Source organism: Glycomyces artemisiae, assembly GCF_003002955.1.
Taxonomy (GTDB): Bacteria; Actinomycetota; Actinomycetes; order Mycobacteriales; family Micromonosporaceae; genus Glycomyces; species Glycomyces artemisiae.
The window spans coordinates 171,045-227,951 of record NZ_PVTJ01000006.1; the positions used below are offsets into that span (position 1 = coordinate 171,045).

Annotated in this window: 57 protein-coding genes, 1 tRNA gene, 1 pseudogene and 1 riboswitch (2 of these 60 running past the window's edge); of the genes and pseudogenes, 14 read left to right on the plus strand and 45 right to left on the minus strand. The window is 70.2% G+C overall.

What is annotated here, in order from left to right; translation table 11 throughout:
* Positions 1-84, plus strand: partial view of an MATE family efflux transporter gene (locus B0I28_RS16445; RefSeq protein WP_106364932.1) — the 3' portion only. It extends 1,404 nt beyond the left edge of the window; the window shows 84 of its 1,488 coding nt (coding positions 1,405-1,488); the start codon falls outside the window, past its left edge; it ends in the stop codon at positions 82-84.
* 17 nt (positions 85-101) lie between these two features.
* Positions 102-833 carry a class I SAM-dependent methyltransferase gene (locus tag B0I28_RS16450; RefSeq protein ID WP_106364933.1) on the plus strand — a complete coding sequence of 244 codons (732 nt, stop codon included), beginning with the start codon at positions 102-104 and terminating at the stop codon, positions 831-833.
* Between the two features lie 20 nt (positions 834-853).
* Here the strand turns inward: B0I28_RS16450 and B0I28_RS16455 are convergent, their stop codons facing one another.
* Positions 854-1,612, minus strand: a complete 759-nt coding sequence (locus tag B0I28_RS16455; protein ID WP_106364934.1) for a WecB/TagA/CpsF family glycosyltransferase — start codon at positions 1,610-1,612, stop codon at positions 854-856.
* 186 nt (positions 1,613-1,798) lie between these two features.
* On the opposite strand from B0I28_RS16455, the gene B0I28_RS16460 reads away from it, so the two are divergent.
* The gene (locus tag B0I28_RS16460) at positions 1,799-2,818 is read left to right on the plus strand and encodes a sulfotransferase (RefSeq protein ID WP_245889007.1); all 1,020 of its coding nucleotides are present in this window, start codon (positions 1,799-1,801) and stop codon (positions 2,816-2,818) included.
* A complete protein-coding gene (locus B0I28_RS16465) occupies positions 2,811-3,716 on the plus strand; it encodes a glycosyltransferase family 2 protein (RefSeq protein WP_106364935.1) in 906 nt (301 codons plus the stop codon). Before B0I28_RS16460 ends, B0I28_RS16465 begins: the two co-directional genes overlap by 8 nt.
* Positions 3,717-3,721: 5 nt before the next feature.
* On the opposite strand, the gene B0I28_RS16470 is transcribed toward B0I28_RS16465, so the two are convergent.
* From B0I28_RS16470 to argS, 22 genes are all read right to left on the minus strand, one after another.
* Positions 3,722-4,294: a PIN domain-containing protein gene (locus B0I28_RS16470; protein ID WP_106364936.1), complete on the minus strand. Its 573-nt coding sequence runs from the start codon at positions 4,292-4,294 to the stop codon at positions 3,722-3,724.
* Entirely contained in the window at positions 4,285-5,388 is a 1,104-nt protein-coding gene (locus tag B0I28_RS16475) for a helix-turn-helix domain-containing protein (RefSeq protein ID WP_181245820.1), read from the minus strand. Before B0I28_RS16475 ends, B0I28_RS16470 begins: the two co-directional genes overlap by 10 nt.
* Before the next feature lie 206 nt (positions 5,389-5,594).
* Complete coding sequence (gene atpD, locus B0I28_RS16480) at positions 5,595-7,022, minus strand: F0F1 ATP synthase subunit beta (RefSeq protein WP_106364938.1); 1,428 nt, start codon at positions 7,020-7,022, stop codon at positions 5,595-5,597.
* Positions 7,023-7,024: 2 nt separating this feature from the next.
* Entirely contained in the window at positions 7,025-7,963 is a 939-nt protein-coding gene (locus B0I28_RS16485; protein ID WP_106364939.1) for a F0F1 ATP synthase subunit gamma, read from the minus strand.
* 2 nt (positions 7,964-7,965) lie between these two features.
* Positions 7,966-9,600, minus strand: coding sequence for a F0F1 ATP synthase subunit alpha (gene atpA, locus B0I28_RS16490; protein WP_106364940.1), 1,635 nt, complete (start codon positions 9,598-9,600; stop codon positions 7,966-7,968).
* 34 nt (positions 9,601-9,634) lie between these two features.
* Positions 9,635-10,459, minus strand: a complete 825-nt coding sequence (locus B0I28_RS16495) for a F0F1 ATP synthase subunit delta (protein ID WP_425433446.1) — start codon at positions 10,457-10,459, stop codon at positions 9,635-9,637.
* Complete coding sequence (locus B0I28_RS16500; protein WP_106364942.1) at positions 10,456-10,998, minus strand: F0F1 ATP synthase subunit B; 543 nt, start codon at positions 10,996-10,998, stop codon at positions 10,456-10,458. Before B0I28_RS16500 ends, B0I28_RS16495 begins: the two co-directional genes overlap by 4 nt.
* Positions 10,999-11,019: 21 nt before the next feature.
* A complete protein-coding gene (locus B0I28_RS16505) occupies positions 11,020-11,235 on the minus strand; it encodes an ATP synthase subunit c family protein (protein WP_106364943.1) in 216 nt (71 codons plus the stop codon).
* A 98-nt stretch (positions 11,236-11,333) separates the two neighbouring features.
* On the minus strand, positions 11,334-12,146 hold the full coding sequence (gene atpB, locus B0I28_RS16510) for a F0F1 ATP synthase subunit A (RefSeq protein ID WP_106364944.1): 813 nt from the start codon (positions 12,144-12,146) through the stop codon (positions 11,334-11,336).
* A 38-nt stretch (positions 12,147-12,184) separates the two neighbouring features.
* On the minus strand, positions 12,185-12,403 hold the full coding sequence (locus B0I28_RS16515; protein ID WP_091053281.1) for an AtpZ/AtpI family protein: 219 nt from the start codon (positions 12,401-12,403) through the stop codon (positions 12,185-12,187).
* A gap of 132 nt (positions 12,404-12,535) precedes the next feature.
* Positions 12,536-12,937 carry a Cg1360 family ATP-synthase-associated protein gene (locus B0I28_RS16520; protein WP_106364945.1) on the minus strand — a complete coding sequence of 134 codons (402 nt, stop codon included), beginning with the start codon at positions 12,935-12,937 and terminating at the stop codon, positions 12,536-12,538.
* Positions 12,934-13,485 carry an arsenate reductase/protein-tyrosine-phosphatase family protein gene (locus B0I28_RS16525; protein WP_245889008.1) on the minus strand — a complete coding sequence of 184 codons (552 nt, stop codon included), beginning with the start codon at positions 13,483-13,485 and terminating at the stop codon, positions 12,934-12,936. The genes B0I28_RS16520 and B0I28_RS16525 overlap by 4 nt, the downstream gene beginning before the upstream one ends.
* Positions 13,482-14,225: an L-threonylcarbamoyladenylate synthase gene (locus B0I28_RS16530; protein WP_106364946.1), complete on the minus strand. Its 744-nt coding sequence runs from the start codon at positions 14,223-14,225 to the stop codon at positions 13,482-13,484. Before B0I28_RS16530 ends, B0I28_RS16525 begins: the two co-directional genes overlap by 4 nt.
* Complete coding sequence (gene prmC / locus B0I28_RS16535; RefSeq protein WP_106364947.1) at positions 14,222-15,058, minus strand: peptide chain release factor N(5)-glutamine methyltransferase; 837 nt, start codon at positions 15,056-15,058, stop codon at positions 14,222-14,224. The genes B0I28_RS16530 and prmC overlap by 4 nt, the downstream gene beginning before the upstream one ends.
* A complete protein-coding gene (prfA, locus tag B0I28_RS16540) occupies positions 15,055-16,140 on the minus strand; it encodes a peptide chain release factor 1 (protein WP_106364948.1) in 1,086 nt (361 codons plus the stop codon). Before prfA ends, prmC begins: the two co-directional genes overlap by 4 nt.
* Positions 16,141-16,230: 90 nt before the next feature.
* Positions 16,231-16,461 (minus strand): 50S ribosomal protein L31, encoded by a 231-nt coding sequence (gene rpmE, locus B0I28_RS16545; protein WP_106364949.1) that lies wholly within the window; start codon positions 16,459-16,461, stop codon positions 16,231-16,233.
* A 158-nt stretch (positions 16,462-16,619) separates the two neighbouring features.
* Complete coding sequence (gene rho, locus B0I28_RS16550) at positions 16,620-18,569, minus strand: transcription termination factor Rho (RefSeq protein ID WP_106364950.1); 1,950 nt, start codon at positions 18,567-18,569, stop codon at positions 16,620-16,622.
* A gap of 529 nt (positions 18,570-19,098) precedes the next feature.
* Complete coding sequence (gene thrB, locus B0I28_RS16555) at positions 19,099-20,001, minus strand: homoserine kinase (RefSeq protein ID WP_106364951.1); 903 nt, start codon at positions 19,999-20,001, stop codon at positions 19,099-19,101.
* Positions 20,002-21,069 (minus strand): threonine synthase, encoded by a 1,068-nt coding sequence (thrC, locus tag B0I28_RS16560; protein ID WP_245889009.1) that lies wholly within the window; start codon positions 21,067-21,069, stop codon positions 20,002-20,004. It lies immediately after the preceding gene.
* A 7-nt stretch (positions 21,070-21,076) separates the two neighbouring features.
* On the minus strand, positions 21,077-22,354 hold the full coding sequence (locus B0I28_RS16565) for a homoserine dehydrogenase (RefSeq protein ID WP_106364953.1): 1,278 nt from the start codon (positions 22,352-22,354) through the stop codon (positions 21,077-21,079).
* A 141-nt stretch (positions 22,355-22,495) separates the two neighbouring features.
* Positions 22,496-23,926: a diaminopimelate decarboxylase gene (lysA, locus tag B0I28_RS16570; protein WP_106364954.1), complete on the minus strand. Its 1,431-nt coding sequence runs from the start codon at positions 23,924-23,926 to the stop codon at positions 22,496-22,498.
* Positions 23,926-25,575: an arginine--tRNA ligase gene (gene argS / locus B0I28_RS16575; RefSeq protein ID WP_106364955.1), complete on the minus strand. Its 1,650-nt coding sequence runs from the start codon at positions 25,573-25,575 to the stop codon at positions 23,926-23,928. Before argS ends, lysA begins: the two co-directional genes overlap by 1 nt.
* A gap of 103 nt (positions 25,576-25,678) precedes the next feature.
* Between argS and B0I28_RS16580 the strand changes: the two genes are divergently transcribed.
* The 5 genes from B0I28_RS16580 (at position 25,679) to B0I28_RS16600 (ending at position 29,303) form a co-directional block, all read left to right on the plus strand.
* Entirely contained in the window at positions 25,679-26,380 is a 702-nt protein-coding gene (locus tag B0I28_RS16580; protein ID WP_245889010.1) for a thioredoxin-like domain-containing protein, read from the plus strand.
* 153 nt (positions 26,381-26,533) lie between these two features.
* Complete coding sequence (locus B0I28_RS16585; protein ID WP_106364956.1) at positions 26,534-27,478, plus strand: DUF3105 domain-containing protein; 945 nt, start codon at positions 26,534-26,536, stop codon at positions 27,476-27,478.
* Positions 27,479-27,562: 84 nt separating this feature from the next.
* Complete coding sequence (locus B0I28_RS16590) at positions 27,563-28,180, plus strand: DUF305 domain-containing protein (RefSeq protein ID WP_106364957.1); 618 nt, start codon at positions 27,563-27,565, stop codon at positions 28,178-28,180.
* A gap of 10 nt (positions 28,181-28,190) precedes the next feature.
* Complete coding sequence (locus B0I28_RS16595) at positions 28,191-28,895, plus strand: hypothetical protein (protein WP_106364958.1); 705 nt, start codon at positions 28,191-28,193, stop codon at positions 28,893-28,895.
* A 39-nt stretch (positions 28,896-28,934) separates the two neighbouring features.
* Entirely contained in the window at positions 28,935-29,303 is a 369-nt protein-coding gene (locus B0I28_RS16600; RefSeq protein ID WP_106364959.1) for an MmcQ/YjbR family DNA-binding protein, read from the plus strand.
* A gap of 98 nt (positions 29,304-29,401) precedes the next feature.
* Here B0I28_RS16600 and B0I28_RS16605 read toward each other — a convergent pair whose 3' ends face one another.
* From B0I28_RS16605 to glmU, 9 genes are all read right to left on the minus strand, one after another.
* Entirely contained in the window at positions 29,402-30,280 is an 879-nt protein-coding gene (locus B0I28_RS16605; RefSeq protein WP_106364960.1) for a hypothetical protein, read from the minus strand.
* Positions 30,281-30,425: 145 nt separating this feature from the next.
* Entirely contained in the window at positions 30,426-31,703 is a 1,278-nt protein-coding gene (cysN, locus tag B0I28_RS16610) for a sulfate adenylyltransferase subunit CysN (RefSeq protein WP_106364961.1), read from the minus strand.
* The gene (gene cysD, locus B0I28_RS16615; RefSeq protein WP_106364962.1) at positions 31,704-32,606 is read right to left on the minus strand and encodes a sulfate adenylyltransferase subunit CysD; all 903 of its coding nucleotides are present in this window, start codon (positions 32,604-32,606) and stop codon (positions 31,704-31,706) included.
* Between the two features lie 76 nt (positions 32,607-32,682).
* Positions 32,683-33,504: a 3'(2'),5'-bisphosphate nucleotidase CysQ gene (locus B0I28_RS16620; RefSeq protein WP_106364963.1), complete on the minus strand. Its 822-nt coding sequence runs from the start codon at positions 33,502-33,504 to the stop codon at positions 32,683-32,685.
* A gap of 266 nt (positions 33,505-33,770) precedes the next feature.
* Positions 33,771-35,231: a sugar transferase gene (locus B0I28_RS16625; RefSeq protein WP_106364964.1), complete on the minus strand. Its 1,461-nt coding sequence runs from the start codon at positions 35,229-35,231 to the stop codon at positions 33,771-33,773.
* Positions 35,232-35,392: 161 nt separating this feature from the next.
* Positions 35,393-35,980 (minus strand): aminoacyl-tRNA hydrolase, encoded by a 588-nt coding sequence (pth, locus tag B0I28_RS16630; protein WP_106364965.1) that lies wholly within the window; start codon positions 35,978-35,980, stop codon positions 35,393-35,395.
* Positions 35,981-35,989: 9 nt separating this feature from the next.
* Positions 35,990-36,598 (minus strand): 50S ribosomal protein L25/general stress protein Ctc, encoded by a 609-nt coding sequence (locus B0I28_RS16635; RefSeq protein ID WP_106364966.1) that lies wholly within the window; start codon positions 36,596-36,598, stop codon positions 35,990-35,992.
* Positions 36,599-36,798: 200 nt separating this feature from the next.
* Positions 36,799-37,782, minus strand: a complete 984-nt coding sequence (locus tag B0I28_RS16640) for a ribose-phosphate diphosphokinase (protein ID WP_106364967.1) — start codon at positions 37,780-37,782, stop codon at positions 36,799-36,801.
* Between the two features lie 101 nt (positions 37,783-37,883).
* Complete coding sequence (glmU, locus tag B0I28_RS16645; RefSeq protein WP_106364968.1) at positions 37,884-39,323, minus strand: bifunctional UDP-N-acetylglucosamine diphosphorylase/glucosamine-1-phosphate N-acetyltransferase GlmU; 1,440 nt, start codon at positions 39,321-39,323, stop codon at positions 37,884-37,886.
* 178 nt (positions 39,324-39,501) lie between these two features.
* Between glmU and B0I28_RS16650 the strand changes: the two genes are divergently transcribed.
* Genes B0I28_RS16650 through B0I28_RS16665 form a run of 4 tightly spaced genes read left to right on the plus strand, consistent with a single transcriptional unit; the run spans position 39,502 to position 43,741 of the window.
* Positions 39,502-40,602, plus strand: coding sequence for a sugar ABC transporter substrate-binding protein (locus B0I28_RS16650; protein ID WP_106364969.1), 1,101 nt, complete (start codon positions 39,502-39,504; stop codon positions 40,600-40,602).
* A 14-nt stretch (positions 40,603-40,616) separates the two neighbouring features.
* A complete protein-coding gene (locus tag B0I28_RS16655) occupies positions 40,617-41,381 on the plus strand; it encodes an ATP-binding cassette domain-containing protein (protein ID WP_245889011.1) in 765 nt (254 codons plus the stop codon).
* Complete coding sequence (locus B0I28_RS16660; RefSeq protein WP_106364971.1) at positions 41,378-42,652, plus strand: sugar ABC transporter permease; 1,275 nt, start codon at positions 41,378-41,380, stop codon at positions 42,650-42,652. The genes B0I28_RS16655 and B0I28_RS16660 overlap by 4 nt, the downstream gene beginning before the upstream one ends.
* 3 nt (positions 42,653-42,655) lie before the next feature.
* Positions 42,656-43,741: an ROK family protein gene (locus B0I28_RS16665; protein ID WP_106364972.1), complete on the plus strand. Its 1,086-nt coding sequence runs from the start codon at positions 42,656-42,658 to the stop codon at positions 43,739-43,741.
* Positions 43,742-43,766: 25 nt separating this feature from the next.
* Here the strand turns inward: B0I28_RS16665 and B0I28_RS16670 are convergent.
* From B0I28_RS16670 to thiE, 13 genes and pseudogenes are all read right to left on the minus strand, one after another.
* Positions 43,767-43,841, minus strand: a tRNA-Gln gene (locus tag B0I28_RS16670).
* 34 nt (positions 43,842-43,875) lie between these two features.
* On the minus strand, positions 43,876-44,541 hold the full coding sequence (locus tag B0I28_RS16675) for a hypothetical protein (RefSeq protein WP_106364973.1): 666 nt from the start codon (positions 44,539-44,541) through the stop codon (positions 43,876-43,878).
* A 50-nt stretch (positions 44,542-44,591) separates the two neighbouring features.
* On the minus strand, positions 44,592-45,248 hold the full coding sequence (locus B0I28_RS16680; protein WP_146148133.1) for a hypothetical protein: 657 nt from the start codon (positions 45,246-45,248) through the stop codon (positions 44,592-44,594).
* A gap of 75 nt (positions 45,249-45,323) precedes the next feature.
* Positions 45,324-46,208 carry a LemA family protein gene (locus B0I28_RS16685; RefSeq protein WP_106364975.1) on the minus strand — a complete coding sequence of 295 codons (885 nt, stop codon included), beginning with the start codon at positions 46,206-46,208 and terminating at the stop codon, positions 45,324-45,326.
* Between the two features lie 82 nt (positions 46,209-46,290).
* On the minus strand, positions 46,291-47,619 hold the full coding sequence (glmM, locus tag B0I28_RS16690; protein WP_106364976.1) for a phosphoglucosamine mutase: 1,329 nt from the start codon (positions 47,617-47,619) through the stop codon (positions 46,291-46,293).
* Between the two features lie 204 nt (positions 47,620-47,823).
* Positions 47,824-48,390, minus strand: a complete 567-nt coding sequence (rpsI, locus tag B0I28_RS16695) for a 30S ribosomal protein S9 (protein ID WP_106364977.1) — start codon at positions 48,388-48,390, stop codon at positions 47,824-47,826.
* Positions 48,391-48,410: 20 nt separating this feature from the next.
* A complete protein-coding gene (gene rplM / locus B0I28_RS16700) occupies positions 48,411-48,854 on the minus strand; it encodes a 50S ribosomal protein L13 (protein ID WP_106364978.1) in 444 nt (147 codons plus the stop codon).
* A 229-nt stretch (positions 48,855-49,083) separates the two neighbouring features.
* Positions 49,084-50,697 carry a phosphomethylpyrimidine synthase ThiC gene (gene thiC, locus B0I28_RS16705; RefSeq protein ID WP_106364979.1) on the minus strand — a complete coding sequence of 538 codons (1,614 nt, stop codon included), beginning with the start codon at positions 50,695-50,697 and terminating at the stop codon, positions 49,084-49,086.
* 11 nt (positions 50,698-50,708) lie between these two features.
* Positions 50,709-51,533: a bifunctional hydroxymethylpyrimidine kinase/phosphomethylpyrimidine kinase gene (thiD, locus tag B0I28_RS16710; protein ID WP_106364980.1), complete on the minus strand. Its 825-nt coding sequence runs from the start codon at positions 51,531-51,533 to the stop codon at positions 50,709-50,711.
* Positions 51,530-52,321, minus strand: a complete 792-nt coding sequence (locus B0I28_RS16715) for a thiazole synthase (protein ID WP_281260934.1) — start codon at positions 52,319-52,321, stop codon at positions 51,530-51,532. Before B0I28_RS16715 ends, thiD begins: the two co-directional genes overlap by 4 nt.
* Positions 52,322-52,323: 2 nt before the next feature.
* Entirely contained in the window at positions 52,324-52,458 is a 135-nt protein-coding gene (gene thiS / locus B0I28_RS16720) for a sulfur carrier protein ThiS (RefSeq protein WP_245889012.1), read from the minus strand.
* Positions 52,459-52,511: 53 nt separating this feature from the next.
* Positions 52,512-53,831, minus strand: coding sequence for a glycine oxidase ThiO (gene thiO, locus B0I28_RS16725; RefSeq protein ID WP_106364982.1), 1,320 nt, complete (start codon positions 53,829-53,831; stop codon positions 52,512-52,514).
* Positions 53,832-53,941: 110 nt separating this feature from the next.
* A pseudogene (thiE, locus tag B0I28_RS16730) lies at positions 53,942-54,607 on the minus strand (thiamine phosphate synthase); the annotation flags it as partial.
* Positions 54,600-54,706: riboswitch (TPP riboswitch) on the minus strand. (Overlaps the previous pseudogene by 8 nt.)
* A 221-nt stretch (positions 54,707-54,927) precedes the next feature.
* On the opposite strand from thiE, the gene B0I28_RS16735 reads away from it, so the two are divergent.
* Positions 54,928-56,907, plus strand: partial view of an RICIN domain-containing protein gene (locus tag B0I28_RS16735; protein WP_219926809.1) — the 5' portion only. It continues 120 nt past the right edge of the window; 1,980 of the gene's 2,100 nt are visible here — the first part of the coding sequence; its start codon is at positions 54,928-54,930; the stop codon falls past the right edge of the window.

A 56,907-nucleotide genomic window follows, 5' to 3' on the forward strand; every position in this document is an offset into this window, starting at 1 on the left:
GGGCCGCTGTGGACGCTCGCCGCCCTCGGGGCGGCGGGGGCCGCGTGGGCGGTGGCGCTCCTGCGCTACCGGGCAGGGATCTGAACGTCGAAGGGAACACCGTGGCAGCCAACTACACCGAGGTCTTCCAGGACCCGACCGCGGTCGAGAAGTACGCCGAGCGCACGTACGCGCCGGGGACGTTCTCGTCGATCGTGTCGAGCCGCCAGACCGGGTGGCTGCGCGGGTTCGTGCCGCACGCGTTCGCCATGCCGCCGGTGCACCACGACTTCGCGTGCGGCACGGGCCGGGTGGCGCGGATGCTCGCGGGCCTGGTGTCGGTGTCGCACGGGTACGACACGTCGGAGGCGATGCTCCAGAAGGGCCGCGAGCTGGGCACGCCCGGGCACGCGCACCTGGTGGCGCCGGGTCTGGCGGTGCCCGAGCCCGACGAGACGCGCCAGCGCCTGGTGACGGCGTTCCGGTTCGTGCTCAACGTGGACCTGCATCTGCGGGACCAGCTCATGGACTTCGCGTCGGCGGCGCTGCCGGACGCGGACTCGGGGCTGCTGCTGGTCGAGAACCACGGGAACGCGTCGTCGCTGCGGCACCTGCGCAAGACGTTCGGGCGCCTGGACGCGCACACGTGGTTCCAGGAGCTGTCGCACGAGGAGATGCGGGAGCTGTTCGACCGGCACGGGTTCGAGCTGGTCGGCATGCAGGGCTTCACGATGTTCACGCAGGGCTGCTACCGGGCGCTGTGGGCGTGGGCGTCGAAGGCCGCCGACGCGGCGCTGTGCTCGCCGATGTCGAAGTGGGCCACCGACGTCGTGTACATCGCGCGGCGGCGCTAGCACGGGCCTCTGGGGGCGTTTCAGGGCCTTCTGCGGCGGTCCTGCGCGGCCTCGGCGAGGAGCCGGGCGGCTTCGGGGAGGTCGTCGCGCAGGTACCTGCGGACGAGGCGGCGCGGCTCGGAGCACATGCGGAACAGCCATTCGGTGCCGGTGCGCTGCATCCACTTCGGGGCGCGGCGCCGGTATCCGGCGATGAAGTCGATGCTCGCGCCGCAGCCGAGGAACCAGGTCTGCGGCGCGGTGGCGCGCAGGCGGACGGAGACGAGTTCCTGCTTGGGGAAGCCGAGGCCGACGTAGACGAGGTCGGGCGCGGCGGCGGCGAGGCGCTCGGCGAGGTCGTTCCAGAGGGCGGCGTCGCGGTCGAAGCCCATGGGCGGGCACCAGGCGCCGACGACTTTCAGTCCCGGGTAGCGGGTTTCGAGGACCCGGGCGGCGCGCTCGGTGGGGCGCGCGGCGTCATCGGGGGTGCCGCCGAGGAGCGCGACGCGCAGGCCCCGCTGCGCGGCGGCTTCGGCGAGGCTCCAGACGAGGTCCGATCCGGCGACGCGCTCGGGCAGGGGCGTCCCGGCGACGCGGGAGGCCCACACGAGCGGTGCGCCGTCGGCGGTGACGAGGTCCGCGGCGCCGACGACCGCGCGCAGGGCGCGGGAGCGGCGCGCGGCCGCGAGGATGTCGACGTTCGGGGTGACGATGTGCCCGCCGCGGCCGGCCTCGATCGCGTCGAGCACGCGGGCGACCGCCGCAGCCCCGGTGACCGGGTCGATGCCGATGCCGCCCATGCGGATCCGTGTCGAAGTCCTGCCATCCGCACCGTCGGCGCGCGCAGGGCCCAAGCGCTCCATGACATCAGACGCTAAGGCCCCGCGGGCGGTTTTCCGGGATTTTTCGCCGCAGGGCGTGTCCCCGACCCCACCTCGGCTCGTTATAGGAGTCGACAGGGGGCAACGAGGGTGAGCGAGGGTTCAGTGAGCTGGAGAACGGCCGAGCAGTCCGAGCAGTCCGAGAACCGCGTGAAAGTGGTCTTCATCGGCGGCCTGGGCCGCAGCGGCACCACGCTCCTGGAGCGGCTGCTGGGACAGCTCCCGGGGGTCGTCCCGCTCGGGGAGATCACCCACCTGTGGGAGCGGGACCTGGTCGGGAACGAGATGTGCGCGTGCGGCGCGACGTTCTCGCACTGCGAGTTCTGGCAGCGGATCGGGCAGCGGGCGTTCGGGTCCTGGGAGGACGTGGACGTCGAGCGGCTGAATGCGCTGAAGGCCACGGTGGACCGGACCAGGCACATCCCGGCGCTCGCGTCCAAAAAGCTCGCCCCGGCGCAGCACCAGCTCGTCGCGGAGTACGCCGAGTACTTCGAGAAGATCTACTCGGCCGCCGCGAAGGACACGCGCGCGCAGGTCGTCGTCGACTCCTCCAAGCACGCGTCGCTGGCGTACTGCCTGCGGTGGTCGCCGAAGATCGACCTGCGGGTGATGCACGTGGTGCGCGACTCGCGGGGCGTCGCGTACTCGTGGACGAAGCAGGTGAGGCGGCCCGAGTCCCCCACCGGGGACCAGATGACCCGCTACTCCCCCGCGAAGGCCGCGATGCTGTGGAACGCGCAGAACGCCGCGTTCAGCCTGCTCGCGCGCCGCGGGGTGCCGGTGCGGCGGGTCCGGTACGAGCGGATCATCCAGCGGCCCAGGCGCGTCATCGCCTCGCTCGCGCGGTTCTGCGGGCTCGACCTGGTCGAGTCGGACCTGAACTTCATCGGCGACGGCTGGGCGGATCTCGGCCCGAGCCACTCGGCGGCCGGGAACCCGATGCGGTTCACCGTGGGCCGCATCCCGATCCGGCCCGACGAGGCGTGGACCGAGGACCTGCCCGACGGGACGCGGCGGATGGTGTCGACGCTGACGCGCCCGCTCCTGGGCCGGTACGGCTATCTCGCCGAAGACGAGGCACCCTTGGAGGAACCCGCCCTTGAAGAGGTGAGCGCACGTGACTGACTGGCCCTCAGTCGGAGTCGTGATCCCGACGCACGACCGCCCGCAGCAGGTGCGCGCGGCCCTGCGCTCGGTCCTGACCCAGTTCTACCCCGGCGACCTGGAAGTGGTCGTGGTCTTCGACCGCGCCAAACCCACCGGCGACCTCGCCGACGACGGCGACCGGCCGGTCCGGGAGGTCAAGAACGAGCGCACCCCGGGCCTCGCGGGCGCCCGCAACACCGGGATCACCGCGCTGGACACCGAGCTCGTGGCGTTCCTCGACGACGACGACGAATGGCTCCCCGGGAAGCTCGCCGCGCAGGTGGCGGCCCTGGGCACCGAGGCGGAGCTGTGCACCACCGCGATCGAGGTCGACTACCGCGGCAGGCGGAACGCGCGGCTCGCGCAGCAGTCGACGGTGCGGCACGCGGACCTGCTCAGGTCCCGCATGATGATGCTCCACTCCTCGACGTTCCTGTTCCGCCGCTCGGCGCTCCTGGGCGGGCTCGGGCTCGTCGCCGAGGACGCGCCCGGCAGCCAGAACGAGGACTGGGACATGCTCCTGCGGGCGTCCCGGCGCCGGCCGATCGCGCACGTGGACACGCCGTACGCGCTCGTCAACTGGGCCGGGTCGCACTTCGAGACCCGCTGGGACACCAAGATCTCGTCGCTGCGGTGGATCCTCGACCGGCACCCGGAGATCCACGGCAGCCCCGAGGGCGCCGCGCGCGTCTACGGGCAGATCGCCTGCTGGCACGCGGCCATCGGCGACCGCAAGGAGGCGCTGCGGTGGGCGCTGCGCGCCACGAAGGCGAACCCGGGCGAGCCGCGCGCGGCCGTCGCGGCGGCGGCAGCGGCGGGCATCGTCGGCGTCCCCGCGGTCATGGCGGCGCTCCACAGGAGAGGCCGCGGCATCTGACCTGGTCAACGCTTGGGCTTCGCCCAGCGGCCGAGCTTGTTCTCCTTTACGAAGTCGGGAAACTCAGTACCGTTGCAGGGTAGTCGCATCCCCGAGTCCGCCAATGCATTGACGAGATTGCACAGCTGGACCTCGGTCGCGCCTCCGACACGCCACACCTCCGCCAGGAGCCACAGGGTGCCGTGCACCTCACCGTGATGCTGAAGCGCCACCCGCTTGGCGGCCTGGTCATCCACGAGTGCAGTCACATTCAATTCTGCAGCGACTGCCATCACGCTGGCCTCGCCGAGATCCCTGTCATTCTGCGAGCCGAACATTGTGGTCCAGCGGACGAAACTCGTCAATCGTTCAACACTGGAGTCCATCCGTTGGAACGAGATCCACTCCTGGCCGGCGACAGCCTCCAGCTGTGGGTACTTCACTGCTCCGCGGCGGATCTCGTCCAATACGACCGTGGTCGAGTAGCAGGGCACCCCACTGACATAATGGCCCAGTACATCTATCCTGTCGGCGATTGCAAAATGACTCAGGCAGGTCGTATCGAAGACAAGTCCGTTGATGTCGAGGCTCAGCGCCACTGGCCCATGACCTCGCTCACTTCAGGGAGCTGGTCCTTGTCGATTTGACCCCGCATCATTTCAATCGCTCGTACCGCGGAGATCTTCGCCTGCGAATACGCCTGCATTATCGCGTGAGCGACTTGCGGGGAGACGACTACGTTCTCAAGATCGGGCTGCGGTGCCCAACCGAGTGCGTCCATGAACTCCGCATGCGTGGGCGAGAGTCCCGCCCAGTCCTTGGCATCACGTTCGGCGATCGCTTGGGCCTCTACTCCCTGACGGATCGCCAAGGACCACGACACTTTGTATCGAGCCGCGAGCTCGACCAGATCGGCTCGTTTGAGCCCGCCTGGGTAGTTGCTGAAGACGGCCGTCGGCAGCAGGAATTCGGACGCGAACGCGTCTATCACCGCTTCACGTTCCTGTCGCGATGCATGTACTCCGATGTCAGTGCTGTACTCGTCGCCCAGGAGGACATGCCCCAGCTCGTGGGCTGCAGTGGCTCTCCGGCGGCCGAGGTCAGACTGACGGTTGAGAATCGCTACCGCGAAATCGCCCTCGTTCAGGCTCGCCCCCTCGTCGTTCCTCCCCCCGGTCAGTCTGATGACCGCGTAGAAGAGCCCGACCTGTTCAGCGGGACGCATGAGCGTGGAGATCTCATCAGTGCCCAACTGGAGCCGGGAGCGGAGCCATCGAGCCGCCTCACGGCCTTCTTCGGGTGAGCCTTGACTTCCCTGATACCGAAGCGGGCGAGTCGCTTTAAGCATGTGCAGATCGATCAACTGCTTGACGTCGTCGCGCCAGGAGACCAGGGCGGTCTGCAGTCGGAACATCGCCGTCTCATCGCGTGTGGTTTCTTCGGCGACCAATCCGCTGCGTCGGGAGATGATCTCCGGAGGGTCCTCAAGCAGCTGATTCAAGGGCACCCCCAACGCTCGCCCGAGATGCGCCAGTTCCATTCCGTCGATCCTTCGCTCACCGCGCTCGATCTTCGAGATCGCACTCCGGTCGTCGAGTCCGATCTTGGAGGCAAGCTCAGCCTGGGTCAACCCGCCCGCCACCCGAGCACGGCGTACCCGTTCGCCGATCGCAGCCCACTCATCAAGCTTCATGGAGCGATATTCGCACATCTTGGCCTCTGAGACCAGCGACACACGAGTTCGATGCGGAACTTTTACAAGAATAATCTCTGGTGACTAGCCACTAGATCGCTGATGTGGTATTGCAGCGACGTTCTTTTCACGCCGCACTCGGTTACGGGAACGGCCCCGGAACCGCGCGGTTCCGGGGCCGTTCGCCTTGTCGCTGCAAGCAGGTGCTAGCCCTTCTTGCGGAGCTCCTCTTCGTTGCGGTGCAGGTCGTCGAGACCGCCGCACATGAAGAACGCCTGCTCGGGGAAGTGGTCGTACTCGCCCTCGGCGATCTTCTTGAAGGCCTCGACCGTCTCCTTGACGGGGACGAACGAGCCCTCGACGCCGGTGAACTGCTTCGCCGCGAACGTGTTCTGCGACAGGAAGCGCTCGATGCGGCGCGCCCGGCCCACGACGAGGCGGTCCTCTTCGGACAGCTCGTCCATGCCGAGGATCGCGATGATGTCCTGAAGCTCGTTGTACTTCTGGAGGATCTGCTTCACCGTCGAGGCGACCGCGTAGTGCTCGGCGCCGACGACCTCGGGCTCCAGGATGCGGGAGTTCGAGGCCAGCGGGTCGATCGCGGGGTAGATGCCCTTGTCGGAGATCTTCCGCTCCAGGTTCGTCGTCGCGTCCAAGTGGGTGAACGCGGTGAACGGCGCCGGGTCGGTGTAGTCGTCCGCCGGGACGTACACGGCCTGCATCGAGGTGATGGCCTTGCCGCGCAGCGAGGTGATGCGCTCCTGGAGCTCACCCATCTCGTCGGCGAGAGTCGGCTGGTAGCCCACGGCCGAGGGCATGCGGCCCAGCAGCGCGGAGGTCTCCGAACCGGCCTGCGTGAACCGGAAGATGTTGTCGATGAAGAGCAGCACCTCCTGGTTCTTGACGTCGCGGAAGTACTCGGCCATCGTCAGGGCCGACAGGGCGACGCGCAGACGCACGCCCGGCGGCTCGTCCATCTGGCCGTAGACCAGCGAGGTCTTCTCCAGGACTCCGGCCTCGGCCATTTCGGCGATGAGGTCGTTGCCCTCACGGGTGCGCTCGCCGACACCGGCGAACACCGACGAACCGCCGAAGTTCTGGGCGACGCGGATGATCATCTCCTGGATGAGCACCGTCTTGCCCACGCCGGCGCCGCCGAACAGGCCGATCTTGCCGCCCTTGACGTACGGGGCGAGCAGGTCGATGGCCTTGATGCCGGTCTCCAGCATCTCGGTCTTCGGCTCCAGCTGCGCGAACGCCGGGGCGTGGCGGTGGATCTCCCAGTAGTCGTCGGCTTCGAGCGTCTGGCCCTCTTCGAGGTTCAGGCACTCGCCGAGGACGTTGAAGACCTTGCCCTTGATGCCGTCGCCGACCGGGACCTTGATCTGCGAGCCGGTGTCGCGGACCTCGGCGCCGCGGACGAGGCCGTCCGTCGGCGCCATGCAGATGCCGCGGATCCGGCTGTCGCCCAGGTGCTGGGCCACTTCCAGGGTCAGCGTCTTCGGGCTCTCGCCGTAGGTCACGTCAACGTGGAGTGCGTTGAAGATCGCCGGAATGGCGTTTCGCGGGAACTCGACGTCGACGACGGGCCCGATGACCCGTACGACGCGCCCCACTCCTTGGGTGTCAGTCATCGTTACTCTCTTCCTGCGGCGGAAAGGGCACTAGCCCCGCCCACGATTTCGCTGATCTCCTGCGTGATCGCCGCCTGCCGCGCCGCGTTCGCGCTCCGCCGCAGGGTCTTGATCAATTCATCGGCATTGTCGGAAGCCGCCTTCATGGCCCGACGCTTGGACGCCAGCTCGCTGGCCGCCGCATCGATCAACGCCGCGTAGATGCGGGTCGTCAGATACTTCGGCAGCAGCGCGTCGAGCAGCGCCTCCGGGTTCGGCTCGAACTCGTAGTCCGGGAGGAGGATGTGCTCGTCGAGCTCCTCTTCCTCCACCTCTTCGACTTCGAGGGGAGCCAGTTGCCGCGGCTCGGGGGTCTGTGTCAGCAGCGAGACGAACTTGGTGTGGACGATGTGCAGCTCGTCGACCCCAAGGATACCGTCGGCACCCGCGTCGTCACCATCGTCGTCGGCGCCGGACATGAACGCCGCGAGCAGCGTCCTGGTGATCTCCTGCGCGTCCGAGACCTTCGGGAGCTGGGAGAACCCGGTCCACGACTGCTGGATCGCCCGGGAGCGGAACCGGTAGTAGTCCACACCCCTGCGGCCGGCCACGTACAGGACCGGGACCTTGCCTTCCTCGGACAGGCGCGAGATCAGCTGCTCGGCGGTGCGGATGGCGTTCGCGTTGTACGCGCCGCACATCCCCTTGTCGGCAGTGATCACGAGCACGCCCGCGCGGCGGACGTTCGCCCGCGGCTGGAGCAGCGGGTGGTTGATCGACGCGTTCGACGCCAGGGACGTCATCACGCTCGTCATCGCCCGCGCGTACGGCAGTGAAGCCGCGACCCGCTCCTGCGCCTTGGAGATCCGGCTGGTGGCGACCAGCTCCTGCGCCTTGGTGATCTTCTTGATGGACTGGGTCGACTTCAGCCGCTTACGCAAGGTACGAAGCTGCGCTGACATGGCTAACCCTTCTTGACGCGCTTGACGGTCTCGACGTCGACGTCGCCCTCAAGGGCGTCCTCGGCGATGTCGGTCACGTGCAGGTCGTCGACGTTGGCCTTGAACATCTGCTTGAACTTGGCGACGGCGCGCTTGAGGGTGTCCTCGATGTCGCCCGCGACCTTGTCCTTGCCCGCGTTGAGCTGGGCGACGACGTCCTTGTGGTTGGCGCGCATGTAGGTCAGGAACTCGCTCTCGAACCGGCGCACCTCCCCGACGGGGATGTCGTCGAGCTCGCCCGCGGTGCCGGCCCAGATCGAGATGGTCTCCTCGCCCATGGGGAGCGGCGCGGCCACGCCCTGCTTGAGGAGCTCGACCATGCGCAGACCGCGGTCCAGCTGCGCGCGGGACGCGGCGTCCAGGTCGGACGCGAAGGCCGCGAAGGCCTCCAGGTCGCGGTACTGGGCCAGGTCCAGACGCAGCGAGCCCGCGACCGAGCGCATGCCCTTGGTCTGGGCGGCGCCGCCGACTCGGGACACCGACGTGCCGACGTTGATCGCCGGGCGCACGCCCGAGTTGAACAGGCCCTCTTCGAGGAAGACCTGGCCGTCGGTGATCGAGATGACGTTGGTCGGGATGAACTGCGAGATGTCGCCGGCCTTGGTCTCGATGATCGGCAGACCGGTCAGCGAGCCCGCGCCCAGCTCGTCGGAGAGCTTCGCGCAGCGCTCCAGCAGGCGGGAGTGCAGGTAGAAGACGTCACCGGGGAAGGCCTCGCGGCCCGGGGGACGACGCAGCAGCAGCGACACGGTGCGGTACGCCTCGGCCTGCTTCGACAGGTCGTCGAAGACGATGAGGACGTGCTTGCCGCCGTACATCCAGTGCTGGCCGATGGCCGAACCGGTGTAGGGGGCCAGGTACTTCAGGCCCGCCGGCTCGTCGGCGTTCGCCGCGACGATGGTGGTGTACTCCATCGCCCCGTGCTCTTCGAGCATGCCCTTGATGCCCGCGACGGTCGAGCCCTTCTGGCCGATCGCGACGTAGATGCAGCGCAGCTGCTTGTTCGGGTCGCCGGACTCCCAGTTCGCGCGCTGGTTGATGATCGTGTCGATCGCGACCTGCGTCTTGCCGGTCTTGCGGTCGCCGATGATCAGCTGGCGCTGGCCGCGGCCGATGGGGGTCATCGAGTCGATGGCCTTGATGCCGGTCTCGACCGGCTCGGACACCGACTGGCGGTTGATGACGTTCGGGGCCTGGGCTTCGAGCTCGCGCTCGCCCTCGGCCTCGATCGGTCCGAGGTCGTCGATGGGGTTGCCCAGGGCGTCGACGACGCGGCCCAGGAACTTGTCGCCGACCGGCACCGAGAGGACCTTGCCGGTCCGCTTGACGGGCTGGCCCTCGCCGACCTTGGTCGGGTCGCCGAGGAGCACGGCGCCGATCTCGCGCACGTCGAGGTTCAGGGCCAGGCCCATCACGCCGCCCTCGAACTCCAGGAGCTCGTTGGCCATGGCGGACGGGAGGCCCTCGACGACGGCGATGCCGTCGCCGGCGCTGGTGACGGTACCGACCTCTTCGCGGGTGATCTCCGGCCGGTACGACGAGACGTACGCGTCGAGCGCGTTGCGGATCTCGTCAGAGGAGATGGTCAATTCAGCCATCTGAACGTTTCCCTTTCTGTTGCTACCGGCTGGATCAGCGTCCGGCCAAGGCTTGGCGGGCTTCGTCGAGGCGGCGCGAGACGGAGCCGTCCCACAGGTCCGAGCCGACTTGCACCCGGATGCCCCCGACGATCGCGGGGTCGACGGTGACCTTGAGCGCCACCGGGCGGCCGTAGACGAGGGTGAGCTTGGCGCCGAGCTGGCGCTCGCCGTTCTCGTCGAGCGGCCTGGCCACGGTCACGTAGGCCACGGACTCGTCGCGGGCCGCCGCGGCGGTCTCGACCAGGTAGGCCAGCGAGGCGTGGAAGCTGCGCCCGCCGATGCCGTGGCATGCGGCGGCCGCGAGCTTCACCGTCACCGGCTCGGCCTTGCCGTCGAGCAGCCGCTCGGTGAGCTCGGCCCGGCCCTTGGGGTCGGTGCCGGTGGCGCCGAGGACCGAGGCGAGCTCGGCGTCGCCGTCGACGAGCCGTCCGAAGCGGAACAGCTGGTCTTCGACGTTCGCCAGGCTGCCGTCCTTGGCGGCGGCGAGCAGCAGCGCCTCGACGGCGAGCTGCTCGGTGCCGTCCACCAGTTCGGACGGGCTGCTCCAGCGGCCGCGCACCAGGGCGGCGACCACGTCAGCGGCGGTGTCGCCGACTTGACCGGCGAGGAGCCCGCGGAGCAGGCCCTCGCGGTCGTCCGCCTCGCGGGCGGGGTCGGACAGGGCGCGACGCAGCCGAGGCTGGTCGACGAGGAACCGCGTCACTCCCAGCAGCTGATCGCCGCACTCGGTGAGCTGCCCGGCCGAGGAGCCGGAGGCGGCGGCCTCCAGCACGGCCCGGCCGGCCTCGATGCTTTCGCGTCCAGTCGTCGACATCAGCGCGCTCCGCTCGTCTCGGCCGTGTCGTCCGCGATCTCGGCCAGGAACTGGTCGACGGTCGCGGTCGTGTCGGCGTCGCCGGCGAGGCGCTGGCCGATGATCTTCCCGGCCAGGTCGACCGCCAGGTTCCCGACCTCGCTGCGCAGCTCGCGGACGAGCTGCTGGCGCGAGGCCTCGACCTGGGCGTGCCCGGCCGCGATGATCCGGTTGGACTCCTCGCGGGCGGAGACGAGGATCTCCTCCTTGGCGGCCACGGCGTCGGCGCGGGCCTCGTCGCGGATCGCGGCGGCCTCCTCCTGCGCTGCGGCGAGCTTCCGGCGGTATTCCTCCAGCGTCTGGTTGGCCTCTTCCTGAGCCCGCTCAGCGCGCTCGATGCCGCCTTCGATCGCGTCCACCCGTGCCTCGAACGTCTTCTCCATGCGGGGGAAGACGAACTTGATGAGCACGAAGCACAGCAGACCGAAAGCGATGGCCCCGATCAGCATTTCCTGCCAGATCGGGAAGAGGATCCCGGCCCCTCCTTCGGCGGCGTGAATCATGATGACTCCCTTGAAGGGTTACTAGTTGCCGCCGCCGAGGGCGAAGGCGAGGACGAGGCCGAACAGCGCGAGCACCTCGACGAGGGCAAAGCCCATGAACAGCATCGGGCGGGTGATGCCGGCCGATTCGGGCTGGCGGGCGGTGGCGGTGATCCACGCGGCGAAGATGAGGGCAACACCGATGCCGGGGCCGATCGCAGCGAGGCCGTAACCGATGACGTTGACGGAGCCTTCCATCTGGCTTTCTCCTAGGTGTCAGCGTGGCGTGACCGTCACGCGCACGATGTTGTTCAATTGCGAAATCTCTGGGTGAGGGGTGGAAGCTTCGGGGAGCTCTAGTGCTCTTCCGCGAGGGACCCCTGGATGTACATGCCCGTCAGGAGCGTGAAGACGTACGCCTGGAGCAGGATGACGATAAGCTCGAAGAGGGTCATCGCGATGCCCATGCCGAACGAGAAGATCGACAGGCCCTGGATGAAGAAGTTGCTGGAGTTGAGCATCTCGAACCCGCCGAGGATGAACACCAGCAGGATGAGGTGGCCCGCGAACATGTTCGCGAAGAGCCGCAGGGCCAGGGTGACCGGGCGCAGGATGATGTTCTGGAGGATCTCGATCGGGATCAGCAGCGGGTAGATGAACGCCGGGGCGCCCGGGGGCACGACCGTGATCTTCAGCCACTTGCCCAGGCCGTGCTGCTTGATGCCGACCCAGACGTACATGATCCACGAGAGGATCGCCAGCATCGCCGGGAACGCGATGTGCGCGTTCGGCGAGATCTGGATGCCGGGCACGATGGCCCAGAAGTTCATGAGGACGATGAACAGGAACAGGGTCGCGAGGTACGGGGCGAACTTCACGCCGTCCTTCTTGCCCATGAGGTCGATGGCGACGGTGTTCCGGATGAAGCCGTAGGCGGACTCGGCCAGCCACTGCTTCTTGGTGGGGACGATCTGGGGCTTGCGGTAGGCCCACAGGAAGAAGACGATGAGGATCGCGACGGTCAGCCACACACCGAGCGTGATGGTGGTGAACATGTGGGCGAGCGCGGTCCCGGTGAGCCCGGAGAACCAGTCGGCAAAGTCAAAGCTGTGGATACCGGGCGGGAAGTGGGACTCCCCTTCGGCCAGCACGATGGCTGAGTCGGTCACGCGAGCCACGCCTCTCAGTCAGTGTCGGTCACAAAAAACTACGGCGACATCTGCTTGATGAGCAGGTACATCCCCGCTCCAGCACCGACCAGCATCCCTACCAGGAGCCCGACTTTGGGCAGTCCGAGCCACAGGTCGACGAGATATCCGAGACCACCCCAGACGATGATCCCGGACAGCAGATATCCCAGAGCGCGCCAGCCCATGTCCGAACCGTCGGGCTGGGGCTTGCGTTCGGGGGGTTCCATGTCGGCCATGTCGGATTGAACTCTAACAGCTACTGAGCAGGAACTGCCCAGCGGGTTCGCTGAGATGAGCGCCATCCGTGCGCAATTGTCAACCTCCACGAAACACCGCGTGTCGCATCGCAAGCGGGCGTCAAGGACGCGTCAAGACGGCTGGTCGAGCTCGATGTAAGGAATCTTGGCCTTATATGCCCAGACAGCCTGGGTCGCGAGCCACGCGACGGCGCCGCCGACGATCCCGCAGGCGAAGGGGAGCAACGCATTCGGAACCGTCGATTGGACCGTCCACAATGCAAAAAACGCGACTACGAGCTTGAACGCGTATGTGATCAAAGCCATAGGCAGGGTGAGACGCAGGTCAATCTTCTCGGCTGCTGCGACCGCTTGCACCGAGCCGGCGAAACCCAAGGCGGCCAACGCTACTCCTGCCGGAGCGCCCCACGCGCCGGGCCCGCCCGCGGTGATCCAGCCGGCGACCGCCGCGATCACCGCGGCGATCCCGGCGACGGCGAAGCACGGCTTCAGGAAGCCCCTGGCGGTCGTCACGACGGACCCTCCAGGGCCGCCGCGACGGGCTTGAGGGCCGCTTCGAGCTGGTCGGCGATCCGCGCGTACTCCGTGCGGCTCATCCCCCACGGGTCCGCCAGGTCGGCGTCCTCGTAGTCGCCGCGCCGCGCCTCGGCGAGCGCGAGGAGGGCCTTGCCGCGGGTGTGCACGTCGCCCTCGGGCAGCTCGGCCGCGGCGTCGGCGGCGATGCGGCCGAAGGTGCGCACGAGGAAGGTCTTCCCGGCGGCCTCGGGGTAGGACTCGGCGATGAACTCGGCGTGCCCGGCCGTGGCGACGAGGATCAGGTCCGAGGCCGCGACGTGGGCGCGGACGAGGTGCCGGGCGCCGTGCCCGGCGGACTCGTAGCCGCGGTCCTCCAGTTCGCGCGCGGAGAACGGCTGCATGTCGTCGCCCTCGTGCCACGACGAGGTCCCGGCACCGTGGTTGTACACGGCGTCGCCGGTGAGGCCGTCGAGGATGCGCTCGGACATGGGCGACCGGCAGATGTTGCCGGTGCACACGTGGAGGACCGAGAAGGGCGCGCTCACGCGGAGCTCTCCTCGGCGGGGGCGTCGTCGGCGGCCTCGGGAGCCTCGGCGTTCTCGTCCTGCTCCTGGTCCTCGGGGCGCTGGCCGGGGCCGTAGCCGTCGCGGTCGAGCGTGTCGGGGACGATCTTGCGGATCTGCTCCAGGGTCAGGGCGCCCTCGCGCAGCAGCTGCGGCGGGTGCGCCACGCAGTCGACGATCGTCGAGGGCAGGTTGTCCTCGCTGGGCCCGGCCTCCAGGTACACGGAGACGTCGGAGCCGAGCTGGGCCTTCGCGTCGGTGGCGGTCTCGGCCGGGGGCTGGCCGGTCTTGTTCGCGGAGGACACGGCCATGGGGCCGGTCTCCTTGAGCAGCTCGATCGCGAGCGGGTGCAGCGGCATGCGCACCGCGACGGTGCCGTCGGTGTCGCCGAGATCCCAGGTCAGGGTCGGGGTGTAGGGCACCACGACGGTGAGCGGGCCGGGCCAGAACGCCTCGATGAGCTCCTTCGCGGAGTCGGGCACGTCGGAGGCGATGCCGTCGAGGGCGCGCTTGGAGCCCACGAGGACCGGCGGGGCCATGTCGCGCCCGCGGCCCTTGGCGGCGAGGAGCGCCTTCACGGCGGCGTGGTTGAACGCGTCACAGCCGATCCCGTAGACGGTGTCGGTGGGGATGACGACCAGGCGGCCGCCGGTGACGGCGCGCGCGGCGGACTTGATGCCGGTGGCGCGGTCCTTGATCTTCCTGCAATTGAACAGCCTCACGGCAGCAAGCCTAGCCTTCCCGTAGCGAACCTCGGCCGGCCGGCGAGGTCGTCGTGGTCCTCCGCATCGGTGAATCCGCTGACACGGAGGATCTCCGGCGCCACCGTGCCGTGGGTGTCGTCGTGCTCGAACCCGAACCACCCGCCGGGCTTGAGCCACTTCGCGGCGCGCACGGCGAGCGGCTGGATGACCGCGAGCCCGGCCTCGGCGGCGTAGACGGCCCCCGACGGGTCGAATTCGACCTCGGGGGCCACTTCGATCTCGAACGGCACGTACGGCGGGTTCGCGGTGACGAGGTCGGCGAGGCCGTCGAGCTCGTTCAGGGTGGAGGCGGCGGTCGCGTCGGCGAGCACGGGCACCGCGTTCGTGCCTTCGAGGTTCGATTCGAGCCATTCGAAGGCGTCGGGGTCGACCTCGACGGCCCAGACGCGGGCGTCGGGCCGCTCGGTGGCGATCGAGTACGCGACGGCGCCGGAGCCGGAGCACGCGTCGATGACGGTGCCGCCCTCCGGCAAGTGGGCGAGCGCCCAGTCCACGAGGAGCTCGGTCTCGGGCCGGGGCACGAACACGCCGGGGCCGACCGCGAGCTCGCCGTAGCGGAACGCGGCCGAGCCGGTGAGGTGCTGGAGCGGCTCGCGGGCGGCGCGGCGCGCCACGAGCGCGTCGAACTCGGCGCGCTGCCGCTCGTCGGGCCCGTCGGCGATGAGCAGCTGCGCGCGGGTGAGCCCCGAGACGTGGGCGGCGAGCAGCTCGGCGTCGTTCCGCGGCGAGTGGACGCCGGCCGCCGCGAGCAGCGTCGCGGCGGCGGCCACGGTGTCAGTCCAGGTCGTCACTCAGAACCGCGCGCCATGCGCTCGGCGCGGTCGGCTGCGGCGAGGGCGTCGAGGACCTCGTCGAGGGCGCCGTCCATGACCTGGTCGAGGTTGTACGCGGTGAAGCCGACGCGGTGGTCGGTGAGCCGGTTCTGCGGGAAGTTGTACGTGCGGATGCGCTCGGACCGGTCGGCGGTGCGCACCTGCGAGAGCCGCGCGGCCCCGGCCGCGGCGGCGGCCTCCTCCTGCTGCTTCGCGAGCAGGCGGGCGCGCAGGACCTTGATCGCCGCCTCCTTGTTCTGGAGCTGGCTCTTCTCGTTCTGCGAGGTGACGACGACGCCGGTGGGCACGTGCGTGAGGCGCACCGCGGAGTCGGTGGTGTTGACCGACTGGCCGCCGGGCCCGGAGGACCGGTACACGTCGACCCGCACGTCGTTCATGTTCAGCTCGAAGTCGACCTCCTCGGCCTCGGGCATGACGACGACCGCGGCCGCGGAGGTGTGGACGCGGCCCTGCGACTCGGTCACGGGCACGCGCTGCACGCGGTGCACGCCGCCCTCGAACTTCATGCGGGACCACACGCCGTTGCCGCCTTCGGGGTTCCCCTTGGTGCGCACGGCGATCGAGGAGTCCTTGACGCCGCCGAGGTCGGTGGGCACCATTTCGAGGGTCTCCACGCCCCAGCCCATGCGCTCGAAGTAACGCAGGTACATGCGCATGAGGTCCCCGGCGAACAGGCCGGACTCCTCGCCGCCCGCGCCGGCCTTGATCTCGATGATGACGTCCTTGGCGTCGTCGGGGTCGCGCGGGACGAGCAGCTCCGCGAGCTTCTCCTCCAGCTCGGGGATGCGCTTGCGCAGCCCCTCGGCCTCCTCCGCGAAGTCGGCGTCCTCCTTCGCGAGCTCCTCGGCGGTCTCCAGGTCCTCCTTCGCCGTCGCGATGTCCTCGGCGGTCTTGGCGATCGGGGACAGCTCCGCGTAGCGGCGGCCGACCCGCCGGGCCTGCGCCGGGTCGGCGTGCAGGGCGGGGTCGCCCATCTGGACTTCGAGGTCGCGGTACTCCGCGATGAGCATTTCCAGGCGGTTGTCGGCTGCGGACGTCATCTCTGTTCCTTAAGAAAGCCTTGCAAGACATCGGACGGGACGAAAAACGCGGCGCCCGTGTCGCAGGGACACGGACGCCGCGGAGCACAGCTACTTGCCGGCCTGGGCCTTCTCGGCAGCCTTGGCGTAGCGGGCCTTGAACTTGGCCACGCGACCGCCGGTGTCGAGGATGCGCTGCTTGCCGGTGTAGAACGGGTGGCACTTGTTGCAGGTCGCAGCCTGGATCTTGCCGCTGGTCACCGTCGACCGGGTGGTGAAGCTGTTCCCGCAGGAGCAGGTCACCTCGGTGACGACGTACTCAGGGTGGATGCCCTCTTTCATGACTTCCCTTTCATATCGGTCGCCGGGTCGGCTTCCGCCGTGAACCGGTACCGCATCGGGCCCCGCAGGGCTCTGGTCGGGTGCGCGACCTGCGCACCAACGATCAATGGTAAGGCGTGAGGCCGCTCTCAACCAGGGCGGCCTCACACTTCACACGACTAGTCGCCGGGCGTGCTCTTGACGATGGACATCAGGAACTCGGCGTTCGTCTGGGTCTTCTTCAGCCGGTCGATGAGCAGCTCGATCGCCTGCTGCGGCTCCAGCGAGGACAGGACCCGGCGGAGCTTCAGCATGACCGCCTGCTCCTCGGGGCTCATCATGAGCTCGTCCTTGCGGGTGCTCGACTGGTGCACGTCGATCGCGGGCCAGGTGCGCTTCTCGGCGATCTTCCGGTCCAGCTTGAGCTCGGCGTTGCCGGTGCCCTTGAACTCCTCGAAGATGACCGTGTCGCCCATGGAGCCGGTCTCGACCAGCGCCGTGCCGATGATGGTCAGCGACCCGCCGTGCTCGATGTTCCGCGCGGCGCCCAGGAAGCGCTTCGGCGGGTAGAGCGCGGTCGAGTCGATGCCGCCGGACAGGATCCGGCCCGACGCGGGCGACGAGTTGTTGTACGCGCGGCCCAGGCGGGTGATCGAGTCGAGCAGCACGACCACGTCGTGGCCCAGCTCCACGAGGCGCTTCGCGCGCTCGATGGCGAGCTCGGCGACCGTGGTGTGGTCCGACGGCGGCCGGTCGAAGGTCGAGGCGATGACCTCGCCCTTCACCGAGCGCTGCATGTCGGTGACCTCTTCGGGGCGCTCGTCCGCGAGGACCACCATGAGGTGGCACTCGGGGTTGTTCGTGGTGATCGCGTTCGCGATCGCCTGGAGCACCATCGTCTTGCCGGCCTTCGGCGGGGAGACGATGAGGGCGCGCTGGCCCTTGCCGATCGGCGCCACCAGGTCGATGACCCGGGTGGTGAGCGCGTTCGGCTCGGTCTCCAGGCGCAGGCGCTCCTGCGGGTACAGCGGCGTGAGCTTGTAGAACTCGTCGCGCTTCTTCGCGTCGTCGGGGTTCATGCCGTTGACGGTGTCGAGGCGCACCAGCGGGTTGTACTTCTCGCGGCGCTGCTTGCCCTGGTTGCCGCCGTTGCCGCTGCCGGGCTCCTCGCCGCGGGTGGGCTTGACGGCGCCGGTGATGGCGTCGCCGCGGCGCAGCCGGTACTTGCGGACCTGCGACATCGAGACGTACACGTCGTCCGGCCCGGCCAGGTAGCCGGTGGTGCGGATGAACGCGTAGTTGTCGAGGATGTCGAGGATGCCGGCGACCGGGACGAGCAGCTCGTCGTTCTGGGCGCCGCCGCCACCGCCGCCCTGCTGGCCGCGCTCGTTCTCGTCGCGCCCGCCGCGCTGGCGGCGGTCGGAGCGGTCGCGGCGCTTGCGGCGGCGGCCTTCGCCGTCACCGTCGCGGGGACCGCGGTCGTCGTAGTCGTCCTCGCGCTCGTTGCGCTCGCTGCGGCGCTCGCGGGACTCGCTGCGGCCCTCGGGCTGCTCGTCGCGGCGGTCCTGGCGGCCGTTCTCGCGCCCGTTCTCACGGGTGCGGCGGCGGCGCTGCGGACGGTCCTCATCGGACTCGATGGTCGCGACGGACGAAGCGGTCTCGGCGGACCCGCCCTCGTCGTCCTGCAGCGTCGGCTGGTGCTCCTGGCGACGGCGCGGCTGCGGCGGGCCGGCCGGGCGGGTGGCCCGGCGAACGGCACTGCCGCCCTTGGCGTCGGCGCTCTCGGAGCCGTTGTCGCCCGGCGCGGTGTCGACAGTGGCCTGCGGACCCTCGGCGGTCGGTGATTGTTCGGAGTCAGGCACTGGCGGGGCCTCCTGTTCGGCGCTGGCACCGCCGGGCTGCGAGCCCGCATCCTGCCGTTCCTGGATGGCGGCGATCAGCTCGCTCTTGCGCATCCGGCCAACGCCGGTGATGCCGAGCGATTGCGCCATCTGCTGGAGCTCGGGCATCAGCAGTGAGGCCAGACCGGTTCCTGCCCGGCGGCGCTTCTTGGCCTCGGGGAGTTCCTCTCCCGAAGTCGGCGCCGCATCGCTCATCCGGTCCGACGTCGTGCCGGTGGTGTCGCTCAATGGATTCCTTCCCTGGCGGAACTTCGAATGGGATTCGAGGAGTTTCCGCGTCTTTCAAATAGCCGCAATGCCGATGTTCTGGTCTGCGTCCCGCCATCGCTTCGGCCGCCTCGGCCCGAGCGGGCGCGGCGGATGGAAGACGACGGTTGACACCGGGTGCAACACCCCTGGGCTGTCCGCTGGGCAGACGGTCCCGATCGAGGCGACGCCTCTGTGGGTTTGTGACCGGCGAGCTCGCGTTGAATGATCGTGCACGGTGAGACACGTGGCGCCGATCTCCGCTGATTGCGATCCATGCGGACAGCGACTGTTCCTTCGTCGAAACCGTGCCATGCCACGCTGGAGCTTTGCAAAGTCACAAATCCATGGTTGAGGGTGATGACCCAAACAAGAGATCAGGCGTGCGCTGGATGCGCCGCAGCTGTTGTGACTACAAGCATAAGCAAGGCTTCGAGCAGTCACGACACCGGGTGGTCGTCTAACTGGAATAGTAGCGCACCTTTGCCATTCCCAACAACGGACCCGAGGATCACTCGTTCGGAGCCGGTGCGACCTGCACTGCGCCGTCGGCGACGTCCAGGCGCCTCGCCTCGAAGCCTTCGGGGGCCTCGGGGACGTCGGCGCCGTCCACCGCCAGGGCGAGCACGGTCGGTCCCGCACCGGAGATCGCCGCGGCGATTCCGGCGGCACGCAGCTGTTCCAACAACCGGGTGCTCTCGGGCATTCCCGCGGCACGGAACCGCTGGTGGAGGCGGTCGTCGGTGGCCTCGAAGAGGCGCGAGGGGCGCACCGTCACCGCGGCCACGAGCAGCGCCGAACGCGAGAGGTTGTACACCGCGTCGGCGTATTCGACCGTGGCCGGGAGCGCGGCGCGGGCGACCGAGGTCAGGCCCTTCGCCCGCGGGATGTAGACCCACGGATGCAGGCGCGGCGACGGGTCGAGCGCGACCGCCTTCGCTCCGTCCTCTGTGGAGTAGGCGATGGTGAAGCCGCCGAGCAGGCACGGCGCGACGTTGTCGGGGTGGCCCTCGATGTCGCTGGCGAGCTTGAGCTTCTGGGCCCGCGTCAGGCCGGCCCCGGCGAGCGCGTCGGCGAGCATGATGCCGGCGACGATCGCCGCGGAGGAGGACCCGAGCCCGCGGGCGTGCGGAATCCTGTTGCGGCACTTGAGGTTCAGGCCCGGAGGCGTGAGGTCGAGCGACGCGAACGTGCGGATCATCGCGGAGGCGACGAGGTGGCGCTCGTCGACCGGGACGGTGCCCGCGCCCTCGCCTTCGACCTCGACGGTCACTTTGGTGCCGCTGGTGGCCTCGGCGGTGATCTCGTCCCACAGGTCGAGGGCGAGGCCGAGCGAGTCGAAGCCGGGGCCGAGGTTCGCGGAGGTGGCCGGGACGCGGACGGTCGCCCGCGGCCCGGTGGTGAGGGTGCCCAACTAGAGCCCCAGCGCTGTCGCGGTCTGCAGGACGTCCACGGGGACGGTCTGCGGCTGCGGCGCAGTGGAGACGGCCCAGTCGGGGTCCTTGAGGCCGTTGCCGGTGACGGTGCAGACGACGGTCTGGCCGGGTTCGAGCCAGCCCGCGGCGGCCTGCTTGAGCAGGCCCGCGACGGACGCGGCGGAGGCGAGTTCGACGAAGACGCCTTCGGAGCGGGCCAGGAGCATGTACGCGGCGTGGATCTCGCGGTCGGTGGCGGCGATGATGTCGCCGTTCGACTCGGCCTTGGCGTCGAGGGCCTTCGTCCACGACGCGGGGTTGCCGATGCGGATCGCGGTGGCGATGGTCTGCGGGTGCTCCACGACGCGGCCGTCGACGATCGGGGCCGACCCGGCGGCCTGGACGCCGAGCATTCGCGGGAGCTTCGTGGCCGCGCCCGCGGCGTGGTCCTCGTTGTACCCGAGCCAGTACGCGGTGATGTTGCCCGCGTTGCCGACCGGGAGGCAGTGGACGTCCGGGGCGTCGCCGAGGACCTGCACGACCTCGTACGCGGCGGTCTTCTGCCCGAGGATGCGGTTGTAGTTCAGGTGGTTGACGAGCGTGACCGGGTACTCGATGGCGAGCTTGTCGGCGATGCTCAGGCAGTCGTCGAAGTTCCCGTCGACCTGGAGGACCTTGGCGCCGTGGACGAGCGCCTGCGCGAGCTTGCCGAGCGCGATCTTCCCTGCCGGGATGAGCACCGCGCAGGTGATCCCGGCGCGGGCGGCGTAGGCCGCGGCCGACGCCGAGGTGTTGCCGGTGGAGGCGCAGATGACGGCCTTCGAGCCGTCTTCGACGGCCTTGGAGACCGCGAGGGTCATGCCGCGGTCCTTGAAGGACCCGGTCGGGTTGAGGCCCTCGATTTTGAGGTACACGTCGCAGCCGGTCTTCGCGGACAGGACGGGCGCGGGGAGCAGCGGCGTGCCGCCCTCCTGGAGGGTCACGACGGGCGTGGCCTCGGTGACGGGCAGGCGGTCGCGGAATTCCTCGATCAGGCCGCGCCAGCCAGGGCGCATAGAGCTGGACATTTCGCCCTTATTCTCCTTCGACGCGCATGACGCTGGTGACCTGGTGCACCGACGTCAGCTGCGACAGTTCTTCGACGGTGTCCGACAACTGCTTGTCGGCGGCCGTGTGGGTGACCACCACCAGCTGGGCGTCGTCGCCGCGGCCGGACTGGTGGACGGTGGCGAGGCTGACGCCGTGGTGGGCGAAGGTGGCCGCCACGCGGGCGAGCACGCCGGGCTCGTCCACTACGTCGAGGCTGACGTGGTAGCGGGTGCGGGCCTCGCCGATGGGTTTCACCGGCAGGTCCTGGTAGGCGGCCTCGGGCGGGAACGCGGTGATCCCGCCGCGCTTGTTGCGCGCCACGGCCACGATATCGCCGAGCACGGCCGACGCGGTCTCGGAGCCGCCCGCTCCCGCTCCGTAGAACATGAGGCGGCCCGCGGACTCGGCCTCGACGAACACGGCGTTGTACGCGCCGTTGACGTTCGCGAGCGGATGGCTCGCGGGGATCATCGCCGGGTGGACGCGCACGGACACGCCGTCGGCCTCCCGGGTGGCGATGCACAGCGGCTTGACGACGCGCCCTTCGGCGGCGGCCGACGCGATGTCGGCGGCGGTGACGTCGCGGATGCCCTCCCGGTAGACCTCGCCGAGGTCGATGTGGGTGTGGAACGCGAGCGAGGCGATGAGCGCGGCCTTCGCGGCGGCGTCGTAGTTGTCGACGTCCGCGGTCGGGTCCGCTTCGGCGTAGCCGAGCTCGGTGGCCTCGCCGAGGGCCTCCTCGAACGCCGCGCCGGTCTGCGACATGCTGCTGAGGATGTAGTTCGTGGTGCCGTTGACGATCCCCAGGACCCGGTTGATCGTGTCGCCGTGGAGCGACTCGCGCAGCGGGCGCATGAGCGGGATCGCCGCCGCGGCGGCGGCCTCGTAGTACAGGTCCGCGCCGCCGGACTTCGCGGCGGCCGCGAGGGCCGGGCCGTCCTCGGCGAGGAGGGCCTTGTTCGCGGTCACGACGGACTTGCCCTCGCCGAGGGCGGTGGTGATCCAGGTGCGGGCGGGCTCGATGCCCCCGGCGACCTCCACGACGATGTCGACGTCCTCGCGCTTGACGAGGCTCAGCGCGTCGTTGGTGAACAGCTCCTTGGGCACCGGCAGGTGCGAGCGGTCCCGGTCGAGGCGGCGCACGGCGATCCCGACGATCTCGACCGGCTCCCCCACCCGGGCCGCCAGCTCCTCCCCGCGCGTTCGCATGAGGCGCACGACTTCACTGCCGACGGTGCCGCATCCGAGTAGCGCGAGTTTCATCGCGAGTGTCCCTTCGTAGAGATTCGGTCCCACCCGTTATTGGGAGGAGGAGGTGCGTCAGGGGGCAATCTGACAAGGCTCGTGAGGAGCTAGTACATCAGCGGAGCTTGCGGAGCGCACTTGCGACGAGCGAGCCGCAGCTCAGATTGTTCCCTGGCGTGCCTCCTTGCCCAATAAGCCGACGTCGAGACGCAGTAGGTCGTCGACGGTCTCACGTGCCAGGATCACCCGGGCCTGGCCGTCGCGGACGGCCACCACCGGCGGGCGGGGCACGTGGTTGTAGTTCGAGCCCATGGAGCGGCAGTAGGCGCCGGTCCCCGGGACCGCGAGCAGGTCCCCCGGCCTGACGTCGGCCGGGAGGAATTCATCTTTAACAACAATGTCGCCGGATTCGCAATGCTTTCCCACAACGCGGGCGAGCGCCGGTGTGGCGGAGGACGAACGCGAGGCGAGCGTCGCCGAATAGGTGGCGTCGTAGAGCGCGGTCCGGATGTTGTCGCTGATGCCGCCGTCGACGGAGACGTACAGGCGCGAGGCCCCGCCCGAGAGCGTCACGGGCTTGACCGTGCCGACCTCGTAGAGGGTGAACATCGACGGCCCGATGAGGCTGCGGCCCGGCTCGATCGACAGGCGCGGGACGCTGATCCCCGCGGCCGCGCACTCGTCGTCGACGATCTTGCGCAGCGACGACGCGATGTCGGCGGGCGCCTGCGGGTCGTCCTGCGTCGTGTACGCCATGCCGAAGCCGCCGCCGAGGTCCAGCTCGCCGAGCACGACGCCGAAGTCGGCCTGGAGCTTCGCCTGGAGGCGGGCCACGCGCGCGGCCGAGACCTCGAACGCGGCGGTGTCGAAGATCTGCGACCCGATGTGCGAGTGCAGGCCCAGCAGGTTCAGGTGCTCGGCGGCGATGACGCGGCGCGCGGCCTCGTAGGCGACGCCGTCGGCGAGCGAGAACCCGAACTTCTGGTCCTCGTGCGCGGTGGCGATGAACTCGTGCGTGTGCGCCTCGACGCCCACGTTCACGCGGATCATCACGTTCGGGCGCTTGCCCAGCTCCCGCGCGATCGCTTCGAGCCGCTCGATCTCCTGGAACGAGTCGGCCACGATCCGGCCCACGCCGGTCTCCACGGCCTGGTGCAGCTCGGCGAGGGACTTGTTGTTGCCGTGCAGGCCCAGCCGGGCCGGGTCGAGCCCGGCCGCGAGCGCCACCGCGAGCTCGCCCGCGGTGCACACGTCGACGAACAGGCCCTCCTCGGCGGCCGCGCGGAGCACGGCCTTGGAGCAGAACGCCTTCGACGCGTAGAACACGTCGCAGTCGGCGAACGCCTCGGTCCAGGCCCGGCAGCGCGCCCGGAAGTCGTCCTCGTCGAACACGTACGCGGGCGTGCCGAACTCGGCCGCGAGCTTCTCCGCGGAGATCCCCCCGACGTGGACCACGCCGTCCTCGGCGCGCTCCACGTTCCGGGCCCACAGCTGCGGCAGCAGCGTGTTCACGTCCTCGGGCACGCCGAGCCACGACGGGCGCAGCGAGTCGAAGTCGCCGTGCAGCGCACCGGCTTCGTGCGTGCGCATTACATCCGCTCCGGGGCCGAGACGCCGAGCAGCGCGAGGGCGTTCGCGAGGACCGTGCGCGTCGCGTCGACGACCCACAGCCGGGCGCGGTTGAGGTCCGTGGGCTCCTCGTCGCCGACGGGCAGGACCCGGCAGTCGTGCTGGAACCGGTGATAGGCGCCCGCGAGCTCCTCGGCGTACCGGGCGACCCGGTGCGGCTCGCGCAGCTCGGCGGCGGTCGCGACCACCGACGGGAACTCCGCGAGGGCCTTGAGCAGGTCCGACTCGCGCTCGTGCGTGAGCACCGACGCGTCGTAGCTCTCGCCCTTGTCGACGCCGCGGTCGGCGGCGTTGCGCAGGACCCCGGCGATGCGGGCGTGCGCGTACTGCACGTAGTAGACCGGGTTGTCGCTGGAGTTGCGGGTCCACAGGTCGATGTCGAGGTCGATCGAGGAGTCCGCGGAGTAGCGCGCCAGCGCGTACCGGGCGGCGTCCACGCCGATCGCGGAGACGATGTCGTCGAGGCCGAGGACCGTGCCCGCGCGCTTGGACATCCGCAGCGGCTTGCCGTCGCGCAGGAGGTTGACGAGCTGGCCGATGAGGATTTCGAGCGTGCCCGGCTCGTCGCCGAAGGCCCGGCTCATGGCCTGCATGCGGCCGATGTAGCCGTGGTGGTCGGCGCCGAGCATGATGACGAGCTTGTCGAAGCCGCGCTCGCGCTTGTCGAGGTAGTAGGCGCAGTCGGCGGCGAAGTAGGTCCACTCGCCGTTCGACTTCTTCAGCGGCCGGTCCTTGTCGTCGCCGAAGGTGGTGGTGCGCAGCCAGAGCGCGCCTTCCGACTCGAAGATGTGGCCCTGCTTGTCGAGGCGCTCCACGGCGGCGTCGAGTTCGCCCTTGTCGTGGAGGTCCTTCTCGTTGAAGAAGACGTCGAAGTGGGTCCCGAAGTCGGCGAGGTCGGACTTGATCTCGGCGAACATGAGGTCGACCCCGGCGACCCGGAAGACCTCCTGCGGGTCGTCGGCGTCGAGCGCGTCGGGGTGCTGCTTGAGCACGTCGGCGGTGATGTCGGCGATGTAGGCGCCGCCGTAGCCGTTCTCGGGGGTCGGCTCGCCCTTGGCGCTGGCGAGGAGCGACGCGGAGAAGTTGTCGATCTGGGAGCCGGCGTCGTTGAAGTAGTACTCGGCGGTGACCTTCGCGCCGGAGGCGCGCATGACCCGGGCGAGGGCGTCGCCGACGGCGGCCCAGCGGACGGCGCCGATGTGGACGGGCCCGGTCGGGTTCGCGGAGACGAACTCCAGGTTGACGTTGTGTCCGGCCATGGACTCGTTGGCGCCGTAGGTGTCTCCGGCGGCGACGATCTTCCCGGCGATCTCGCCCGCGGCGGCGGCGTCGAGGGTGATGTTGAGGAAGCCGGGTCCGGCGATGTCGACCTTGGCGACACCGTCGGTGCTGGTCAAATTCTTGGCGATCTGCTCGGCGAGGGCGCGCGGGTTGGTGCCGGCCTTCTTCGCGGTCTGGAGCGCGATGTTGGAGGCGTAGTCGCCGTGCTTGGGGTCCCTGGGTCGCTCCACCGCCGTCGCGGCGGGCAGTACGGCGGCGTCGAGGTTCAGGGCCTCGAAGGCATCGCGCGTAGCGGACAGCACTTTCTCTGCGAGCGTCTCAGGAGTCACCCGGTAATCGTAGACTCCCGGCTTCTGGGCCTGCGAGTGATAAAGGCCCGTGTGGCCTGCACCGGTAGGTTGTCAGTGGCAACTCCGACGGAAGGCTCCGAACATGCGCACGCTTCGCACCCGCTGGACGGCACTCGCTCCCCTCTTCGCCTTGGCGGCCCTCGCCGCCTGCACTCCGGCCGCCGATTCGGGGGAGGACGGCGCGGCGGCCGGCGACGAGACCTCGCAGGAGGCGGCGCAGGGCGTCGCGATCGAGGGCGTGGAGTCGTTCTACGGGGAGTACGGCGACTACGTGACGGTGATGGCCGCGATCCAGGACGGCGAGGTCACCGCGGAGGACCTGGAGTACCCGTTCGTGGCGCAGCAGGAGCACGTGGACACGGCGACGGACTGGGACGGGCAGCCGCCGGTGTACGACCTGGTGCCCCCGGCGGGCGGGAACCACCTGAGCGTGTGGCAGACGTGCACCGGGTCGGTGTACGACGCGCCGCTGATCGACGGGCACGCGGTCCACTCGATGGAGCACGGCGCGGTGTGGCTGACGTACGACCCGGAACTGGTCGCGCCGGAGGCGGTCGACGCGCTGGCGCTGCTGATCCAGAACCGGGACTACTCGCTGATGAGCCCGTACCCGGGGCAGGGGCCTGCGGTGTCGCTCCAGTCGTGGGGCAACCGGTACCAGACCGACGACCCGGCGGACCCGGTGATCGAGGCGTACCTGGACGAGTTCATCCTCAACGACCGGTTCAACCCGGAGTCGATGGCGACCTGCGCAGGTGGGGTGAACACGACGGTCGAGTCGTAGCCGGACGGGCACGGGCCGCGCATAAGCCTCGTCTCTAAAGAAGGGTCGCGGCCCGACCAGGTAAGGTGGCCTACGCGAGTGGTGTTCATGCCGGGCCCTCCCCCGGTGCCGCTGGCTCAACCTGTCGTCGACGATAGAGGCACGCCCCGCGATATGGCTACCAAGAAGCAATCCGCCACCAAGAGCGCCGGCAAGGGCAGCACTGGCAAAGGCGACTCCGCCGAGGACCCGAAGGAGACTCCGGTGAAGGAGTCCGCCGGGTCCAAGGGCTCGTCCAAGGCCAAGACCTCGGGCAAGACCCCGGCCAAGGGCGCCGGGAAGACGCCCGCCAAGAGCTCCGGCAAGAGCGCCTTCGACACCTCCTCGAAGAACGCGAAGTCCGGACCCGGCCGCAAGGGCCGCGCGGTCCAGGTGAAGCAGCCGAAGCCGTGGGGCATGATCCTCACGTTCGCCGGCGTCGGCGTCGTCGCGCTCGGCCTCATCGGGGCCGCCGTGTTCGTCGTCTGGGACCGGAGCCAGCCGCCGGAAGGCGTCACCGACTACTACGGCGAGTACGCCAACTACTCGGAGGTCTCCAAGGCCCTCCAGGACGGCGACGTCACCGAAGAGGACCTGGAGCACCCGTGGGTGGTCCAGCAGACGCACGTCGACGGCGACGAGGACACCTCGAACGACAACCCCACGTACGAGACGACCCCGCCGACCGGCGGCAACCACCTCGGCGCGTGGCAGACCTGCACCGGCTCGGTGTACGCGGCCGCGATCGTCGACGGCAACGCCGTCCACTCCCTGGAGCACGGCGCGGTCTGGCTGACCTACGACCCGGCGCTGGTCGACGGCGACGGCATCGCGCAGCTCTCCGAGAAGATCAACGGCCGCGACTACACCCTCATGAGCCCCTACCCCGAGCAGGGCGTGGAAGTGTCGGTCCAGGCGTGGGGCGTCCAGTACCAGACGGACGACCTGAACGACCCGAAGATCGACGAGTTCCTGGACTACTACATCCAGAACGCCGACAACACGGCCGAGGCCAACGCGGCGTGCTCCGGCGGCGTCTCGACCACGGTCGAGGACGCCGGGCAGATGCCGACGGGCTGACCGCGGCGAACCTTTCGGGCCGACGCTCGTTAGGCATGACGAGGGCGCGGGCGCTCCGCGAGGGCGCCCGCCGAAGGAGGACGAATGAGCTTGTGGCGCAGGCCCGCACTGCTGATCGCGATCACCGCCGTGCTCATGCTCGCCGCGGGCGGCGCGGTCGGCTACGTGGTCGGCACGTCCTCGCCCGGCAACGACTCGGTCGAGGCCGGGTTCGCGCGCGACATGATCACGCACCACCAGCAGGCCGTCGACATGGCCATGTACGAGTGGCAGAACGGCTCCGACGAGACGATGAAGGCCGTCGCGTACGACATCGCCACCTCCCAGAGCGCCGAGATGGGCATGTACCGCTCCTGGCTGCGCCAGTGGGGCGTGCAGCTGTCCAGCGGCGAGCCGATGGCGTGGGCGGGCGAGGAGCACGCCCACGACTCCGAGGCCGCCGGGGGGCTCATGCCCGGCATGGCGACCGACGAGCAGCTCGCGGAGTTCAAGACCACCACGGGGACCGACGCGGACGTCATGTTCGCGAACCTGATGATCGACCACCACATCGGCGGCGTCGACATGGCGAAGGCCGCGCTGGACCTGACCGACGACGAGCTGGTCGCGGACGCGGCGCAGCGCACGATCACGGTGCAGCAGGCCGAGATCGAGAACCTCGAAGGCCACCGCGACCGGATCCTCTCGACCGTCGAGAACTAGGGAGTCCGCCGTGAGCGACAACTGGGGACCGCGATACGGCGACCCGGCGCACCCGACCACCGGGGAGCTGCCCCGGGTCGGCGACGGCCGCGGCACCGACGAGCTCAAGACCGTCCAGGTCGACACCGTCTCCGGCGCGCTCCCCCGCACGCGCGAGCCGTCCCGGCCGCGCTACTCCTGGGAGCGCCCCGACGACCACGGCCGCTTCACCGAGCCCTCGGCGCCCCGCGAGGAGCCCCGGGCGGGCGGCTGGTCGGTCCCGCGCGCGGGCCGCGACGGCTCGCCGCCGACCGACATGCAGTCCAACCGGTTCCGGTACTCCTGGGAGACCTCGCAGCCGCGCATGGAGCCCTCGCGGCCCCGCTCCGACGACACGACGCAGTTCGCGCGCGTCGGCGACGGCCTGCGGGGCGCGGTCGGGCCGGTGACCGTCCAGGTCGACCACGTCCGCATCGACGGCGGACTCACCTCCGGCGACACGCAGCTGCTCCCCACGTCGGCGTTCATGCGGCCCAAGCCCGAGGAGATCCCCGAGGCGTACGAGTCGCCCCAGCCCGAGCCGGGCACCGGCTCGATGCCCGCGATGCGCCACCAGATCGGCCCCGACTGGACCCAGACCCCGCTGCGGCTCCTCGCCGCCGCCGTCGTCGCCACCGCCGTCCTCGGCGCCTCCGCCGCGAGCCTCATCACGATCGGCAACTGGATCAACCCCTGACGGCCTGAAAATGTCGCACCCTTGCGGGAACATGGACATATGGCTACCTGGGACGACGTGGTCGAGATCGCGATGCGCTACCCCGAGGTCGAAGAGACCACCAGCTGGCAGACGCCCTCCCTCAAAGTGAAGGGCCGCTTCTTCGCCCGCCTCCGCACCGAGGCCGAAGGCGGCCTCGCGATCGTCTGCGACCCGAGCGAGAAAGCCGCCCTCCTCGCCTCCGCAGACCCGACCTACTACACCACCAAGCACTACGACGGCTACGCCATGATCCTCGTCGACCTCGCCAGGATCGAACTCCCCCGCCTCGCCGAACTCATCGAGGACGCCTGGCTCCTCAAGGCCCCCATCAGGGTCCACAAGGCGCACGAGGCGTCGCGGAACGACTCACCCGGCGCCGACGGGTGAGCACTCCGGGAACGCCGAGGGCCGCCCCACCCGTCCGGTCCGAACAGGAAGGGCCCGGCCGCATCGCGGCCGGGCCCTTCCTGAAGTCGAGCTGAGGGTCAGTCGAAGATCGCTTCGACGTCGTGTGCGCTGAACGCGCTGGTGAACCAGCGGTCCGCCTGGTCGGGATCAGTGCATGACAGGATCCGCTCTCGTGCCGCGTCGGGTACCTCGACCTTGCGGAGTTCGAGAAGTTCGAGCACGGCTTCGGCTTTGCCGAGCGCCTTCCCGCGCACCTCGCCGCGCGCCTCGCCCTTGAGCTCCAGCCTGCCGGCGGGGCTCTCCAGGTACTCCTGGTACGTCATGCTCATGTATTCCTCCAAGACGTTGCATGCTTCGGTCGAGAGAAGTTGCATCGCCCATCCAGCATACTGCTGGCGGTCGGACTCGGACAGCTCGTTGAGCCTCCGGCCGAGGCGGTGGGCGACCTGTTCGGCCTGCGGTCCTCCGCAGGCGGCTTTGAGGATCAGGATCTCGACCGCGCCTACGGCGCTCCGATCCTCGTTGATCTCCAGGAGCTCCTCCGGATTGATCACGTCCGGGAGCAGGGTGAAGCCGGGCGGCCCGACTTCGATGGGCCGCCGCGCCCAGTCCGCTGTCGCCTCATCGGTGCAGACTGCGAGCAGCCGCACCGGGCACTGGAGACGGGCGCGGAGGATCGTCACGTACATCGGCCAGCTGAACTGCTTCCGATTGTCCTGGTGCCGTTGGACTTCGATGATCACAGCGAAGACGGGCACCCCCGCCTCGCTGCGGAACACTGCCGCGTTGTCGCAGTTGAGTTCCAGGGGGTCATTGTTGGTGAGCGCCTCCGATTCGGACAGTGCGCTGGCATACGCGGGGATCGCGGCGCCGAGCGTCTTGACGAGCAGCTCGGCCGCGAGTTCCGGGCGAGCCTGGAACAGGCGGATGGGGACCTCATGCGAATGGGTGACCATGACATGAAACGTTATTGAGGTTCACCGCATGATTCGCGTTTCGACGCTCCGACACGCATGATGTTCAGAGTGAAGAGTGTCACCGTCAGTGACAACGGATTCGGGGCCAGTCGCTGCGCGACTGGCCCCGAATCTCTTGCGGTGCTTAGACGATGATGCCCGCGCCGACGGTGCGGTTGTCGGATTCGTCGATGATGATGAAGCCGCCGGTGGAGCGGTTGCGGCGGTAGTCGTCGCAGAGGAGCGGCTTCGTGGTGCGGAGCGTGACGCGGCCGATCTCGTTGAGCTTCAGCTCGTTCGCGGTTTCGTCGCGGTGGAGGGTGTTGACGTCGAGCTGGTACTGGACGTCCTTGACGACGGCGCGCGCGTCGGCCGTGGTGTGCTTGATGGCGTACTTGCCGCGCAGGCGCAGCGGCCGGGACTCGTCCATCCAGCAGACCATCGCCTCGATGTCCTGGGCGACGCGCGGCTGGTTGCCGGGGCGGCAGAGCATGTCGCCGCGGGAGACGTCGAGCTCGTCCTCCAGGCGGACCGTGACCGACAGGGGCGGGAACGCCTCGTCGAGGGTCCCGTCGGCGGTCTCGATCGACGCGATGCGGGAGGTGAAGCCGCTGGGCAGCACCATGACCTCGTCGCCGGGCTTCATGACGCCGGAGGCGATCTGGCCCGCGTAGCCGCGGTAGTCGTGGTTGTCGCTGGAGTGCGGCCGGATCACGTGCTGGACCGGGAAGCGCACGTCGACGAGGTTGCGGTCCGAGGCGATGTGGACCTTCTCCAGGTGGTGGAGGAGGCTCGGGCCCTGGAACCACGGCATGTTCTCGGAGCGGTGGACGACGTTGTCGCCCTTGAGCGCCGAGATCGGGACCACGGTGAGGTCGGGGACTTCGAGCTTCGTCGCGAACGCCTTGAACTCGTTCTCGATCTGCTTGAACACGGCCTCGTCGTAGTCCACGAGGTCCATCTTGTTGACGCACAGGACCATGTGCGGGACGCGCAGCAGCGAGCACAGGAACGCGTGCCGCCGCGACTGCTCCACCAGGCCCTTGCGGGCGTCCACGAGGATCAGCGCCAGGTCGGCGGTCGAGGCGCCGGTGACCATGTTCCGCGTGTACTGGATGTGCCCGGGGGTGTCCGCGATGATGAACTTCCGCTCGGGCGTGGAGAAGTAGCGGTACGCGACGTCGATGGTGATGCCCTGCTCGCGCTCCGAGCGCAGGCCGTCGGTGAGCAGCGCCAGGTCGGTGTACTCGTCGCCGCGGCCCGCGGAGACGGCCTCGACGGCGTCCCACTGGTCGTCGAACAGCGACTTCGAGTCGAACAGGAGCCGCCCGATGAGCGTGGACTTGCCGTCGTCGACCGAACCGGCCGTGGCGAAGCGCAGCAGCTCGTGCGTGTCCTCGCGCGAGGTCAGCGTGTCGGTCATCTAGAAGTACCCTTCCCGCTTGCGGTCTTCCATGGCCGCTTCAGAGGTCTTGTCGTCGCCGCGGGTCGCGCCGCGCTCGGTGACGCGGGTGACCTCGACCTCGGCGATGATCTCCTCGATCGTCGTCGCCTCGGAGCGGACCCCGGCGGTCAGGTTCGCGTCGCCGACGGTGCGGTAGCGGACGGTCTCCTTGAAGACGGTCTCGCCTTCGCGCACCTGGATGAACTCGTTGACCGCGTAGAGCATCCCGCCGCGGTCGACCACCTCGCGCTCGGACGCGAAGTACACCTCGGGCAGCGGGATCGACTCGGAGCCGATGTAGCGCCACACGTCGAGCTCGGTCCAGTTCGACAGCGGGAACACCCGGATCTGCTCGCCCGGGTGGACGCGCCCGTTGTACAGGTTCCACAGCTCGGGCCGCTGGTTCTTCGGGTCCCACTGGCCGAAGTCGTCGCGGAAGGAGAACACGCGCTCCTTGGCGCGGGCCTTCTCCTCGTCGCGGCGGGCCCCGCCGAACAGGGCGTCGAACTGGTACTTCTCGGCGGCCTCCAGGAGCACGGGCGTCTGGATGCGGTTGCGGGTGCCGTCCGGCGGCTCGGTGACCATGCCGCGGTCGATGGCGTCCTGCACGGACGCGACGATGAGCTGGACGCCGGTCTCGGCGACCCGGCGGTCGCGGTAGTCGATGACCTCCGCGAAGTTCTGGCCGGTGTCGACGTGCATGACCGGGAACGGGATCGGCGCGGGCGCGAACGCCTTCTGTGCCAGGTGCAGCATGACGATCGAGTCCTTGCCGCCCGAGAAGAGCAGCACGGGGCGCTGACAGGTGGCCGCGACCTCACGGAAGATGAAGATCGCCTCGGCCTCCAGCGCGGCGGTATGGCTGATTCGATAGTCGCTCACCGGCGCAGTGCTCCTCTCAGCTCGACCCCGGACGGGGTGTCGGTCGTTGTCTTGCGGCCCTTGCGGACCGGTGCGGTCAGTGCCCGTCGACGGCGGCGAGCAGCGGCTCGGCCAGGTCGGGGCGGCAGACCAGCAGGTCGGGAAGGTAGGGGTCGGCCTCGTTGTACCGCAGCGGAGCGCCGTCGATCCGCGTGGCGTGCCATCCGGAGGCCAGGGCCACCGCTACGGGCGCGGCGGAGTCCCACTCGAACTGGCCGCCGGCGTGGACGTACGCGTCGACTGTACCGGCGACCACGGCCATGACCTTGGCTCCGGCCGAGCCCATCGGCACGAGTTCCGCCCCGAGCGCGGCCTCCGCGGCCAGCGCCTGCGCGGGCGGGCGGGTCCGGGAGACGGCGATTCTGGGTTTCGCGGGCACCGCGGCGGGCACCGGGTAGACCTCGTCGGTGCGCAAGGTCACGCCCTGCGCGGGGAGGGCGACGGCCGCGGCGGTGAGGCCGAGGCCGCGCTGCCAGAGGGCGACGTGGACGGCCCAGTCGTCGCGGCCCTCCTCGGAGTACTCGCGGGTGCCGTCGAGGGGGTCGATGATCCACACGCGGTCGGCGCCGAGCCGCTCGGTGCCGACGCGGCCCGCCTCGCCCTTGCCCTCCTCGGAGAGCACGGCGTCGCCGGGGCGCTCCTCACTGAGGCGGCCGAGCAGGAAGTCGTTGGCGCGCAGGTCCCCCGCGGCCTTGAGCGCACGCGAGTCGGCGAAGCCGAGCTCGGCCCTGATCGCCAGCAGCAGCTCCCCGGCGCCGGTCGCGAGCGACGCGGCCAGGGCCGTGTCGTCTGGCGCCGCGGCCTGGGGCGTGGCGGTGGGGGCTCCGGTCTCTGACGCGGGGCCTGGGGCGTCGTGCATGCCGGTCAGTCTACGCTGCGGCCCTTCCGCGTCCAAATGCTGAGCGACCTCATCCCGCAAAATGGGAGGGATTCCCGGGTTCAATCGAACTCCAAACCATCGGTACCGAACTGTCGGACCCCTGCGCCATCGTTGACTCGGGGGCGCTTGCGCTCCGCCACACCCGACCGCGGGGGCGCCGTGCCCCGGCGATGTCGGACCCCCGCGCCATCGTTGAAGCCGGGGGCGCCTCAGCGGCGACACACCCGACCCCGGGGGCGCGGGGCCTAGTACGCGCCCTGCGGGCGCAGGATCGCGGTGACGGTGCGCAGGAGGATCACGAAGTCCAGCGAAAGCGTCCAGTGCTCGACGTACCGCAGGTCGAGGCGCACGGCCTCCTCCCACGGCAGGTCCGAGCGGCCCGAGACCTGCCACAGGCCCGTCATGCCGGGCTTGACGGCGAGGCGGCGGCGCATGTCCGACTCGTAGGCGGCGACCTCCACGGCGAGCGGCGGGCGCGGCCCGACCAGGCTCATGTCGCCGCGCAACACGTTGACCAGCTGCGGGAACTCGTCGATCGAGAAGCGCCGCAGGTACTTCCCCACGGTCGTGATGCGCGGGTCGTCCTTCATCTTGAACAGCACGCCGTCCGACTCGTTCAGGTGCGCGATCTCGGCGAGCCGCCGCTCCGCGTCGGTGTACATGGTGCGGAACTTCCAGATCGTGAACGGCTGCCCGTCCTTGCCGATGCGCTCCTGCTTGAACAGGGCCGGGCCCGGCGACGTACACCGGATGAGGAACGCGGCGCCGAGCAGCAGCGGTGACAGCATGAGCAGTAGAAATGCGGCCCCGAGCCGGTCCACGGCGTCCTTGGCCACGCGGCGCACCCCGGTGAGGCGCGCGTGGTCGAGGTGGAGCATCGGCAGGCCGTCGACGGGGCGTACGGTGGTGCGGTCGCCCGCGACGTCCACGAGCGCCGAGGCGACGATGAGGTCGACCTCGCTGCGCTCCAGCTTCCACGCGAGGCGCCGCAGCGCCTTCCCGTCGATCTCGGGGCAGGACAGGACGATCACGGTGTCGGCGCGCTCGGCCGCGACGGCCTCGGCGATCCGGTCGAAACTGCCGCGCACCCGGGTGTTGAACTCCAGCAGCGCGCCCCGCGGCCGCTCGGTCGGCAGGCACGCGGCGACGACGTTGAGCCCGTGGTAGTGCTCGCGCCGCAGCTGCACGATGAGCGCCGCGACGGAGGACTCGTGGCCGACCAGCACGACCCGCTTCATGCACCTGCCGGAGCGTCGCATCCGGTGCAGCCATTTGCGCCACGCGAACCGCGCGGTGATGGAGAACGCTGCGGCCGTGGGGATCGCGATGAGCACGAACACCCGCGAGGTCGGCACTTCGAGTCCATAGGAGACGATCGCGACGACGGCCGTGAGGCCGACCGCGGCGTGCACGACGCGCTGGTACTCCTCGGTGCCCACGAACAGGTACCGCTTCTCGAAGGCCCGCGAGAGCCCGAGCGCGGCGAGCCACACGGCGGGCAGGGCGATGAGCGCGAGCGCGTAGATGCGGGTGTGCCCGTCGAGGTGCCCGAAGCGGGCCGCGAACGCCAGGCCCGCACCGAGGATGCCCGCGGCGACGTCGGAGCCGATGATGCCCGCGAAGTACTTCCGCTGCCACGCGGGAGGGCCGCCGTAGGGCCGGGTCCCCTGAGGACTGATGGAGTAGACGCGCCCCCGCGCCTGCATGCCCTGGGTGCTCTCACGTGCCTCGGTAACCGTCACAACGGATCTAACGACCGAGTGGACGAAGAGTGACGGAATTGTCACGCTAAGGAGTACATGAGACTGGTCCACACGCGAGGAGGGTGGGGGAATCCACCTGAAAGTGGAAGCGGCGCAGGGAAAAGCTACGAAGGTGCGTTGATGACGTTCTGGGCCATCACGAAGCCCTTCTCGATGATCGCCTCGACCGCGTCCGCGGCGAGTTCGATGCCGAGGTCCACTTCGGGCCGTTCGGCTTTGGCGAAGTCCTTGAGGACGAAGTCGGCGGCGTCCTGGCGGCCGGGCGGGCGGCCGACGCCGAACCGGACCCGGGCGTAGTCCTTGGTGCCGAGGGACTTCGAGAGCGAGCGCAGGCCGTTGTGGCCGCCTTCGCCGCCGCCGCGCTTGATGCGGATCTCCCCGAACGGGATGTCGAGCTCGTCGTGGACGGCGATGACCGATTCGGCGGGGATCCCGTAGTACTGCGCGAGCGGGGCGACCGAGTCGCCCGAGAGGTTCATGTACGTCATGGGCTTGACGAGGATGACGCGAGGCCCGCCTACCCCCAGGCGGGCCTCGCAGACTTCGGCGCGGGCCTTGCGGGCCACGGCGAACGTGCCGCCGACGCGTCGGGCGAGGGCGTCGGCGACCATGAAACCGACATTGTGACGGTTCGCGGCGTACTTCGGCCCGGGGTTGCCCAGGCCGGCCACGAGCGTCGGGGTGTCGGTCATGAGTCGAATCTACTCCGCGGGGGCCTCGGCCTCGGCGGTCTCGCCCTCGGCCTCGGCGTCCGCGGCGGCCTCGGCGCGCGGCTCGGCGACCATGGCGACGGTCTGCTCGCCGTCGTTGAGGATGACGACGCCCTTGGGCACCGCGATCTCGGCGACGGTGCGCTGCGAGCCGATGGCCAGGCCTTCGAGGTCGACCTCGATGGCGTCGGGAATGGCGGTGGCCTCGGCCTCGATGTTCAGGCTGGTGAGCTCGTGGACGACCAGGCCGCCCTTCTCCACCTCGCCGGTGAAGTGGATCGGCACGTCGGTGGTGATGGTCTCGCCGCGGCGGACGATGAGCAGGTCGGCGTGGACGATCTCGTCGCGGAGCGGGTCGCGCTGGAGGTCCTTGGGGATCACCAGTTCGCGGGTGCCGTCGGTGACCTCGATCTGGATGAGCTGGTTCAGCCCGCCCTTGCGGAGGACGGCGGCGAATTCGAGTCCGGGAAGGGAAATGTGGCGCGGCTTCTCGCCGTGGCCGTAGACCACCGCGGGAACCTTTCCAGCCCTGCGCGTACGGCGGGCACCGCCCTTCCCGAAGTCAGTGCGAGGCTCTGCGCTGATACGAACTTCGGACACGGAAATACTCCCCTGTTTTTAGCAACGATTCATGCGGCGCTCGACGCTCACGTCGGCATTCAGAAGGGCACAGCAGCCCTGAAAAGACCTACGCCTTTGCGTCGATTACGGCGCCCTCTGGAGGACACCCTCGCCGTCGGCAACCCCACCAGAGTACTACGCGCGTCCGGTGGGGCTTGCCACGGGCGTCGATATGTGATTTAGGAGAGGCCGCCGAACAGGGTGGTGACGGAGCCGTCGTTGAAGACCTCCCAGATGGCCTTCGCGACGAGCGGGGCGATCGAGAGGGTGGTGATCTTCTCCAGGTCCTGCGCCTCCTTGGGGAGGGGCAGCGTGTTCGTGACGATGACTTCGGAGACGGGGGCGGCGGCGAGGCGCTCGACGGCGGGGCCGGACATGATCGCGTGCGTCGAGGCGATGACGATGTCCTCGACGCCGGACTTCGCGAGCATCTCGGCGGCGGAGCAGATCGTGCCCGCGGTGTCGATCATGTCGTCGATGAGCAGGCAGGTGCGGCCCTCGACGTCGCCGACGACCTTGTGCGCGACGACCTGGTTGGGCTTGAGCGGGTCGCGGGTCTTGTGCACGAACGCGATCGGGCAGCCGCCGAGGCGGTCGGACCAGCGCTCGGCGAGGCGCACGCGCCCGGTGTCGGGCGAGACGATCGCCATCGGGCGGTCGCCGTACTTCTCCTCGACGTACCGCGCGAGCGTGCCCATGGCGAACAGGTGGTCGACGGGGCCGTCGAAGAAGCCCTGGATCTGCGCGGTGTGCAGGTCGACGGTGAGGATGCGGTCGGCGCCGGCGGTCTTGAACAGGTCGGCGACCAGGCGCGCGGAGATGGGCTCGCGGCCGCGGTGCTTCTTGTCCTGGCGGGCGTACGGGTAGAACGGGAGGACGATCGTGATGCGCTTGGCGGAGCCGCGCTTGAGCGCGTCGATCATGATGAGGGTCTCCATGACCCACTCGTTGATCGGGGCGGGCATGGACTGGACGACGAAGGCGTCGCAGCCGCGCACGGACTCCTGGTAGCGGACGAACAGCTCGCCGTTGGCGAACGAGTACGCGCTCATCGGGGTCGGCGCGACCCCCAGGTGCTTGCCGATCTCCTCGGCCAGCTCCGGGTACGCGCGCCCGGAGAACAGCATGAGCATCTTGGAGTTGACAGCGGACATGCTCGCCATGACGTGGGCTCCCCCATAGGTCGTCTCACCAGAACCTCGACGGTTCCAGTGTCCCCGACCGGCCCGGTCGGCGGTAGCCGACCGGGGCGTTTAGTGTCGCGTCACGCTTCGGACACTCCCGCCTCACCTTTCGCTCGCCTTGCTGCTTTGTCGGAGACGGTTCCGGGGCGCTTCTTGGCGACCCAGTCCTCCAGCGCGGCCTGGCGGGCGCGGGCGACGGCGAGGTCGCCGGGCTCGACGTCCTTGACGATCGTGGACCCGGCGCCGACGTACGCGCCGTCGCCGACGGAGACCGGGGCGACGAGCGTGGTGTCGCAGCCGATGAACGCCCCTTCGCCGATCTCCGTGCGGTGCTTCTTGAGCCCGTCGTAGTTCGCGGTGATCACGCCGCAGCCGATGTTCGCGTCGGCGCCGACCGTGGCGTCGCCGAGGTAGGCGAGGTGGTTGGCCTTGGCTCCCGCGCCGATCTCGGCGTTCTTGGTCTCCACGAACGCGCCGACCTTGGCCCGCTCGGCGAGCTTCGAGGCCGGGCGCAGGTGCGCGAACGGGCCGACGTGCGCGCCCTCGCCGATGTGGGCCTGCACGGCGTGCGAGCGCACGACCTCGGCGCCCGCGCCGACGATCGTGTCGGTGAGCGTGGTGTCGGGGCCGATCTCGGCGCCGGAGTCGACGGCGGTGGCGCCCTTGAGCTGCACGCCGGGGCGGATGAGCACGTCGGGAGCGACCTTGACGGTGGCGTCGATCCAGGTGGTGGCCGGGTCGTCCATGGTGACGCCGGACTTCATCAGCTCGGTGTTGATGCGGCCCTGGAGGATTCGGCGCAGGTCGGCGAGCTGCGCGCGGTCGTTGCAGCCGAGGGTCTCGGTGGGGTCGTCGACGACGACGGCGCCGACGGTGTGCCCGGCCTCGCGCGCGAGCTCGATGATGTCGGTGAGGTAGTACTCGCCCTGGTCGTTCGCGGTGGAGAGGCGGTCGAGCTGCTCGCGCAGCACGTCGGCGTCGCACGCGAAGGTCCCGGAGTTGATCTCGCGGATGGCGAGCTCGGCGTGGTCGGCGTCGCGGTGCTCGACGTTGCGGAGCACGTTGCCCTCGTTGTCGCGCACGATGCGGCCCAGGCCGGTGGGGTCGTCGACGACGGCGGTGAGGACCGTGACGGCGTTGCCCTTCTTCTCGTGCACCTCGACGAGCTCGGCGATGGACGAGGAGCGCAGCAGCGGCGCGTCGCCGAAGGCGACCACGACGGTGCCCTTGAGGTCCGGGTTGGCGTCCATGGCGATGCGCACGGCGTGGCCGGTGCCCAGCTGCTGGTCCTGGAAGACCGTGTCGGCCTCGGGGGCGACCTCGGCGAGGTGGGCGCGGACCTGGTCGGCGGCGGCGCCGACGACCACGATCTGGCGCTCCGGCCGGATCGCCCGCACGCTGCGGAGGACGTGGCCGACCAGGGTGCGGCCGAGCACCTCGTGGAGGACCTTGGGTTTGGTGGACTTCATGCGGGTCCCCAGGCCGGCGGCCAGGATGATCGCAGAACGCTCACTGCTCATGATGGGCCATGGTAGTCGGTGGCGCCGACGTGAACGGCCCGGGCCGCCGGGCCGGCGAGTGGTCGCCCCATTACCGAATCGTTACGTGTGGAACACGTTCTCCACCCCGCCGCCTCTTGTGCGACTTGTGTCGCGCATCATATGTTGCAGTCAACAACAAATCTCGGAGGTACCTCTCATGCACTCCACCCGCATTCCGCTCCGACTCTCCGCCGCGCTGGGCGCGGCGGCCCTGACCCTGACCGCGGCCGCGTGCGGCTCCGGGGACGACGGCGCCGGGGGCGACGGCGACACCCCGCTCATCGGCGTCATCCTCCCCGACTCGGCCTCGTCCGACCGGTGGGAGACCGCCGACCGCAAGTACCTCGAAGAGGCGTTCGAGGCCGCCGGGGTCGACTACGACATCCAGAACGCCCAGGGCAGCCGCGAGGACTTCCAGACGATCGCCGACCAGATGCTCACCAACGGCGTGGACGTCCTCGTCACCGTGAACCTCGACTCGGGCACCGGCAAGACCGTGATCGAGAAGGCCAAGTCCCAGGGCGTGGCCACGATCGACTACGACCGCCTCACCGAGGACGGCGGCGCGGACTACTACGTCAGCTTCGACAACGAGCAGGTCGGCGTCCTCCAGGGCCAGGGCCTCGCCGCGTGCCTCGAAGGCGCTGCGGCCCCCTCCCTCATCGCCGAGCTGAACGGCTCCCCGACCGACAACAACGCGACCCTGTTCAAGAACGGCTACGACTCGGTCCTCGACCCGCTGTACGCCGACGGCACCTTCGAGAAGGGCCCCGACGAGTGGGTCCCCGACTGGGACAACGCCCAGGCCGGCACGCTGTTCGAGCAGATGCTCACCGACACCGGCGCCGAGATCGACGGGGTCCTGGCCGCCAACGACGGCCTCGCCCACGCGGTCATCACCGTCCTCCAGCGCAACAACCTGAACGGGACCGTCCCGGTCACCGGCCAGGACGCCACCGTCCAGGGGCTTCAGAACATCCTCACCGGCGACCAGTGCATGACCGTCTACAAGGCCGTCAAGCAGGAGGCCGACGCGGCCGCGGAGCTCGCGGTGGCCCTCGCGAACGGCGAGACGCCCGAGACCGAGGCGAGCGTGACCGACCCGATCAGCTCCGCGGAGGTCCCGTCGGTGCTCCTGGAGCCGGTCGCCATCACCATCGACAACATCCAGGACGTCGTCGACGACGGCTACGCCGACCCGGCCGAGCTGTGCGCCGGCGACTATGCGGCCCTGTGCACCGAGCACGGGATCGGTTAAAGGAGAAGAATACGGTGCTGCTCGAACTCACCGGCATCTCGAAGCGCTTCGGACCGGTGGAGGTCCTCTCCGACGTCGATCTCGCGATCGGCGCCGGAGAGGTCTGCGCCCTGGTCGGCGACAACGGCGCAGGGAAGTCCACTCTGGTCAAATGCGTGGCCGGGATCCACAGCGTCGACGGCGGCGAGGTCCGCGTCGACGGCGAGGTCCGGACCATCTCCAGCCCGCGCGACGCCGCCGGGCTCGGGATCGAGGTCGTCTACCAGGACCTCGCGCTGTGCGACAACCTCGACGTGGTCGAGAACCTCTTCCTCGGGCGCGAGAAGCGCCGGGGCATCGTCCTCGACGACGACGCCATGGAGCAGCTCGCCGCCGAGACCCTCTCCTCGCTGGCCGTGCGCACCATCCGCAACCTCCGCCAGCCCGTCGCGAGCCTCTCGGGCGGGCAGCGCCAGACCGTCGCCATCGCCAAGGCGGTCCTGTGGAACTCCCGGCTCGTCATCCTCGACGAGCCCACGGCCGCGCTCGGCGTGGCCCAGACCCGCCAGGTGCTCGAACTGATCCGGCGCCTCGCCGACCAGGGCCTGGCCGTCCTCTACATCTCCCACAACCTCAACGACGTGTTCGCCGTGGCCGACCGGATCGCCGCGCTCTACCTGGGGCGCATGGCCGCCGTCCTCGACGCGGCCGACACCACGCAGTCGCAGGTCGTCGAGCTCATCACCAGCGGCCGCTCCGGCCAGCTCGGCCTCACCGACCAGAACGGAGCCCGGCCGTGACCACTCCTGTGCTTCCGAACGACGCGGAGGCCGCCGCGCCTCCCGCCGAGCCCGGCGCGGCCCGCGCCGTCGTCGACCACGCGCGGTCCTACTGGGCGAACGTGCGCTCCGGCGAGGTCGGGGCCCTCCCGGCCGTCGCCGGGATCATCGCCCTGTGCGTGTTCTTCGGGCTCTCCAAGCCCGTGTTCCTGTCCGTGGGGAACCTCGCGAACCTGTTCGGGCAGGGCGCGGCCGTCGCGTGCATCGCGATGGGCCTGGTGTTCGTGCTCATCCTCGGCGAGATCGACCTGTCCGCGGGCTTCGCGTCGGGCGTGTGCGCCGCCGTGATGGCCGTGATCCTCACCGACTGGGGCGTGCACTGGACGATCGCCATCGGGGCGGCCCTCGCCACCGGCGTCGTCATCGGACTCGTCCTCGGCACGCTCGTCGTCAAGCTCGGCATCCCGTCGTTCGTGGTCACGCTCGCGGCGTTCCTCGCGTTCCAGGGGATCGTCCTGATGATCCTCGACGAGGGCAGCAACATCTCCATCAACGACGAGACCGTCAAGACCATCGCGGGCGGGAACCTGGAGCGGTGGCAGGGCTGGGCGCTCCTGGCCGTGACCGTGGCCGCCTACGGCGCCATCCAGATCCAGCGGTGGCGGCGGCGCATCGCGCGGTCGCTCGTGCACGAGCCGCTCGCGGTGGTGCTCGCCCGCATCGGGGCCCTCGCGGCGCTGCTCGCCGCGGGCGTGTTCCTGCTCAACCTGGAGCGCTCGGCGAACCCGCAGATCATCTCCCTCACCGGCGTGCCCGTCGTCGTGGTGATCCTCGGCGGACTGTTCGCGGTGTGGACGTTCGTCCTGCACCGCACCAGGTTCGGACGCCACCTGTACGCCGTCGGCGGCAACCCCGAGGCCGCGGTGCGCGCCGGGGTGAACGTCGACCGCGTCCGGATCGCGGCGTTCGTCATCTGCTCGGGGATGGCCGCGGTCGGCGGCGTCGTGGCCGCCTCCCGCGCGGCCTCGGTGGACCCGAACACCGGAGGGTCCAATGTGCTGCTGCTTTCCGTGGGGGCGGCGGTGATCGGCGGTGCTAGCCTCTTCGGAGGCAAGGGCACGGTGCGGGCTGCCCTCCTGGGAGGAGCGGTGGTGGCGATCATCAACAACGGCATGGGGCTCATGGGCCTCAGCGCCGGGGTGCGGTTCGGCGTCACCGGTGCGGTCCTGCTCCTCGCGGCGGGCGTCGACGCCATGTCGCGGGGCCGGGGCAAGCTCTTCGGCAGGAACTGACCGGTGGCCCGGACCGGGACCGAGGAGCTGCGGCGACGCAACCGCGCGGCGCTCGTCGAGCAGCTCCACCGGCACGGTCCTCAGACCCGCGCCGAGCTCACCGAGGCCCTCGGGCTCAACCGGTCGACGATCGGGGCGCTCGCGGCCGACCTCGCCGAGTCGGGGCACCTCCACGAGACGACGGGGCGGTCGACCGGCTCGGCCGGCCGGCCCTCCACGCTCGTCGAGTGCGTCCCCAAGGCCGCCACGGTGACCGCCGTCGAGATCCGCGCCGACCGGGTGCGGTTCGCGCTCGTCGGCCTCGGCGGCGAGGTCCTCGAACGCGCCGAGACCGCCCTCGACGGCGCCGACCCGGTCGAAGCGGTCGAGGTGGTCACCGGCGGGACCGCCCGCGACGCCCTCGAATCGGTGGCCGCCGTCCCGGGCCTCGTCGACGCCGGGGTCGTCGCCCACTCCACCGAGCTCGGCTGGGCCGGGCGCGACCTGGCCGCCGACCTCGAATCGGCGACCGGCCGCACCTGGCAGGTCGTCGACACCGCGACCGCCGCCGCCGTCGGCGAATGGTCCCGCGGCGACGCCCACGAGTCGGTGAAGCTGCTCTATCTGCACGGCGGCCGCGGCCTCACCGCGGGCCTGGTCGCCGACGGCCGCGCCCAGCGCGGCGGATCGATCCAGCTGGGGCACATCGTGGTCCAGCCCGGCGGCCGCGAATGCGCGTGCGGCCTGCGCGGGTGCCTGGAGGCCGAGATGGAGGTCTTCGGCTACGCGGAGGACATCGAGCACGCCACCCTCGCCGCGGGCATGGGCGACGCGGCGGCCCGCGACGGCCTCCGCCGCTCCGGCGAGGACCTCGGCCGCGCCCTCGGCGCCGTCGTCACCGCCACCGGCCCCGACGAGATCCTCTTCGGCGGCTGGCTCCGCGAGCTCTACCTCTCCGCGGCCGCCCCCGTCCGCTCCGCCCTCGCCGAGACGACCCTCCCCCACCTCCGCTCCCGCCTGCGCCTGCGCACCCCCGTCCTCGGCGACGAAGGCGCCCTCATCGGAGCGGCGGAGACGGGATTCGCAGCCGTCATCGACGGCATGCGCTGAAGTGCGGAGTGAGCTGAGTGCGGTGTGGCTGGCCCGCCAGGACTCGAACCTGAAACGACTGAACCAAAATCAGTAGTGTTGCCGATTACACCACGGGCCAACGGCCGCGCGGAGCGGCCGGGACAAGGATATCGCTACCGGTCCGACCATACGTGCTCGGGGATGCGGGCGCGCACCTCCAGCAGGAAGTCGGCGACCGGCAGGATCGCCCGCTTGTCGGGGTCGCCGACCCAGAACGCGATGAGCCACCGGCCCTCCATGCGCCATCGCGTCACCAGTGCCCGGCCGTCGGTGAGCAGGAACTCCATCATCCGCGCGTCGATGACGTCGTGCGCGTACCTGAGGTTGTCGGACTGGACGTTGAACCGCTCGTTGAACGCCTCGTTCTCGTAGCGGCTGCGCCCGGCGGCGCCGCGCTTGACCTCAAGGTAGGGCCGCAGCGCGGGCAGGTCGACGGCCACGACCTGGGCGCTCCACTCGTGGGTGGTGTCGTCGCGGCGGACCCGCTCGTACGCGGTGTACGCGACGAGGTGGCGACCGCGGTGGACGCCGCGGTACACGTCGATGAACCGGAGGCTCCGGGTCGCCGTGAACGGATCGCGCCGTGTGAGGACGCCGAGCGAGGGGTCCTCGGGCGCGTAGTGGAGGCCGTGGTGCGCGGCCCAGGCCGCGTTCTGGTTCTTGCGGCGCTGCTCGGCGTCCTGGGCGGCCTTGACGAGGAACACGATGCCGACGGCCACGCCGCCGACGCACACCAGGCCCATGAACGACAGGGCCATGAGGGCGGTGAGTCCGGGCATCAGGGCCTCCGGAGCGCGCAGGGCCGCGCCTCGCGGCGCGGCCCTGCGGGCTAGTTGTTCGACCAGACGTGCCTGGGCACCTGGGCGTAGATGTCGAGCAGGAAGTCCGCGTAGAAGAAGACCTCTTCGAGCTTGAGCGCCCCGGAGCGGAACGTCATGAGCCAGGGGCCCTCGAACCGCCACTGGTAGGAGCGGGCGCGCTGGTCGGCGAGCATCCACTCCATGGTGCGGGCGTGGATCACGTCGTAGGCGAAGCGGCGGTTCGGGGACTTGATGCGGAAGAAGTCGTTGAACGCCTGGTTCTCGAAGTCGATGTCCTTCGCGAACCGCTTCGTCAGGAAGTTCTCCTGGCTGATGTCGAGCAGCGGCCGGGTCGTGGGGAGCCCGATGCCGACGACCTGGTGGTTGAAGGTCTTGCGCTCCTTGCCGCTGCCGGTCGAGTACTGGTACTGGAAGAACACGATGTGGGAGCCCTTGTACATCCCGCGGAAGACGTCGATGCCCTTGCGGGAGTGGCCGTTGTTGAACGGGTCCTCGCTGGAGAGGCCGACCACGGAGTTGTCGGAGGGCTCGTAGGTGAAGCCGTACTGGGCCGCCCAGGCCCGGTACATCGCGATCTTCTTCTGGCGGGCCCGCCAGCCGAAGTAGGCGATGGCGGCGACGACCACGCCGCAGACGACGTAGACCACCCAGTTGCTGCTATCCACGGGGCGCATTCCTTCTTACGGTGTGCCGGGCTCGCGAGGGGCACCCGGCGGGGGGCAGGGGGATCGGGGGGCGAGCTACCGGCCGTAGGGCGGCTGGCCGTACCCGGGCTGCTGCGGCTGCTGGGGCTGCTGCGGGTAGCCGGGCTGCTGACCGTACCCGGGCTGCGGCTGGCCGTATCCGGGCGGGGGCTGCTGGCCGTAGCCGGGCGCCTGCTGCGGCTGCCCGTACCCGGGCTGCTGCACCGGCTGCTGCTGGTAGCCGGGCTGCTGGCCGTAACCGGGCTGCTGCGGCTGGCCGTAGCCGGGGAGCTGGCCGGGCGCGGGCTGCGGCGGCATCTGCTGCTGCTGGGGCTGCTGCATGAAGCCGGGCTGGCCCATCTCGCGGAGCTTCGGGGCGGTGCGGGCCTCGGGGGTGTCGAGCTCGAAGTACTCCTCGGGCGCGAACCCGCCCATCTTCGCGGAGATCGAGCCGGGGAAGACCTGGAGCGCGGTGTTGTACTCGCGCACGTTCGCGTTGTAGAACCGGCGCGGGGCGGCGATGCGGTTCTCGGTCTCGGCCATCTCCGTCTGGAGCTGGAGGAAGTTCTGGTTGGTCTGGAGCGCCGGGTACGCCTCCTGCATGTGGATGACGCCGCGGATCGCGTTCCCGAGCTGGCCCTCGACCTGGCCCTGCACGCCGTGGCCGGCGTTCGGGTCCTGCCTGGCCTGCATCGCCGCCGAGCGGGCCTCGGCGACCTGGCGGAGCGTGGCGTTCTCGGCGCCCGCGGCCTGCTGCACGATGTACATCAGGTTGTCCAGCAGGTCGTACCGGCGCTGGAGCTCCACGTCGATCTGCGCCCAGGACTCCTGGGTGATGTTGCGCAGCCGGACCAGCTTGTTGCGCCCGCCGATGACGGCGAAGAGCACGATCAGGCCGATCAGCAGAACGAGGATCAGGATCCAGACGATTGGGTTGTCCATAAACCGTGAGCCTAGTCCATCTATGCCAAGCGGGAGGGCACCCCCAAGCGGCCCTCCCGCGTACAGAGACGGTGGTCAATGGTCAGGAATGGGCGTGCTCCACGACCGCGGCGAGCTCGGCGGCGACCGACTGCGCGACCGGCTCCTCCGAGGCCTCGACCATGACGCGCACGAGCGGCTCGGTCCCGGAGGGCCGCAGCAGGACCCGGCCGTCGGCGCCGAGCTTCGCCTGCCACAGCGCGACGGCGTTCTTCACGTCCTCGTGGTCGATCACGGACTTGTCGGCGACCCGCACGTTCAGCAGCACCTGCGGCGCGGGCGTGAACACCGACGCGAGGTCCTTCAGGCTCCGCCCCGTGGCGGCCATGCGCGCGAGCAGCATGATCGCGGTGAGCGAGCCGTCCCCGGTGGTCGCGTGGTCGGACATGATGATGTGCCCGGACTGCTCCCCGCCGAGCGAGAACCCGCCTTCGGCGAGGCGCTCCAGCACGTACCGGTCCCCCACCTTCGTGGTCTCCAGCTCGATCCCGGCCGCACCCATGGCCTGGTGCAGGCCGAGGTTGCTCATGACGGTGGTGACGAGGACGCCGCCGCGGAGGTTCCCCGCGTCACGCATCGCCAGCGCGAGGATCGCCATGATGGCGTCCCCGTCGACGACGCTGCCTTCGGCGTCGACGGCGAGGCAGCGGTCGGCGTCGCCGTCGAGCGCGATCCCGGCGTCGGCGCCGTGCGCGACGACGGCGGCGCGCAGGCCGTCCATGTGCGTGGACCCGCAGTCCTCGTTGATGTTGAGGCCGTCGGGGTCGTCGTTGATGGTGACGACCTCGGCGCCGGCGCGGCGGAGGGCCTCGGGGGCGGCGCCGGTCGCGGCGCCGTTGGCGGGGTCGACGACGACCTTGATGCCGGTGAGCGGGTTCGGGCAGACGGCCACGAGGTGCTCGATGTAGGACTCGACGGGGTCGACGGAGCGGGCGATGCGGCCGACGCCCTCGCCCTGCGGGAGGGGGGCGGGGTCGTCCATGGCGGCTTCGATGGCGTCCTCGACGTCGTCGGGGAGCTTGCGCCCGCCCGCGGCGAAGAACTTGATGCCGTTGTCGGGCATGGGGTTGTGGGAGGCTGAGACCATGACGCCGAAGTCGGCGCCGGTTAGGGCGGTGAGGTGCGCGACGGCCGGCGTGGGGAGGATGCCCAGGTCGATGACCTTGGCTCCGGCGGCGGCGAGTCCGGCGGCGCTGGCGGCGGCGAGCATCTCGCCGGAGGCGCGGGGGTCGCGGCCGATGACGGCGACGGTGCGCCTGCCGGTGGCGCCGAGGACGCGGGCGGCGGCGATGCTGAGGCGGAGTGCCAGGTCGGGCGTGAGGTCGGCGTTCGCCCGCCCCCGTACGCCGTCGGTGCCGAACAGTCGTGACACGGTGTGGCTTCCCATCTTGGTGCCGGGCGCGGCGTCCGCGGGCCTCTCGCGTGCCCTGCGGACCGGGACCGGACCGGTCGGTCGGTGGCAGTGCCGGTTCGGCCTGCCTGGTGGCATGGAAAAAGGGGCCGCCGAGGATGTCCTCCTCGGCAGCCCCGTCGCTTGTGCAGACTAGCGCGTCCCCCTCCGGAGGGGGAAGGCGTGCTAGCGCTTCGAGTACTGCGGCGCCTTGCGGGCCTTCTTGAGGCCGTACTTCTTCGATTCCTTCTCGCGGGCGTCGCGGGTCAGGAAGCCGGCGGCCTTGAGGGCCGGGCGGGTGTTCGGGTCGATCTCCACGAGGGCGCGGGCGATGCCGAGGCGCAGGGCGCCGGCCTGGCCGGTGGCGCCGCCGCCGTGGATGTTGACCAGGACGTCGAAGTTGTCGCCGGCCTCGACGGTCACGAAGGGCTCCGCGACGGTCTGCTGGTGGACCTTGGACGGGAAGTAGTCTTCGAGGCTCTTGCCGTTGACGACGTACTTGCCGGTGCCCGGGACCAGGCGGACGCGGGCGATGGCGCGCTTGCGGCGGCCCACGGTCTGGATGGGGCGGTCGACGGGGACCACGGGGATGCTGGGCACGGACGGCGCGGCGGCGACGTCGGCGGGCACCTCGACGGGGACGTCCACGGGGGCCTCGACGGCCTCCGGGGTCTCGACGGGGGCTTCAGCGGCGGCGGGGGCCTCGACGGCCTCGGTCTCGACGGCCTCGGTGGCCTGGATCTCGTCACTCATGTGTCTGCTCCTGCCCGCGCCTACTGCGCGACCTTCTTGATCTCGTACGGCTGCGGCTGCTGGGCGGCGTGCGGGTGGCCGGGGCCCGCGTAGACCTTCAGCTTCTTGAACACGCTGCGGCCGAGCTTGGTCTTCGGCAGCATGCCGATGACGGCCTTCTCGACCACCTTGTGCGGGGCCTTGTCCATCAGCTCGGCGTAGGACTTCTCCTTGAGACCGCCCGGGAAGCCGGAGTGGCGGTAGGCCTTCTTGGTCTGGAGCTTGTTGCGGGTCAGCACGACCTTGTCGGCGTTGACCACGATGACGTAGTCGCCGGTGTCGGCGTTCGGCGTGAACGTCGGCTTGTGCTTGCCCCGGAGCAGATCGGCTGCGTGCGTCGCGAGACGACCCAACACCACGTCGGTCGCGTCGATCACGAGCCACTGCGGGTCGAGGTCACCCGCTTTGGGAGTGTACGTCGGCACAGTGTTACCTAGCTTTCGTTGTCGGTGTGGAACGAATCCCGCAGATGAGGGCGGGACCGCCTGAATCCCCGCGGCCGCGTGCGGCGCGCGCCGGCCGCATCGCGGCCGTCCGGGATTCGTTGGACAGCGCCCAGCGTGTGGGCACTCGAACAACAGCTGCCAAGTCTACGCGGTGGTGGCGGCCGCCCTGAAGGCGGCCGCCGTGACCTCGGATACAGCTACTCGTCGGCTACTTGTCGACCACGGGGAGGTAGACGCGCCCGCCTGCGGCGGCGAACTCCTCGCTCTTGGCGGCCATGCCGTCGGCGAGCTCGCGAGCCGACAATTGGCCCTGTGCGGCGTACTCCTTCAGCTCCTGCGAGATCTTCATGGAGCAGAACTTGGGGCCGCACATGGAGCAGAAGTGGGCGGTCTTGGCGGGCTCGGCCGGGAGGGTCTCGTCGTGGTACTCGCGGGCCCGGTCGGGGTCGAGCGCGAGGTTGAACTGGTCCTGCCAGCGGAACTCGAAGCGGGCCTTGGAGAGGGCGTCGTCCCAGGCCTGGGCCTGCGGGTGGCCTTTGGCGAGGTCGGCGGCGTGGGCGGCGATCTTGTAGGCGATGACGCCCTCCTTGACGTCGTCGCGGTTGGGGAGCCCGAGGTGCTCCTTCGGGGTGACGTAGCAGAGCATCGCGGTGCCGAACCAGCCGATCATGGCGGCGCCGATGGCGGAGGTGATGTGGTCGTAGGCGGGCGCGATGTCGGTGGTGAGCGGCCCGAGCGTGTAGAAGGGGGCCTCGCCGCAGATCTCCTGCTGGAGGTCGACGTTCTCCTTGATCTTGTGCATGGGGACGTGCCCGGGGCCCTCGACCATGACCTGGACGTCGTACTCCCACGCGATGTGGGTGAGCTCGCCGAGGGTGCGCAGCTCGGCGAACTGGGCCTCGTCGTTGGCGTCGGCGATGGACCCGGGGCGCAGGCCGTCGCCGAGGGAGAATGCGATGTCGTACTCGGCGAAGATCTCGCACAGCTCGCGGAAGTGCGTGTACAGGAAGTTCTCCTCGTGGTGGGCGAGGCACCACGCGGCCATGATCGACCCGCCGCGGGAGACGATCCCGGTGACCCGCTCGGCGGCGAGGGGCACGTACCGCAGGAGGACCCCGGCGTGGACGGTCATGTAGTCGACGCCCTGCTCGGCCTGCTCGATGATGGTGTCGCGGTAGACCTCCCAGGTGAGCTTGACGGGGTCGCCGTTGACCTTTTCGAGGGCCTGGTAGAGCGGCACGGTGCCGATCGGGACGGGCGAGTTGCGCATGATGTGCTCGCGGGTCTCGTGGATGTGCTTGCCGGTGGAGAGGTCCATCACGGTGTCGGCGCCCCATTTGACGGCCCAGGTGAGCTTCTCGACCTCGGCGGCGATGGAGTCGGAGACGGCGGAGGTGCCGATGTTCGCGTTGATCTTGGTGAGGAAGTGCTTGCCGATGACCATCGGCTCGGTCTCGGCGTGGTTGACGTTCGCGGGCAGGATCGCCCGCCCGGCCGCGATCTCGGCGCGCACGAACTCGGCGTCGAGGCCCTCCCGGATCGCGACGAACTCCATCTCGGGCGTGACGACGCCCTGCTTCGCGTAGTGCAGCTGGGTCCGGCACGGCAGCGTGGCGCCGTCGTGCTCGATCGTGTCCCGGTCCCCCTCCCGCTCGGCGATCCAGTGCGCCCGCAGCCGCGGCAGCCCCACCTCCGGGTCCGACCCGGGCCCGGACGTGTCGTACAACCGCACCGCGGGCTCCCCGCCGCTGAGCGCGACCTCGGTGAACGGAACCCGCACTCCCGTCGGTCCCTCGACGTACACCTTGCTTCTGCCGTTCATGTTGTCTCCGTTCATATGGCGGCGCTCTTGCGGCCGTGATGGTGGTGGACCGGGCCGGGGCCGGTACCCAGGTGCCAGTCGGCGGCGGCCTTCAGGGCTTCGGTGACGTAGACCTTCGCGCCCGCGACCGCCTGCGGGAGCGGGTGGCCGAGGGCGAGGCGGGCGGCGATCGCGGAGGCGAGGGTGCAGCCGGTGCCGTGGTCGTTGCGGGTGGCGACGCGCGGGGCGGCGAGGTCGAGCATCTGGCCGTCGCTCCACAGCACGTCGACCGCGGCCTCGCGCCCGTCGAGGTGCCCGCCTTTGACGAGCACGGCCCGCGGCCCGTAGGTCGCCAGCGCGCGGGCGGCCTCGCGCATGTCGTCGACCGACGCGATGGCGCGCCCGAGGAGCAGCTGCGCCTCGACGAGGTTGGGGGTCAGGACGGTCGCGAACGGCCCGAGGCCGCCGAGGTACGCGGCCGGGTCCCCGGCGTACAGCGAGTCGCCGGTGGTGGTGACCATGACCGGGTCGACCACGAGGTTCGGCAGCCGGTCGGCCGCGCCGTACTCGGCCACCAGCTCCAGCAGCTCGGCGTCGCCGAGCATCCCGGTCTTCGCCGCGGCCACGGGGAAGTCGCCGAGGACCGCGTCGAGCTGCGCCCGCACGAGCCCGGCCGAGACCGCTTCGGCGGCGGTGACGCCGCGGGTGTTCTGGGCGGTGACCGCGGTGAGGACGCTCGTGCCGTGCACGCCGTGCGCGGCGAACGTGTGCAGGTCGGCCTGGATTCCGGCGCCGCCGCCGGAGTCGGACCCGGCGATGGTGAGGGCGACGGGAGGCTGCGGGTGGACGCGGTTCACAGGTCGGCCATCCCTTCGAACGCGGTCGAGGCTTTCGCCAAGTGTCGCTTGGGGATGCGCCCGGCGAGCCGGGCGGCGCGGCCCGCGTTGACGGCGTCGCGCATCGCGGCGGCCATGAGCGCCGGGTCGGCGGCGCGGGTGACCGCGGTGGCGAGGAGGACCGCCGAGCAGCCGAGTTCCATGGCCTGCGCGGCGTCGGAGGCGGTGCCGATCCCGGCGTCGCAGATGACCGGGACCGCGGCGCTGTCGCAGATGAGCGCCAGGTTGTGCGGGTTGCGGACGCCCAGCCCGGTGCCGATCGGCGCGGCGAGCGGCATGACCGCGGCGCACCCGGCGTCTTCGAGGCGGCGGGCCAGGACCGGGTCGTCGCTGGTGTACGGCAGGACCGTGAACCCTTCACGCACCAGGGTCTCGGCGGCGTCGAGGAGTTCGACGGGGTCGGGCAGGAGCGTGTCCTCGTCGCCGATCACTTCGAGCTTGACCCACGGGGTGCCGAACGCCTCGCGGGCGAGCCGCGCGGTGCGCACGGCCTGCTCGGCGGTGAAGCAGCCCGCGGTGTTGGGGAGGACGCCGACGCCGCACTGCTCGATGACGTCGAGCACGGACCCGGTCGCGCCGGGGTCGACGCGCCTGAGCGCCACGGTGACCAGCTCGGTCCCGGAGGCGGTGATGGCCTCGGCGAGCTGCTTGTGGCTGGCGGCGCCGCCGGTGCCGAGGATGAGCCGGGACCCGAAGGTCCGCCCGGCGATGGTGAACGCGGTGTCGCGTCCGCTGAGCACGGTGTCCACGGTCAGCCTCCCTGCGTGGCGGTCAGGACTTCGACGGCGTCCCCGTCGGCGAGGGCCCGGTCCCACTCCGACCGCGGCACCACCTCCCCGTTGACGGCCGCGGCGATCCCCCGCCGCGCCTCGGTCACGGCCGCCACCGCATCGGCGACGGTTGCGATCCCTTCTCGCGCTTCCCCGTTCACAACAACGCTCACATTTCCTCCCGATCGCTCGAACTGTCGGACCCGCGGGGCACTGTTGATTCAGGGGCGCTCGAATCCGCCGCGCGCCGGTGCTCGGCGCTGCCCGCAAACCGGCCGAGCCCGGAACTGTCGGACCCCCGGGGCACCCTTGTGTCCGGGGCGGCTGATTTCGGCTCGGGCCGGGGCTCGCGGCTGCCCTCGAAACCGGTCGCCGCCGGAGCGGGTCCGGCCCCGAAGTCGGGGACCGCGGGGCCAGGCACGGGCGGGCCGAACCTCGCCGGGTCGAATGGTGCGACCGTCTCCGGGGCTTCGTCCCGGAGGATCGCCGCGGTCGCGTCGGCGGTGGCCGGGATGAGGGCGATGCCGTTGCGGTAGTGGCCGGTCGCGGCGGTCAGGCGCGGGCCGAGGCGGCCGATGATCGGAAGGTTGTCGGGGGTGCCGGGCCGGAAGCCGACGGTCACTTCGCCGAGGTGGTACTCGGCGATCTCGGGCACGAGCGCGATCGACCACCGCAGCAGGTCGTGGACCGCCCCGGCGGTGCCGGTGGTGCGGTCGAAGCCGCGCTCGTCGCTCGTCGCGCCCACCACGACCTCGCCGTTCTCGCGGGTCACGATGTACACCGACTGGCCTTTCACGTAGCCGCGCACCGTGGTCCGCGGCACCGCCTGCCCGGCGGCGGCCCGCAGCCGCAGCACGACCCCGCGCACCGGCCGCACCGGCAGCCCGAACCGCGCCGAGCCGCAGCCCGCCGCGATGACGACCTGGTCGGCGTCGAGCGCCCCTAGGTCCGCGACCTCGCCCTCCGCAACCTCGCCCGCCGCAAACCCGACGCCCGCGCACTCGGCCGCGACGAGCAGCGCCGCGTGCACGGCCCGCGGGTCGACGGCCCGGTCCTCGGACGCGAGCACCCCGGCCCGGACCCGGTGGCTGAGCAGCGGCTCGGCTTTGCGGATCGCCCGTCCCCCAAGGACTTCGACACCGCGCCCGGTCTCGCGGTACAACTCGGTCTGGCGCTCGACCTCGGCGCGGTCGCCGTCTTCGACGCCGACCACCACCGTGGGGATGTCGCGGAATCCGACCGGCAGGCCGGAGGCCGCTTCGAGTTCGCGGGCGAACGCGGGCCAGGCGTCGGCGGAGGCGGCCATGAACGGCGTCAGCGCCGTTTCGCCGTAATGGGATTCGGTGACGGGCGCGATCATCCCGGCGGCCACGCGCGAAGCGCCCGAACCGGGTTCGGGGTCGTGCACCACGACCTCGGCGCCGGCCTGCGCCGCCCGCCACGCGACGGCGAGCCCGATCGAGCCGCCGCCGACGACGGCGACCCGCATCAGCCCGCGCCCGTCCCTCGTAGGGAGTCGCTTGGTCGCGAGGCGATCGGTGCCAGCGCCTCCTCATGGCGCGCGGCGTCATCGGCCGCCGTTGGTCCAGGCGTCTCGCCCACGGCCGCAAGGAGTTCCGCCGTAGCCGCGGCGGGATCGGCCGCGGCGGCGATCGCGCCGACCACCGCGACGCCGTGCGCCCCGGCCTCGCGGCACAGGGCCGCGCGCTCCGCGGTGATGCCGCCGATGGCGATCACCGGCAGGTCCACCGCGGCGCAGACCGCGGCGAGGCCGGCGAGGCCGATCGGTTGCGGCAGACCGGTCTTCGTGGTCGTGCCCCAGACGGGCCCGACCCCGAGGTAGTCGGCCCCGGCGCGCCGCGCGGCGCGCGCCGACTCGGGGTCGCGGCAGGTGCCGCCGATGATCGCCGCGGGCAGGAGCCGCCGGGCGGCGTCCAGCGGGAGGTCCTCGGCGCCGAGGTGGACGCCGTCGGCGCCGACGGCCTGCGCGATGTGGACGCGGTCGTTGACCAGGCACACCGCGCCGTGCGCGTCGCACAGGGCCGCGACGGCGGCGGCGAGGTCGAAGGCGGCCCGGTCGGTGTAGTGGTCCTCGGGCCGGACCTGGATCAGCCGCGCCCCGGCCGCCAGCGCGGCGGCGACGACGCGGAGCGGATCGCGCCGGCGCGCAGCCGCTCCGGAGGAGGCGGCCTCGGCGGCCGTCGGCGGGACGGCGGCGCGGGTGTCGGTGATGACGTGAAGTCGGGGAAGACGAATCGCTCGCATGGCTCCTTCTCCCTGCGCCAGCATGACCTGGATCAGGTTCGACGGTCGGGACTACCGAGTCCCCTCTCAGCCCGATGCATCGGACTCCCGCGGGTTTCGTTGTTCGGCGGTCACGCTACGCCATCGCGAGCGGTTTTCGCAACCGGTGTGTCAGCAAGCGGACACGGCGCATCGCGGATCCGCGGGGCTGTCGCCATTGCCCCCCGCGGCCCGTTTGAGGCCGGTTTTGCATCTGTGACCTGGGACTTGACCTCCAGTCCCATCGGGTCTTACGATGACCCGCACCCATACTACAACGTTGTAAAGAACGGGAGCTCCTCATGCGACAAGCCCAATCCCTCGACCTCCGGCGAGGAGGCGCCCTCCTCCTCGCGGCGGTCCTCCTCCTCGCCGCCGCCATGGCCGCGATCATCGGGTGGCCCGCTCCCGCGGCGGCCGTCACCACCGGGAACGGCGCGCTGGTGTACTCGCCCGCCGCCGGCAGCTCGTTCAACCCCGAGGGCGGCACCCCCGCAGGCACCACCTACGCCAAGATCATCGTGCTCAAGAACAGCGGCAGCTCCAATGGCACGCAACTGGTCACGTACGACCAGCTGGTCCTCCAGAACGGCGACCAGGTCTACCCGATCTACCGCAGCACCAACGACGGCGCGAGCTGGACCCACGTCACCGACGTCAACCCGAGCGACCAGTTCCCGGCGCTCACCCGCACCGCGCAGCCGTTCCTGTTCGAGGTCACCGAGACCACCGGAAACCTGACGGCGGGCACGATCCTCCTGGCGGGCATGATCATGCCCGAGGACCGCTCCTCCAGCCGCCTGGTCGTCTACAAGAGCACCAACCAGGGCACGAGCTGGAGCTACCTGTCCACCATCGACACCGGCGGCCCCGCGGTCTACGACCCGTCCCCGTCGTCCACGACCACCACGGTGTGGGAGCCCTCGCTCGCGATCGACGGCAGCGGCGGCCTGGTCGCGTACTTCTCCGACGAGCGCCAGAAGGCGAACGGCGTCCTCCAGGCGGTCTCCTACCGCCGCTCCACCGACGGCGGCCAGACCTGGGGCTCCCTCGTCAACGTCTCGGCCCCCACCAACCAGAGCGACCGCCCCGGCATGATCACCGTGACCGAGCTGCCCGACGGCCGCTACATGGCGACCTTCGAGGTCGTCAACCGCCCCAGCCAGTCGAACAACACCGCGCCGGTCTACTACAAGATCTCCGCAGACGGCCTGAACTGGGGCACCACCACCAGCATCGGCTCACCGATCCAGCTCGCGAACGGCCGCGGCATCGGCTCCTCCCCGTACGTGAAGTGGGTGCCGAGCGGCGGTCCGAAGGGGATGGTCGTGGTGGCCTCGAAGTGGTCGCTCGACGCGAGCGGCAACATCGACGGCGGCCAGAACTTCTACGTCAACTACAACCTCGGCGAGGGCCCGTGGGAGCGCCTGCCGATGGCGGTCACCTACGACGCCACCGACACCCAGGGCGGGAACTTCTCCGGCTTCGCCCAGGGCATCGACTACAGCGCCGACGGCCGCACCCTCTACCAGGCCGTGAACGTCGAGAACACGACCACGGACCTGAACGACATCCGCGTCGGCTCGATCCCGCTCGACGCCCAGCAGTACGAGGCCGAGAACGCGACGCTCAACAGCGTCTCCACGGTCACCCACGTGCAGGCGTCGAACGGCTCGAAGATCGGCAACATCAACGACACCGGCGACTACGTCGAGTTCACCGTGAACGTCCCCGCCGCGGGCACTTACACGATGAACGTGCGCTACGACAACGGCTACGGCTCGGCAGCGACCCACTCGGTCAGCGTCAACGGCGGCACCGCCTCGTCGATCAGCTATCCGGTGACCGTGGACTGGGGCCGGTTCGGCTGGGCCCAGAAGTCGGTGACGCTCAACGCCGGGAACAACACGATCCGGTTCACGAAGGGAACCAACTTCGCCGAGCTCGACGTGATCCACCTGTACCGCAGCACCGCGCTCGACCCGGTCTTCCAGGTCCAGAACCGCAACAGCGGCAAGTACCTCGAAGTGATCAGCGCCCTGACCGCCGACGGCGCGGCCGTCGGCCAGTGGGGCGACACCAACCACGCGACCCAGCGGTGGACCGTCTCCGGCGGCTCCACGGTCCAGTTCACCAACCGCAACAGCGGCAAGCTCCTGGAGATCCCCTCGGCGCAGACCGCCGACGGCGTCGACGCCGTCCAGTGGGGCCCGACCGGCAGCTCGACCCAGTCGTGGACGGCCACGACCAGCGGCGGCTACTGGAAGTTCGCGAACGCCAAC

Bases quoted from the DNA above. Each gene is read 5' to 3' on its own strand.
- B0I28_RS16475 (WP_181245820.1), bottom strand. From the start codon at position 5,388: ATGAAGCTTGATGAGTGGGCTGCGATCGGCGAACGGGTACGCCGTGCT.
- B0I28_RS16675 (WP_106364973.1), bottom strand. From the start codon at position 44,541: ATGCCCGGACTCACCGCCCTCATGGCCCTGTCGTTCATGGGCCTGGTG.
- thiC (WP_106364979.1), bottom strand. From the start codon at position 50,697: ATGAACGGCAGAAGCAAGGTGTACGTCGAGGGACCGACGGGAGTGCGG.
- B0I28_RS16485 (WP_106364939.1), bottom strand. From the start codon at position 7,963: ATGTCAGCGCAGCTTCGTACCTTGCGTAAGCGGCTGAAGTCGACCCAG.
- B0I28_RS16500 (WP_106364942.1), bottom strand. From the start codon at position 10,998: ATGATTCACGCCGCCGAAGGAGGGGCCGGGATCCTCTTCCCGATCTGG.
- B0I28_RS16565 (WP_106364953.1), bottom strand. From the start codon at position 22,354: ATGAAACTCGCGCTACTCGGATGCGGCACCGTCGGCAGTGAAGTCGTG.
- lysA (WP_106364954.1), bottom strand. From the start codon at position 23,926: ATGCGCACGCACGAAGCCGGTGCGCTGCACGGCGACTTCGACTCGCTG.
- pth (WP_106364965.1), bottom strand. From the start codon at position 35,980: ATGACCGACACCCCGACGCTCGTGGCCGGCCTGGGCAACCCCGGGCCG.
- prfA (WP_106364948.1), bottom strand. From the start codon at position 16,140: ATGACGTCCGCAGCCGACAACCGCCTGGAAATGCTCATCGCGGAGTAC.
- B0I28_RS16600 (WP_106364959.1), top strand. From the start codon at position 28,935: ATGGCTACCTGGGACGACGTGGTCGAGATCGCGATGCGCTACCCCGAG.
- B0I28_RS16590 (WP_106364957.1), top strand. From the start codon at position 27,563: ATGAGCTTGTGGCGCAGGCCCGCACTGCTGATCGCGATCACCGCCGTG.
- thiO (WP_106364982.1), bottom strand. From the start codon at position 53,831: ATGCGGGTCGCCGTCGTCGGCGGCGGCTCGATCGGGCTCGCCGTCGCG.
- cysN (WP_106364961.1), bottom strand. From the start codon at position 31,703: ATGACCGACACGCTGACCTCGCGCGAGGACACGCACGAGCTGCTGCGC.
- B0I28_RS16505 (WP_106364943.1), bottom strand. From the start codon at position 11,235: ATGGAAGGCTCCGTCAACGTCATCGGTTACGGCCTCGCTGCGATCGGC.
- B0I28_RS16620 (WP_106364963.1), bottom strand. From the start codon at position 33,504: ATGCACGACGCCCCAGGCCCCGCGTCAGAGACCGGAGCCCCCACCGCC.
- atpA (WP_106364940.1), bottom strand. From the start codon at position 9,600: ATGGCTGAATTGACCATCTCCTCTGACGAGATCCGCAACGCGCTCGAC.
- B0I28_RS16650 (WP_106364969.1), top strand. From the start codon at position 39,502: ATGCACTCCACCCGCATTCCGCTCCGACTCTCCGCCGCGCTGGGCGCG.
- glmU (WP_106364968.1), bottom strand. From the start codon at position 39,323: ATGAGCAGTGAGCGTTCTGCGATCATCCTGGCCGCCGGCCTGGGGACC.
- B0I28_RS16515 (WP_091053281.1), bottom strand. From the start codon at position 12,403: ATGGCCGACATGGAACCCCCCGAACGCAAGCCCCAGCCCGACGGTTCG.
- B0I28_RS16640 (WP_106364967.1), bottom strand. From the start codon at position 37,782: ATGGCGAGCATGTCCGCTGTCAACTCCAAGATGCTCATGCTGTTCTCC.
- B0I28_RS16625 (WP_106364964.1), bottom strand. From the start codon at position 35,231: ATGCAGGCGCGGGGGCGCGTCTACTCCATCAGTCCTCAGGGGACCCGG.
- B0I28_RS16585 (WP_106364956.1), top strand. From the start codon at position 26,534: ATGGCTACCAAGAAGCAATCCGCCACCAAGAGCGCCGGCAAGGGCAGC.
- B0I28_RS16605 (WP_106364960.1), bottom strand. From the start codon at position 30,280: ATGGTCACCCATTCGCATGAGGTCCCCATCCGCCTGTTCCAGGCTCGC.
- rpsI (WP_106364977.1), bottom strand. From the start codon at position 48,390: ATGAGTGACGAGATCCAGGCCACCGAGGCCGTCGAGACCGAGGCCGTC.
- B0I28_RS16685 (WP_106364975.1), bottom strand. From the start codon at position 46,208: ATGGACAACCCAATCGTCTGGATCCTGATCCTCGTTCTGCTGATCGGC.
- atpD (WP_106364938.1), bottom strand. From the start codon at position 7,022: ATGACTGACACCCAAGGAGTGGGGCGCGTCGTACGGGTCATCGGGCCC.
- thrC (WP_245889009.1), bottom strand. From the start codon at position 21,069: ATGTCCAGCTCTATGCGCCCTGGCTGGCGCGGCCTGATCGAGGAATTC.
- rpmE (WP_106364949.1), bottom strand. From the start codon at position 16,461: ATGAAAGAGGGCATCCACCCTGAGTACGTCGTCACCGAGGTGACCTGC.
- B0I28_RS16455 (WP_106364934.1), bottom strand. From the start codon at position 1,612: ATGGGCGGCATCGGCATCGACCCGGTCACCGGGGCTGCGGCGGTCGCC.
- B0I28_RS16580 (WP_245889010.1), top strand. From the start codon at position 25,679: ATGCGCACGCTTCGCACCCGCTGGACGGCACTCGCTCCCCTCTTCGCC.